At 49.2% G+C, this 57671-nt stretch carries 54 protein-coding genes, 4 tRNA genes and 1 pseudogene (2 of these 59 running past the window's edge); 43 read left to right on the forward strand and 16 right to left on the reverse strand.

What is annotated here, in order from left to right; genetic code table 11:
* Positions 1 to 1063 carry the 5' portion of a chromosomal replication initiator protein DnaA gene (gene dnaA, locus LPB400_RS10445; RefSeq protein WP_107769141.1) on the reverse strand. 509 nt of this gene lie to the left of the window's left edge, so the window shows 1063 of its 1572 coding nt (coding positions 1–1063); it begins with the start codon at positions 1061 to 1063; the stop codon falls past the left edge of the window.
* A gap of 319 nt (positions 1064 to 1382) precedes the next feature.
* Between dnaA and rpmH the strand changes: the two genes are divergently transcribed.
* From rpmH to yidC, 4 genes are all read left to right on the forward strand, one after another.
* A complete protein-coding gene (gene rpmH, locus LPB400_RS10450) occupies positions 1383 to 1517 on the forward strand; it encodes a 50S ribosomal protein L34 (RefSeq protein ID WP_002214728.1) in 135 nt (44 codons plus the stop codon).
* 2 nt (positions 1518 to 1519) lie between these two features.
* A complete protein-coding gene (rnpA, locus tag LPB400_RS10455) occupies positions 1520 to 1861 on the forward strand; it encodes a ribonuclease P protein component (protein ID WP_070460400.1) in 342 nt (113 codons plus the stop codon).
* Complete coding sequence (gene yidD, locus LPB400_RS10460) at positions 1858 to 2079, forward strand: membrane protein insertion efficiency factor YidD (RefSeq protein WP_003682178.1); 222 nt, start codon at positions 1858 to 1860, stop codon at positions 2077 to 2079. Before rnpA ends, yidD begins: the two co-directional genes overlap by 4 nt.
* Positions 2080 to 2197: 118 nt before the next feature.
* Positions 2198 to 3844, forward strand: a complete 1647-nt coding sequence (yidC, locus tag LPB400_RS10465; protein WP_107769140.1) for a membrane protein insertase YidC — start codon at positions 2198 to 2200, stop codon at positions 3842 to 3844.
* Positions 3845 to 3939: 95 nt separating this feature from the next.
* Here the strand turns inward: yidC and LPB400_RS10470 are convergent, their stop codons facing one another.
* Together LPB400_RS10470 and LPB400_RS10475 are read right to left on the reverse strand one after the other, a co-directional pair.
* The gene (locus LPB400_RS10470; protein ID WP_107769139.1) at positions 3940 to 4650 is read right to left on the reverse strand and encodes an SAM-dependent methyltransferase; all 711 of its coding nucleotides are present in this window, start codon (positions 4648 to 4650) and stop codon (positions 3940 to 3942) included.
* Positions 4651 to 4704: 54 nt separating this feature from the next.
* A complete protein-coding gene (locus LPB400_RS10475) occupies positions 4705 to 5295 on the reverse strand; it encodes a Maf family protein (RefSeq protein ID WP_070460632.1) in 591 nt (196 codons plus the stop codon).
* Between the two features lie 55 nt (positions 5296 to 5350).
* Here LPB400_RS10475 and LPB400_RS10480 point away from each other — a divergent pair, with 55 nt between their 5' ends.
* From LPB400_RS10480 to LPB400_RS10555, 16 genes are all read left to right on the forward strand, one after another.
* Complete coding sequence (locus LPB400_RS10480) at positions 5351 to 5854, forward strand: YceD family protein (protein WP_070713613.1); 504 nt, start codon at positions 5351 to 5353, stop codon at positions 5852 to 5854.
* A gap of 33 nt (positions 5855 to 5887) precedes the next feature.
* Positions 5888 to 6067: a 50S ribosomal protein L32 gene (rpmF, locus tag LPB400_RS10485; RefSeq protein ID WP_002240035.1), complete on the forward strand. Its 180-nt coding sequence runs from the start codon at positions 5888 to 5890 to the stop codon at positions 6065 to 6067.
* Between the two features lie 92 nt (positions 6068 to 6159).
* The gene (locus LPB400_RS10490; protein WP_150537211.1) at positions 6160 to 6684 is read left to right on the forward strand and encodes a phosphoribosyltransferase; all 525 of its coding nucleotides are present in this window, start codon (positions 6160 to 6162) and stop codon (positions 6682 to 6684) included.
* 121 nt (positions 6685 to 6805) lie between these two features.
* Positions 6806 to 7876 carry a phosphate acyltransferase PlsX gene (plsX, locus tag LPB400_RS10495; RefSeq protein WP_219088938.1) on the forward strand — a complete coding sequence of 357 codons (1071 nt, stop codon included), beginning with the start codon at positions 6806 to 6808 and terminating at the stop codon, positions 7874 to 7876.
* A 152-nt stretch (positions 7877 to 8028) separates the two neighbouring features.
* The gene (locus LPB400_RS10500) at positions 8029 to 8991 is read left to right on the forward strand and encodes a beta-ketoacyl-ACP synthase III (RefSeq protein WP_219088940.1); all 963 of its coding nucleotides are present in this window, start codon (positions 8029 to 8031) and stop codon (positions 8989 to 8991) included.
* Positions 8992 to 9042: 51 nt separating this feature from the next.
* The gene (locus LPB400_RS10505; protein WP_070460417.1) at positions 9043 to 9390 is read left to right on the forward strand and encodes a DUF1294 domain-containing protein; all 348 of its coding nucleotides are present in this window, start codon (positions 9043 to 9045) and stop codon (positions 9388 to 9390) included.
* Positions 9391 to 9399: 9 nt separating this feature from the next.
* Positions 9400 to 10326: an ACP S-malonyltransferase gene (gene fabD / locus LPB400_RS10510; RefSeq protein WP_219088942.1), complete on the forward strand. Its 927-nt coding sequence runs from the start codon at positions 9400 to 9402 to the stop codon at positions 10324 to 10326.
* A 72-nt stretch (positions 10327 to 10398) separates the two neighbouring features.
* Positions 10399 to 11400, forward strand: a complete 1002-nt coding sequence (locus LPB400_RS10515; RefSeq protein ID WP_219088944.1) for a hypothetical protein — start codon at positions 10399 to 10401, stop codon at positions 11398 to 11400.
* 55 nt (positions 11401 to 11455) lie between these two features.
* Entirely contained in the window at positions 11456 to 12526 is a 1071-nt protein-coding gene (locus LPB400_RS10520) for a hypothetical protein (protein ID WP_070584842.1), read from the forward strand.
* Positions 12519 to 13556 (forward strand): glycosyltransferase family 8 protein, encoded by a 1038-nt coding sequence (locus tag LPB400_RS10525; protein WP_219088946.1) that lies wholly within the window; start codon positions 12519 to 12521, stop codon positions 13554 to 13556. The genes LPB400_RS10520 and LPB400_RS10525 overlap by 8 nt, the downstream gene beginning before the upstream one ends.
* Positions 13557 to 13600: 44 nt before the next feature.
* Positions 13601 to 14347, forward strand: a complete 747-nt coding sequence (gene fabG, locus LPB400_RS10530; RefSeq protein ID WP_219088948.1) for a 3-oxoacyl-ACP reductase FabG — start codon at positions 13601 to 13603, stop codon at positions 14345 to 14347.
* A gap of 268 nt (positions 14348 to 14615) precedes the next feature.
* Positions 14616 to 16598, forward strand: coding sequence for a monovalent cation:proton antiporter family protein (locus LPB400_RS10535; protein ID WP_219088951.1), 1983 nt, complete (start codon positions 14616 to 14618; stop codon positions 16596 to 16598).
* Between the two features lie 69 nt (positions 16599 to 16667).
* A tRNA-Val gene (locus LPB400_RS10540) sits at positions 16668 to 16743 on the forward strand.
* A gap of 33 nt (positions 16744 to 16776) precedes the next feature.
* Positions 16777 to 16853 (forward strand) — tRNA-Asp (locus LPB400_RS10545).
* 39 nt (positions 16854 to 16892) lie between these two features.
* Positions 16893 to 16968, forward strand: a tRNA-Val gene (locus LPB400_RS10550).
* A gap of 32 nt (positions 16969 to 17000) precedes the next feature.
* Positions 17001 to 17077, forward strand: a tRNA-Asp gene (locus LPB400_RS10555).
* A gap of 399 nt (positions 17078 to 17476) precedes the next feature.
* Here LPB400_RS10555 and LPB400_RS10560 read toward each other — a convergent pair.
* The 3 genes and pseudogenes from LPB400_RS10560 to LPB400_RS10570 all read right to left on the reverse strand — a co-directional run bounded on the left by LPB400_RS10560 (position 17477) and on the right by LPB400_RS10570 (position 21506).
* Positions 17477 to 18483, reverse strand: a pseudogene (locus tag LPB400_RS10560) (IS5 family transposase).
* 112 nt (positions 18484 to 18595) lie between these two features.
* Complete coding sequence (dacB, locus tag LPB400_RS10565) at positions 18596 to 20008, reverse strand: D-alanyl-D-alanine carboxypeptidase/D-alanyl-D-alanine endopeptidase (RefSeq protein WP_219088953.1); 1413 nt, start codon at positions 20006 to 20008, stop codon at positions 18596 to 18598.
* Positions 20009 to 20078: 70 nt separating this feature from the next.
* Positions 20079 to 21506, reverse strand: coding sequence for an MFS transporter (locus LPB400_RS10570; RefSeq protein ID WP_219088955.1), 1428 nt, complete (start codon positions 21504 to 21506; stop codon positions 20079 to 20081).
* Positions 21507 to 21650: 144 nt separating this feature from the next.
* Here LPB400_RS10570 and LPB400_RS10575 point away from each other — a divergent pair, with 144 nt between their 5' ends.
* From LPB400_RS10575 to LPB400_RS10590, 4 genes are all read left to right on the forward strand, one after another.
* Positions 21651 to 22616: an IS30 family transposase gene (locus LPB400_RS10575; RefSeq protein ID WP_219088846.1), complete on the forward strand. Its 966-nt coding sequence runs from the start codon at positions 21651 to 21653 to the stop codon at positions 22614 to 22616.
* Positions 22617 to 22725: 109 nt separating this feature from the next.
* Positions 22726 to 23292, forward strand: coding sequence for an NADPH-dependent FMN reductase (locus LPB400_RS10580; protein WP_049328898.1), 567 nt, complete (start codon positions 22726 to 22728; stop codon positions 23290 to 23292).
* 145 nt (positions 23293 to 23437) lie between these two features.
* Entirely contained in the window at positions 23438 to 24115 is a 678-nt protein-coding gene (locus LPB400_RS10585) for a response regulator (RefSeq protein ID WP_070460434.1), read from the forward strand.
* A gap of 29 nt (positions 24116 to 24144) precedes the next feature.
* Positions 24145 to 25458, forward strand: a complete 1314-nt coding sequence (locus LPB400_RS10590; RefSeq protein WP_219088957.1) for a sensor histidine kinase — start codon at positions 24145 to 24147, stop codon at positions 25456 to 25458.
* A 130-nt stretch (positions 25459 to 25588) separates the two neighbouring features.
* Here LPB400_RS10590 and aroB read toward each other — a convergent pair whose 3' ends face one another.
* The 7 genes from aroB to pilM form a co-directional block, all read right to left on the reverse strand.
* A complete protein-coding gene (gene aroB, locus LPB400_RS10595; protein ID WP_219088959.1) occupies positions 25589 to 26668 on the reverse strand; it encodes a 3-dehydroquinate synthase in 1080 nt (359 codons plus the stop codon).
* Between the two features lie 22 nt (positions 26669 to 26690).
* Positions 26691 to 27203, reverse strand: coding sequence for a shikimate kinase (locus LPB400_RS10600; protein WP_283122435.1), 513 nt, complete (start codon positions 27201 to 27203; stop codon positions 26691 to 26693).
* 132 nt (positions 27204 to 27335) lie between these two features.
* Positions 27336 to 29468 (reverse strand): type IV pilus secretin PilQ, encoded by a 2133-nt coding sequence (gene pilQ / locus LPB400_RS10605; RefSeq protein WP_219088963.1) that lies wholly within the window; start codon positions 29466 to 29468, stop codon positions 27336 to 27338.
* Positions 29469 to 29488: 20 nt separating this feature from the next.
* Positions 29489 to 30031 carry a pilus assembly protein PilP gene (locus tag LPB400_RS10610; RefSeq protein WP_070460442.1) on the reverse strand — a complete coding sequence of 181 codons (543 nt, stop codon included), beginning with the start codon at positions 30029 to 30031 and terminating at the stop codon, positions 29489 to 29491.
* Positions 30032 to 30046: 15 nt separating this feature from the next.
* Positions 30047 to 30718, reverse strand: coding sequence for a type 4a pilus biogenesis protein PilO (locus tag LPB400_RS10615; RefSeq protein WP_070460443.1), 672 nt, complete (start codon positions 30716 to 30718; stop codon positions 30047 to 30049).
* Positions 30718 to 31341, reverse strand: coding sequence for a PilN domain-containing protein (locus LPB400_RS10620; RefSeq protein WP_070460446.1), 624 nt, complete (start codon positions 31339 to 31341; stop codon positions 30718 to 30720). Before LPB400_RS10620 ends, LPB400_RS10615 begins: the two co-directional genes overlap by 1 nt.
* A gap of 4 nt (positions 31342 to 31345) precedes the next feature.
* A complete protein-coding gene (gene pilM / locus LPB400_RS10625; RefSeq protein WP_039862505.1) occupies positions 31346 to 32437 on the reverse strand; it encodes a type IV pilus assembly protein PilM in 1092 nt (363 codons plus the stop codon).
* Between the two features lie 153 nt (positions 32438 to 32590).
* Between pilM and LPB400_RS10630 the strand changes: the two genes are divergently transcribed.
* Both LPB400_RS10630 and LPB400_RS10635 read left to right on the forward strand, forming a co-directional pair.
* Positions 32591 to 34978 (forward strand): penicillin-binding protein 1A, encoded by a 2388-nt coding sequence (locus LPB400_RS10630; RefSeq protein WP_070460449.1) that lies wholly within the window; start codon positions 32591 to 32593, stop codon positions 34976 to 34978.
* A 60-nt stretch (positions 34979 to 35038) separates the two neighbouring features.
* On the forward strand, positions 35039 to 35875 hold the full coding sequence (locus LPB400_RS10635; RefSeq protein ID WP_070460450.1) for a PHP domain-containing protein: 837 nt from the start codon (positions 35039 to 35041) through the stop codon (positions 35873 to 35875).
* A gap of 140 nt (positions 35876 to 36015) precedes the next feature.
* Here the strand turns inward: LPB400_RS10635 and LPB400_RS10640 are convergent, their stop codons facing one another.
* The 3 genes from LPB400_RS10640 to LPB400_RS10650 all read right to left on the reverse strand — a co-directional run bounded on the left by LPB400_RS10640 (position 36016) and on the right by LPB400_RS10650 (position 39400).
* Positions 36016 to 36876: a DUF6236 family protein gene (locus LPB400_RS10640; RefSeq protein ID WP_070460452.1), complete on the reverse strand. Its 861-nt coding sequence runs from the start codon at positions 36874 to 36876 to the stop codon at positions 36016 to 36018.
* 237 nt (positions 36877 to 37113) lie between these two features.
* Positions 37114 to 38553, reverse strand: coding sequence for a surface lipoprotein assembly modifier (locus tag LPB400_RS10645; protein ID WP_070460453.1), 1440 nt, complete (start codon positions 38551 to 38553; stop codon positions 37114 to 37116).
* Between the two features lie 106 nt (positions 38554 to 38659).
* Entirely contained in the window at positions 38660 to 39400 is a 741-nt protein-coding gene (locus LPB400_RS10650; RefSeq protein ID WP_070460456.1) for a Slam-dependent surface lipoprotein, read from the reverse strand.
* Between the two features lie 283 nt (positions 39401 to 39683).
* On the opposite strand from LPB400_RS10650, the gene LPB400_RS10655 reads away from it, so the two are divergent.
* From LPB400_RS10655 to LPB400_RS10735, 17 genes are all read left to right on the forward strand, one after another.
* On the forward strand, positions 39684 to 40526 hold the full coding sequence (locus tag LPB400_RS10655) for a class II glutamine amidotransferase (protein ID WP_219088966.1): 843 nt from the start codon (positions 39684 to 39686) through the stop codon (positions 40524 to 40526).
* Positions 40527 to 40724: 198 nt separating this feature from the next.
* Positions 40725 to 41177 carry a transcriptional regulator NrdR gene (nrdR, locus tag LPB400_RS10660; RefSeq protein WP_070584707.1) on the forward strand — a complete coding sequence of 151 codons (453 nt, stop codon included), beginning with the start codon at positions 40725 to 40727 and terminating at the stop codon, positions 41175 to 41177.
* Between the two features lie 14 nt (positions 41178 to 41191).
* The gene (gene ribD / locus LPB400_RS10665; protein ID WP_107792217.1) at positions 41192 to 42295 is read left to right on the forward strand and encodes a bifunctional diaminohydroxyphosphoribosylaminopyrimidine deaminase/5-amino-6-(5-phosphoribosylamino)uracil reductase RibD; all 1104 of its coding nucleotides are present in this window, start codon (positions 41192 to 41194) and stop codon (positions 42293 to 42295) included.
* 572 nt (positions 42296 to 42867) lie between these two features.
* Positions 42868 to 44175 (forward strand): nucleotide sugar dehydrogenase, encoded by a 1308-nt coding sequence (locus tag LPB400_RS10670; RefSeq protein ID WP_004520865.1) that lies wholly within the window; start codon positions 42868 to 42870, stop codon positions 44173 to 44175.
* A gap of 168 nt (positions 44176 to 44343) precedes the next feature.
* Positions 44344 to 45771: an oligosaccharide flippase family protein gene (locus LPB400_RS10675; protein ID WP_219088968.1), complete on the forward strand. Its 1428-nt coding sequence runs from the start codon at positions 44344 to 44346 to the stop codon at positions 45769 to 45771.
* A gap of 42 nt (positions 45772 to 45813) precedes the next feature.
* On the forward strand, positions 45814 to 47124 hold the full coding sequence (locus tag LPB400_RS10680) for an O-antigen ligase family protein (RefSeq protein WP_219088970.1): 1311 nt from the start codon (positions 45814 to 45816) through the stop codon (positions 47122 to 47124).
* Positions 47121 to 48191 (forward strand): glycosyltransferase family 4 protein, encoded by a 1071-nt coding sequence (locus tag LPB400_RS10685; protein ID WP_107769123.1) that lies wholly within the window; start codon positions 47121 to 47123, stop codon positions 48189 to 48191. Before LPB400_RS10680 ends, LPB400_RS10685 begins: the two co-directional genes overlap by 4 nt.
* 13 nt (positions 48192 to 48204) lie before the next feature.
* Complete coding sequence (locus LPB400_RS10690; RefSeq protein ID WP_219088972.1) at positions 48205 to 49377, forward strand: glycosyltransferase; 1173 nt, start codon at positions 48205 to 48207, stop codon at positions 49375 to 49377.
* Complete coding sequence (locus LPB400_RS10695; protein ID WP_049333552.1) at positions 49370 to 49987, forward strand: sugar transferase; 618 nt, start codon at positions 49370 to 49372, stop codon at positions 49985 to 49987. The genes LPB400_RS10690 and LPB400_RS10695 overlap by 8 nt, the downstream gene beginning before the upstream one ends.
* Positions 49974 to 50948 carry an ATP-grasp domain-containing protein gene (locus LPB400_RS10700; RefSeq protein ID WP_219088974.1) on the forward strand — a complete coding sequence of 325 codons (975 nt, stop codon included), beginning with the start codon at positions 49974 to 49976 and terminating at the stop codon, positions 50946 to 50948. Before LPB400_RS10695 ends, LPB400_RS10700 begins: the two co-directional genes overlap by 14 nt.
* Positions 50941 to 51633 (forward strand): HAD family hydrolase, encoded by a 693-nt coding sequence (locus LPB400_RS10705; protein WP_219088976.1) that lies wholly within the window; start codon positions 50941 to 50943, stop codon positions 51631 to 51633. The genes LPB400_RS10700 and LPB400_RS10705 overlap by 8 nt, the downstream gene beginning before the upstream one ends.
* Before the next feature lie 13 nt (positions 51634 to 51646).
* The gene (locus LPB400_RS10710) at positions 51647 to 52426 is read left to right on the forward strand and encodes a methionyl-tRNA formyltransferase (RefSeq protein WP_219088978.1); all 780 of its coding nucleotides are present in this window, start codon (positions 51647 to 51649) and stop codon (positions 52424 to 52426) included.
* A complete protein-coding gene (locus LPB400_RS10715; RefSeq protein ID WP_219088980.1) occupies positions 52419 to 53594 on the forward strand; it encodes a DegT/DnrJ/EryC1/StrS family aminotransferase in 1176 nt (391 codons plus the stop codon). Before LPB400_RS10710 ends, LPB400_RS10715 begins: the two co-directional genes overlap by 8 nt.
* 108 nt (positions 53595 to 53702) lie before the next feature.
* A complete protein-coding gene (locus LPB400_RS10720; RefSeq protein ID WP_219088982.1) occupies positions 53703 to 55604 on the forward strand; it encodes a polysaccharide biosynthesis protein in 1902 nt (633 codons plus the stop codon).
* A 43-nt stretch (positions 55605 to 55647) separates the two neighbouring features.
* Positions 55648 to 56775, forward strand: a complete 1128-nt coding sequence (locus LPB400_RS10725; RefSeq protein WP_219088984.1) for a polysaccharide export protein — start codon at positions 55648 to 55650, stop codon at positions 56773 to 56775.
* Positions 56776 to 56946: 171 nt separating this feature from the next.
* Entirely contained in the window at positions 56947 to 57396 is a 450-nt protein-coding gene (locus LPB400_RS10730) for a low molecular weight protein-tyrosine-phosphatase (protein ID WP_070584690.1), read from the forward strand.
* A 26-nt stretch (positions 57397 to 57422) separates the two neighbouring features.
* Positions 57423 to 57671, forward strand: the 5' portion of a protein-coding gene (locus LPB400_RS10735) for a polysaccharide biosynthesis tyrosine autokinase (RefSeq protein WP_107769119.1). 1911 nt of this gene lie beyond the right edge of the window; the window shows 249 of its 2160 coding nt (coding positions 1–249); the start codon lies at positions 57423 to 57425; its stop codon lies off the right edge, out of view.

Genomic DNA, 57671 nt, shown 5'->3' on the forward strand with positions numbered 1-57671 from the left:
CCAATTCGGGCGGTTCGAGTTCCAAAGTCAAGCCCCATGAGAAACGGGACTTGAGACGGTCGTCCATACCCTCGATTTTGGCAGGCAATACGTCGCACGTCAGGATCAGTTGTTTTTTCTCGTTGTGGAAATGGTTGTACAGATAGAAGAACTCTTCCATCGTACGGTCTTTGCCTTTGATGAACTGAATATCGTCGATAATCAGCAGGTCATATTGTTTGTATTGTTGCTTGAATACATCATAAGTGTTGTTGCGCACAGCCTTCATAAAGCTGCGGATATAGTCGTCCGAGTGCATATAGCGCACTTTGGCATCAGGACGGTTTTTCAGCAATTCGTTGCCGATGGCTTGCACCAAGTGGGTTTTACCCAAACCGGTACTACCGTATAAGAAAAACGGGTTGTAACCCTGCCCCGGATTTTCAGCAATCGCTTGGGCAGCTGCGGCGGCAAGGCGGTTGCCCTTACCTTCCACCAAAGTTTCAAATGTATAGTCGCGCGACAGATTGGTCTGTTCGTAGCGCGCTTCTTCCGCATCGTGTTGCGCGTCGGTTTTGGCTTTGGCAACTGCTTTAGATTCAGCCGGAGCAGCAGTTTGCACTTGAGGCTCATCATGCGGCAGGTTTTTTATGCGTTGCGCCAAAATCTCGGCAGCCGTCATGGCAGTGGCAGGCTTGGAAACCGTTTCAGACGGCCTATCTTCTTCCATTGGCGCAGCAGTTTGCAAAGGCATTTGAACAGGCTCTACACACTCTTCAACTTCAATGACTTCTTGCACTTGCACCGGCGCAACAGCCTGAGCCGCCATTTCATAATGCACACCTACGCCCGGCTTAAACGCGAAAGCAGCCTGCTGAGGCACCAATTCGGCACGCACGGCGTCAATTTTGGTGGCAAACTGGCTTTTGAGCATATTGCAGGCAAATTGGTTTTTACCATACACCACCCATGCGCCGTTTTCTTCACCCACGGTCAAAGGCGCAATCCATTGCGCAAACTGCCCGGCAGGCAACATTTCGTGAAGGCGGCAAAGGCACAGCGGCCAAAATTCAGCTAACGTCATGAGATTAAGCTCGGAAAATGGAAGATTTGGGAAATACAAGAAGGCAGAGCAGATAGGCAATCCGATAAAAATCAAATTTTTACGACACTCCCGCTGCTTTCAGACGGCCTTGCGCACAGAGAAAAGCAAGATTGGGCGATTATACCCATTCCGCTCTTTTTTATCCACAACCGCCGCAAAATTTTATCCACAAATTCTATCAATGCATAAAACCAGTTGTCACACTTTGGCCAACGAAAAGTTTTTATATTGATTGACAAAAGCAGCAAATTGGAGTGTAATTCACAGTTTAATTATCTACCAATTTTTAGGAAACATCATGAAACGCACTTATCAACCTTCCGTTACCAAACGTAAACGCACCCACGGCTTCTTGGTTCGCTCCAAAACCCGCGGTGGTCGCGCAGTATTGGCTGCCCGTCGCGCCAAAGGCCGCAAACGCCTGGCTGTATAATTTTGAATTACGGCTTCTCGAAGCAGTATCGCTTATTAAAAACGGATGATTTTTCATCCGTTTTTGCGTTGAAAAACCGACGCAGCCGCGATTTACTGCAAGTCTCCCAGTCCGCAGACAACGCGCTCGGCCATCCGCGCCTTGGTTTGGTCGTCAGCAAAAAGACCGCCAAACGCGCCCATGACCGCAATTATATGAAGCGCGTCATCCGCGACTGGTTCAGGCTGAATCAACACCAGCTGCCGCCGCATGATTTTGTTGTGCGCGTGCGTCAGGCGTTTAATCGGGAAACTGCTCCGGAAGCCCGAAGCCAACTTGCCCAGCTGATGAAAAAACGCCGATGAATACCCTGCTTTCCAAGCTCCTCCTTGCACTCATCCGCTTTTACCAATACTGCATCAGCCCCCTCATTCCGCCGCGCTGCCGCTATACCCCGACCTGTTCACAATACGCAGTCGAAGCCGTCAAAAAATACGGCGCATTCAAAGGCGGATGGCTGGCAATCAAACGCATCGCACGATGCCATCCTTTCGGCGGACACGGACATGACCCTGTTCCATAATGCTGCTGTCAACCATTTAAAGAACACGATTTTCTTTAATTTCCCGTCGGTTTCTATATAATGCCGTCTGAAGCAGTTTTCATCTCGATTACCTATCCGTCAATTCCAGGAATCTCTTATGGATTTTAAAAGACTAATGGCGTTTTTTGCCATTTCAGTGGCAATTTTTGCCGGCTGGGAACATTTTTTCCCCAGCCCCAAACCTAATCCGGCGCAACAAGCCGCGCAACAGCAAACGGCCACTGCTCCGGCAAAAGCCGCTGCCGAAGCCGCGCTTGCCCCGGCTTCTCCTATTACCGTTACCACAGACACAGTTAAAGCCGTCATCGATGAGAAAAGCGGCGACCTGCGTCAGCTGACCCTCTTGCAATACAAAGCAACCGGCGACGAACACAAACCTTTCGTCCTGTTTAACGACGGCAAGGAATACACCTACGTTGCCCAATCCGAGCTTTTGGACGCACAAGGCAACAACGTTCTGAAAGGCATCAGCTTTACCGCTCTGCAAAAACAATACAGTTTGGAAGGCGACAAAGTTGAAGTCCGCTTGAGCGCACCTGAAACCAACGGCCTGAAAATCAACAAAGTTTATACTTTCACCAAAGGCAGCTACTTGGTTAACGTCCGCTTTGACATTACCAACAGCAACGGCCAACCTGTCAACCTGAGCGCAGACTACCGCATCGTCCGCGACCACAGCGAACCCGAAGGCCAAGGCTACTTCACCCGCTCTTACGTCGGCCCGGTGGTTTATACCCCTGAAGGCGGCTTCCAAAAAGTCAGCTTCTCTGATTTGGACGACGATGCCAAATCCGGCAAATCCGAAGCCGAATACATCCGCAAAACGCCGACCGGCTGGCTCGGCATGATTGAACACCATTTCATGTCCACTTGGATTTTGCAGCCTAAAGACGGCCAAAGCGTTTGCACCGCAGGCGACTGCCGTATCGACATCAAACGCCGCAACGACAACTTGTACAGCGCAAGCGTCAGCGTGCCTTTAGCCGCCATCCAAGCCGGTACAAAAGCCGAAACCGCTATCAACCTGTATGCCGGTCCGCAAACCACTTCCGTTATCGCCAACATCGCCGACAAACTGCAACTGGCCAAAGACTATGGCAAAGTACACTGGTTCGCCTCCCCGCTCTTCTGGCTCTTGAACCAACTGCACAACATCATCGGCAACTGGGGCTGGGCAATCATCGTTTTGACCATCATCGTCAAAGCCGTACTGTATCCATTGACCAACGCCTCTTACCGCTCTATGGCAAAAATGCGTGCCGCCGCACCTAAATTGCAAGCCATCAAAGAGAAATACGGCGATGACCGCATGGCGCAGCAACAAGCCATGATGCAGCTTTACAAAGACGAGAAAATCAATCCGCTGGGCGGCTGTCTGCCTATGCTGTTGCAAATCCCCGTCTTCATCGGTCTGTACTGGGCATTGTTCGCCTCCGTAGAATTGCGCCAAGCGCCTTGGTTGGGTTGGATTACCGACTTGAGCCGTCCGGATCCTTTCTACATCCTGCCTTTTATTATGGCGGCAACCATGTTTGCACAGACTTATCTGAATCCGCCGTCAACCGACCCTATGCAGGCGAAAATGATGAAAGTCATGCCTTTGATTTTCTCCATCATGTTCTTCTTCTTCCCTGCCGGTTTGGTTCTGTACTGGGTAGTCAACAACCTCTTGACCATCGCCCAACAATGGCACATCAACCGCAGTATCGAAAAACAACGCGCCCAAGGCGAAGTCGTTTCTTGATGAAGGTTTAGGCAACACAAAGGCCGTCTGTTGTTCAGACGGCCTTTTTTTATTTCCCCAAACAAATACAGTTTGAGATTGAATCCAATCCAGTTTTAAGCAGCATGCAACACAAAAATCGTCGGGCGTTTTTTCAAATTCGGCATTTCTTTTCTTTTTCTCCACTGCGCAATCGTCTGACTGATGATTTCCTGTGTCGGCAAGGTCAAGTCCGTAGCCACGCACAAGCGCGTTTCAGGATGCAGGTTTTCCACCGCATCAGCCAACAACGCATCGTTACGATACGGCGTTTCGATAAACAGCTGCGTTTCATTCTGCTGGCGCGAACGTTGTTCCAAAGCCTTCAAACTCTGAATGCGCTCACTTTTTTCAGACGGCAGATAACCCTTAAATGCAAAGTTTTGCCCATTCGCACCCGAAGCCATCAGCGCCAGCAACAAGCTGGACGGGCCGACCAAAGGCCGTACTTCAAAACCGTGTTTATGCGCCAACGCCACCAAATTCGCTCCCGGATCGGCAACAGCCGGACAACCCGCCTCGCTGACAATACCCATACTGCGCCCTTCTTGCAAAGGTTTCAGCAATTCCGGCAAAATCTTCAAATCCGTGTGTTCATTCAGCGTTTGCAGATTCAGCTCGCGGATAGGCGTAGTCACGCCCAAATGTTTCAAATGCGCGCGCGCTGTTTTTTCCGCTTCCACGATAAAATCCGTCAGCCCGACAATCGCCTGTTGTTCATGCGGCAACAGGCATGGCGTATCAGGCGCACCCAAAGGGGTAGGAATCAAATACAAAATCGGTTTCATTCTTCCAACTCCAAAAAATCTCAGGCCGTCTGAACACATTCAGACGGCCTCAAACTATAAAACTTCCACACCTTCGTTTTTCAAAAAATCAATCAGACGGAAAATCGGAAGGCCGATCAAAGCATTCGGGTCCGTACTTTCAATACGCTCCAACAAAGCGGCGCCCAAACCCTCGCTCTTTGCCGCACCGGCACAATAAACCGCATCCGGCTCGCGTTCCAAATATCGGCTGATTTGTTCCTGCGACAACTGGCGCATGGCAACCACCGTATGATCGACATGATGCTGAACCTTGCCCGTAGCAGTATTCAAAAGCACGATTGCGCTGTAAAATTCAATCCGTTTTCCGCTTAAGTCCGCCAGCATCTGTTGTGCATTTGCGACGTTCATCGGCTTACCCAATTGACGTCCTTCGCACCATGCCACTTGGTCTGCGCCGATAATCAGCGCAGCAGGAAAAGTTGCCGCCAATGAACGGGCTTTGCCTTCAGCCAAACGCAACGCCGTCTCGCCTGCATGCTCGCCCGCAATAGGCGTTTCGTCAAAATCAGGCGATGCCGTCTGAAAATCGATACCCAAACGGCGAAGCTGTCCGCAGCGGAAAACCGAACTCGACCCTAAAACCAAAGGCAGTTTTACTTCCATATTTTTACTTAAAAACATTGACGTTAGACCGCCGAAATTATATCATACTCCGTTTATGTCATACCCTAATTTGATTGACCCAGAAGTTTTCGCCGCCGAAGGGCAGAATCTGCAAGGCAGTTTCCTGCTCGAAGAATTGGATGAACGAGTCAGTTCGCACGATTATCCGGCCGACAAACAGACACGCGTGTCGTTTACGCTGCAAGGCGGTCGTGACCGGCTGCACCGTCTGTTTCTCGATTTAAACGTCAAAGCCGACATGCCCCTGATTTGCCAGCGTTGCATTACGCCCATGCCGTTTCTACTCGATGAAACCAGCCGTATCGTCCTGTTTGCCGATGAAGAGAGTTTGGACGAAGCCATGCTTGCCGATGAAGAATTGGAAGGCATGCTGCTCGAAAAAGAGCTTGACGTGCGGACTCTGGTTGAAGACCAAATCCTGATGTCGCTCCCTTTCTCCCCTCGACACGAAGACTGCGGCAACAATGGAACACTGGATGAAGTCAATCGGGACAAACCAAACCCCTTCGCTGTTTTAGCAGGTTTGAAAAGCAGTTAATTAGGACACAGTTTATTTATCTAGGAGCTTGAAATGGCCGTTCAACAAAACAAAAAATCCCCTTCTAAACGCGGTATGCACCGTTCACACGACGCTCTGACTGCGCCTTCTCTGTCTGTTGACAGCGCAACCGGCGAAGTGCATCGTCCACACCACATTTCTCCAAACGGTATGTACCGTGGCCGTAAAGTGGTAAAAGCTAAAGGCGAATAATCCGTTCGTCTGACTGAAAAAGCCAGAATATTGCCATGCAATGACTGGCTTTTTTGCATTGCACCCTGTATTTTCCTCTTCGGAAGCACACCATGAAACGTAAAATCTGGTACACCTACGACGACATCCACCGCGTAATCAAAGGATTGGCGGAAAAAATCCAAAACTCCGGCACCAAATACGATGCCATGATTGCCATTGGCGGCGGCGGTTTTATCCCTGCCCGCATGTTGCGCTGCTTCTTGGAAATTCCGATTTACGCCGTCACCACAGCCTACTACGACAGCGATAACGAAGGTCAAGTTACCGAGGAAGTGAAAAAAGTCCAATGGCTTGATCCCGTTCCAGATGTCCTGAAAGGCAAAAATGTACTGGTCGTTGACGAAGTGGATGACAGCCGCGTTACCATGGAATTTTGCCTGACCGAATTGCTGAAAGAAGATTTCGGCACCATCGGCGTGGCAGTATTGCATGAAAAAATCAAAGCCAAAGTCGGCAGAATTCCCGAAGGCGTCCCTTATTTCAGCGGCATCACCGTTGAAGACTGGTGGATCAACTATCCTTGGGACGCGCTGGACATCGACGAACACAACAAATTGGCCGCGCAAAACCAATAAGTCTGGCACGACGTCGCAACAAGCCTTTTCATCTGATTTTCAATTCAATCTCCTGAAAATCAGATGAGTGTGCTTGTCCGATTGTCTGAGGCCGTCTGAAACACACAAACCGGAGAACAACATGATTACACTGGCCGTAGATGCCATGGGCGGAGATGCAGGCCTTGCGATTACCGTCCCCGGTGCAGTGGATTTCCTGAAACAGCAATCCGACGTACATCTGATTATGGTCGGAGATGAAGCAGCAGTCCGCCAAGCATTAAGCTTGGCAGGCGCGCCTATGGACCGCATTACCGTCTGCCATGCAGCGCAAGTCGTTGAAATGGATGAAGCGCCGCAATCCGCGCTGAAAAACAAAAAAGAATCATCCATGCGCATCGCTATCAACCAAGTCAAAGAAGGCAATGCGCAAGCCGCCGTATCGGCAGGCAATACCGGCGCACTGATGGCGACCGCCCGATTCGTCCTCAAAACCATTCCCGGCATTGAGCGTCCTGCCATCGCCAAATTCCTGCCATCCGACAGCGAACACGTTACTTTGGCTTTGGATTTGGGTGCCAACGTTGACTGTACGCCCGAACAACTGGTTCAATTTGCCATCATCGGCAGCGAGCTGGTACATGCGCTACACCCCGAAAAAGGCAGCCCGCGCGTCGCCCTTTTGAACGTCGGCACAGAAGACATCAAAGGTACGGATGCCGTCAAACAAACCTTTAAACTGTTGAGCAGCAGCAAACTCAACTTTATCGGCAATATCGAAAGCAACAGCGTTTTGTATGGCGAAGCCGATGTCATTGTCGCTGACGGGTTTGTCGGCAACGTTATGCTCAAAACCATCGAAGGCGCGGTTAAATTCATGAGCGGCGCCATCCGACGCGAATTCCAAAGCACCCTGTTCAACAAACTTGCCGCTATTGCCGCCCTGCCCGCACTCAAAGGTCTGAAAGGCAAATTGGATCCGCGCAAATTTAACGGCGCTATTCTGCTTGGTTTACGCGGTATTGTGATTAAGAGCCACGGCGGAACCGACGAAGTCGGCTTCCGTTATGCTTTGGAAGAAGCCTACCACGAAGCCAAATCTGCCGGCCTCGCTCAAATCGAACAAGGAGTAGCCACCCAGTTGGCTGCTTTGGAAGCCGCCAAAGCAGCAGCCGAACTGGAAGAAACCGCTACTCCAACAACGGAAGCTTAAGGCTGATATATACAGGCCGTCTGAAACTTCACAATGTTCAGACGGCCTGTTTTTATCTTTAATCACCGACTTCATTCTTAATATTGGGAATTTTCCCATTTTCGCTTACAATACCCGACTATCTGAATCAACTCTCTAAAAAGGCCGTTCTCATGCAATATGCCAAAATTTCCGGTACAGGCAGCTACCTTCCTGCCAACCGCGTCAGCAATGACGACCTTGCCAAAAAAGTGGACACTTCCGACGAGTGGATTACCACGCGTACAGGTATCAAATTTCGCCATATTGCAGACGACAGCGAAAAAACCAGCGACTTGGCCGCCGAGTCAGCGCGCCGCGCCTTGACAGATGCCGATTTGCAGGCTGACGATATCGATCTGATTATCGTCGCCACAGCCACTCCAGACATGCAGTTCCCCTCCACGGCGACCATCGTGCAGCAAAAATTAGGCATAACCAACGGCTGCCCTGCCTTTGACGTACAAGCCGTGTGCGCCGGTTTTATGTATGCCATGACCACTGCTAATGCCTACATCAAAAGCGGCATGGCGAAAAACGCTTTGGTTATCGGCGCAGAAACCTTCAGCCGCATCGTTGATTGGAACGACCGCACCACCTGCGTCCTCTTTGGTGACGGCGCAGGCGCGGTTGTCTTAAGCGCATCTGACGAACCGGGCATCATCCACGGCAAACTCAAAGCCGACGGCAACTACCTCAACCTTTTAAACGTCCCCGGACAAATCGCTAACGGCCAGGTTTGCGGCTCACCCTACATCAGTATGGACGGCCCCGGCGTATTCAAGTTTGCCGTCAAAATGCTGGCAAAAATTGCAGATGACGTTATCGAAGAAGCCGGTTACACCGCCGATCAAATCGATTGGATTGTGCCGCACCAAGCCAACAAGCGCATTATCGACTCTACCGCCAAACACTTGGGCTTGAGCATGGACAAAGTGATCTTGACCGTCCAAGACCACGGCAACACTTCCGCCGCCTCCATTCCACTGGCACTGGATGTCGGCATTAAAAACGGCCAAATCAAACGCGGACAAAACCTCTTGCTCGAAGGCATCGGCGGCGGTTTTGCCTGGGGTGCGGTTTTAGTGAAATACTAACGATTGGGCCGTCTGAACACCTCTTTCAGACGGCCTATTCTGCTCAAACCCATGAAATCCCTAACGTTTGCACTCTGCATCAGCAGCCTGTTTTTAAGCATAACGGCTGTAATATTGCCCAAACTGGCAATTGCCTATCTCGCGCTAAGTGCATACGTTTTCCTGCTTTACTACCAAGACAAACAGCGCGCACGCAAGCACGGCAGGCGCATACCCGAAGCAAAATTGCACCTGCTCAACCTGCTTGGTGGCTGGCCGGGCGGTTATTGCGGCAGCCTCATATTCCGGCATAAAACCAGCAAACCCGGATTTGTCCGCACCTTCCGGCTGACCACCGCAACCAATACTGTCGCCACCCTCCTTCTGCTGGCAGACACCCTCAAACATTCAAACCAATAAGGAATTACCATGTCTTTCGCATTCTTCTTCCCCGGACAAGGCTCACAAAGCCTAGGCATGATGAACGGCTTTGCCGAGCAAGCCATCGTTAAAGCCACATTTGACGAAGCTTCCGCCGTATTGGGTCAAGACCTGTGGGCAATGATTAACGGCGAAGATGCCGAATTAATCGGACAAACCGTCAACACCCAGCCCATCATGCTGGCCGCCGGTATTGCCACTTACCGCGCCTACTTGGAAGCCGGTGGTAAAATCCCTTCAGTCGTTGCAGGTCACAGTCTCGGCGAATACACCGCCCTCGTCGCTGCCGGCGCATTGAATTTCGCAGACGCGGTCAAACTGGTCCGTCTGCGCGCCGAGCTCATGCAATCTGCCGTACCGCAAGGCGTAGGCGCAATGGCCGCTATTTTGGGGTTGGAAGACGAACAAGTGAAAGCCATTTGTGCCGAAGCTGCACAAGGCGAAGTCGTTGAAGCCGTCAACTTCAACTCCCCAGGCCAAGTCGTTATCGCCGGCAATACCACCGCAGTCGAACGCGCCATGGCCGCCGCCAAAGAAGCCGGAGCCAAACGCGCCCTGCCGCTGCCCGTTTCCGTTCCTTCACATTGCAGCCTCATGAAGCCTGCAGCGGAAAAACTTGCCGAAGCACTGAAAGACATCACCATCAAACAACCGCAAATCCGCGTTATTCATAACGCCGATGTCGCTTCTTATGATGATGCCGACAAAATCAAAGATGCCTTGGTACGCCAACTGTACAGCCCGGTGCGCTGGACAGAAACCGTCAACGAACTTGTCTCCGAAGGCATCACCGAATCCGCCGAATGCGGCCCCGGCAAAGTCCTCGCAGGCCTCGCCAAACGCATCAACAAAGAAGCCGTATGCAGCGCATTGACCAATGCCGATCAAGTGGCTGCATTTATCGAAGCTCACTAAAACGTTTTCAGACGGCCTATCCTGTCAGGCAAGGCCGTCTGAAAAATCAGCCCACTCCAATCCGAATACATTATGAAAAAAACCATTATTCTTGCCGTTCCCTACATGTACGGACTGGATCAATGTATCGAAAAAAATCTGCGTTTTCTTGGTTTTGATGTCATTAATCTGTGCTATGACGACCGAGATTCCTATTACCCGAACTTGGGCAGCAGACTCAAAAACCTCTACCACAAACACATCACCAAAGACGGCAACTATAAAAAATACCTCAAATACAGCCGCCACCTCGACGACATTCAACAAAAATTGGCCTTGCTAAACGGCAAAAAAGCCGATTATGCGCTCTGTATCCGCGCCAATATTTACCCCAAAGAAATCATCGCCACCATCCGCGAACACAGCAATGTTTGCGTGAATTATCAATGGGATGGCGTAGGACGCTTCCCAGATATTATTGAATATTTGGATTATTTTGACCAATGCTGGGTTTTCGATCCCGACGATATTCAAAAATATCCACAATGCCGTTTCAAAGCCACCACTAATTTTTACTTTGACTTTCCCGTGGCTGAATATGCACCCACTAACAAACTCTACTTTTTAGGCGGCTACGAACTCCGACGCGAAGAGCAAACCAAACACTTTATCCAAGAAACCGAACGCCTCAACCTGCCCTTGGATTTTCATATCTACTGCAAAGACGACAGGGCTGAAAAAGCCTTCGGACACAACGGCATCCGCTATCTTAACCGCAGCAGCATACTCAGCTTTGAAGAAAACCTCAGCCAAGTGCAAAGTTGCGGCGCAGTCGTCGATTTTGCACAATTCGAACATTACGGCTTATCATTCCGTATCTTTGATGCGTTGCGTTTCGATAAAAAACTGATTACCACCAACAAACATATATTGGAGACCGACCTATACCACCCAGACCGTGTGTTCGTATGGGACGGCGGTAATTTAGACGCATTACCTGAATTTTTGGCACGCCCGTATCAGCAACCTGACCCTGAAATCAAAGCCTATTATTCATTTACACAATGGCTGAACCGCCTGCTCGGCATTGATTAACCCTATTGCCTATGGCAAATATACCTGCCTGACAAAATATTATATTGAATACATTATGAGTAAGAAAAAAGTCATTCTCGCCATGCCGGAACTCTTCAAAATCCACGAACTCATTATTGAGAACTTGGAAAAATGCGGATTTGAAGTGCTGTCTCTGACCTATGAAGAAAAAGAGTTCAAATACAAAAATGTATTTCAACGGCTGAAAAAAATCTGGTATCGAAATATTCTTGGACAAAAAGACTTCAAAAAACGGACCATGTTCCGCGCCGTAGAAGAACGCCTCAATACCCTGTTAAGCGAACATCCCGAACAAGCGGATTATTGCTTCATGATTTGGCTGGGCGCCTATCCGAAAGACTTCATCGCCAAGCTCAGAGCGCATTCAAAATTAATGGTGTATTACAACTGGGAAGCCCTGACCTTCTTAAAAGAAGACTTCGACAACATCGAATTTTTCGACAAATTTTACTTTTTCGATCCGTTTGACCAAGGCAAACACCCCGAATACACCGAAAAACTCTTTCCAACCACCAGCTTCTACTTTGACAGCTTCAGGCCGTCTGAAAACCCGCAAAACAAAATCTTGTTTATCGGCTCGTACGCTGCCGACCGCAACAACGACATCCGTGCATTTTGCGAAGCTGCGCGTTCAATCGGTTTAGAAATAGATTTCCGCTTGGCCAGTAAGAAAATCGAAGAAGAAAAAGCGGCTTTAGGCATTCCCGAAGTCGAGTTCTTCTCATTTGAAAACGCCCTCTCCTATCGTCAAAACTTAGAAGAAGCGGCCAAATCCTCCGTATTGGTAGATTTCCTCAACCGCAAGCACTACGGCCTCTCTTTGCGGATTTTCGAAGCGATCGGTTTGGACAAAAAACTGATTACGACCAATCCGACCATCGTACATTACGATTTTTATCACCCGAACAATATGTTCTACTGGAATGGAAGCAACCTTGACGAACTCAAAGCCTTCCTGACCTTGCCGTACGTACCGCTTGCCCCCGGCCTAAAACACAAATACAGCTTCAGCAACTGGATCAGCTGCGCATTTGATATTGAACCGAATATCCCTATCGGATTACCTGAAATCGATAGAGAAGTTGTGGAGAATTTAAATGTTTAACCGAGAAAAATTAGTATTAGAAACCGTTCATATCCGCAAACGAGAATTCATTGAACAACCGAAACATATTGTTTATGCAGCCGATCAAAACTATATCAAACACATCGGCACTGCGTTACTTTCTGTATTGCAAAACAATACCAGCTCAATACATTTTCATTTGTTAGTTAGTGGTTCAGAAGGTTATGATTTTAATATTTTCAATCAAATTGAAACATCAAATCAAAACTACGCAATAAGCGTTTACCATTTAAATACAGAATACTTTTCTACCCTGCAAACTACTCATTATTTTACTATCGCTATGTATTACCGTATGAGTATCCCTTGCTTATTAAAAGGTATTGCTCATACTGCACTTTATTTAGATACTGATGTACTGTGCTTGGGTAACATTGATGATTTATTTGAAATCGACATTTCAAATTCTTTGATTGCCGCCGTACCTGATGCAATCTTATACAGAGCATATATAAAACAACTCAATCAATTTGGTTTTACAGATACTGAGCCTTATTTCAACTCTGGGGTCATTCTATTCAATATTGACAAATGGAATGATATGGTAATAGATAAAATTTTGTCTGAAAAAATGCAAGCCGTAGAAAAACAGAATTTTAAACTCTCCTGTCCAGACCAAGATATTTTGAATTTAGCCTGTATAGGTCATGTACACTGGCTTTCAGAAAACTTTAACTGGATACATTGGCATCAAAAATACAGTGAATTAATCGACAATCCCAACAATATCCGCTTAGTCCATTTTGTTGGTCATATCAAACCGTGGCATCAATTAGGCTTCCACCCTACATATGATCAATATTTTAAGAATTCCCCATGGAATAACGGATATCTAGAACAACCTCTATCAACTTGGTTGCCCTTTCCAAATCCTAAAAGGAAATTTAGACAAGCAGCCAAACGGCTTTGGAAACAAGGACAAAAAAAGCAAGCATGGGCATACTACAAAGAATATTTATTACGCAGAATCAACAAACGACGGTATCAAGCACCCTCCCTAGGTAAATAAGGCCGTCTGAAACCATTTTTCCAATCGCAATTAAGGAATAAAACATGAGTACACAAGATTTAAGCGGCAAAATCGCTTTGGTAACCGGCGCATCGCGCGGTATTGGTGCGGCGATTGCCGATACTTTGGCTGCGGCCGGTGCAAAAGTTATCGGCACTGCCACCAGTGAGAGTGGCGCGGTTGCAATCGGCGAACGCTTGGCACAATGGGGCGGCGAAGGCCGTGCATTGAATTCTGCCGAACCTGAAACCATCGAAAACCTGATTGCCGACATCGAAAAAGAATTCGGCAAACTGGATATTCTGGTCAACAACGCCGGCATTACCCGCGACAACCTCCTGATGCGCATGAAAGAGGAAGAGTGGGACGACATCATGCAGGTTAACCTCAAATCTGTGTTCCGCGCCTCCAAAGCCGTATTGCGCGGCATGATGAAACAGCGTGCCGGCCGCATCATCAACATCACTTCTGTTGTCGGCGTGATGGGCAATGCCGGTCAAACCAACTATGCGGCGGCAAAAGCGGGCTTGATCGGTTTTTCCAAATCCATGGCGCGCGAAGTCGGCAGCCGCGGCATTACCGTCAACTGCGTCGCCCCCGGCTTTATCAACACCGATATGACCCGCGCTCTGCCGGAAGAAACCCGCAAAACCTTTGAAGCGCAAACTTCTTTGGGCAAATTCGGTGAAGCACAAGATATTGCCGATGCAGTCTTGTTCTTGGCATCTGATCAGGCAAAATACATTACCGGTCAGACACTTCATGTCAACGGCGGCATGTTGATGCCTTAAACCGTTTGTTTATTTAAAGGCCGTCTGAATATTTCAGACGGCCCTTTTTGTCAACCAAAACACTACTTTACATTCTATCTTGATATAATCTTAATAATCCGTTAGATAACGCTCGAAACAGTAAGTCCAAATAAGCATGATACGGGAAATCAAATCGCAGAAATGAAGTTCGTTCTGTGCGTTTTTATTTGGGTTTGCTGTCGGTTTTCGACGTGTTTCAGACGGCCTATATAACAATAGCTACTTTTAACGAAAGGCCGCCCACTCTATGCACGAATTCTCCCTCGGTCCCATTGTCATTGTCCTGTTGGTTTCCGTCATTACGGTTATCTGCTGTCGCAAGTTCAACATTCCTTCCATGCTCGGTTATCTTTTGGTCGGTTTTATTGCCGGTCCGGGTATGTTCAAACTGATTCCGCAAAGCCACGCTACCGACTATTTGGGCGAAATCGGCATTGTGTTCTTGATGTTCAGCATCGGTCTCGAATTCTCCCTGCCCAAACTCAAAGCCATGCGCCGCCTCGTATTCGGCTTGGGCGGTTTGCAAGTTATCATTACCATGCTCTCGATTATGGGCATTTTGATGGCAATGGGCACGCCGTTTAACTGGGCGTTTGCCACTGCGGGCGCACTGACCATGTCGTCCACCGCCATTGTCAGCCGCATTCTGTCGGAGAAAACCGAGCTGGGTCAGCCGCATGGTCAAATGGCTATGGGTGTTTTGCTGATGCAAGATATTGCCGTGGTACCGCTGATGATTCTGATTCCGGCACTTGCTGGCGGCAGCGAAGGAAACTTGTGGGTAGAGCTGGGCTTGGCTGGTTTGAAAATGTTGCTGACCTTGGGCATTTTGTTCGTTGTCGGCAGCCGCGTGATGTCGCGCTGGTTCAGACTGGTTGCCAAACGCAAATCGTCCGAACTCTTCATGATCAACGTTTTGCTGGTTACTTTGGGTGTGGCCTATCTGACAGAGCTTGAAGGCCTGTCTATGGCATTGGGCGCATTCGTCGCCGGTATGCTGCTTTCCGAAACCGAATACCGTATTCAGGTGGAAGACGACATCCGTCCATTTCGCGACATCCTGCTGGGCTTCTTCTTCATTACCGTCGGTATGAAGCTCGATATTCAGGCGCTGATCGGCAACTGGCAGCAAATCCTGATTTTATTGGCAATCCTGTTGGTCTTGAAAGCACTGGTCGTCTTCATCATCGCTTTACGCATGAAAAACCCTGTGGGCGACAGCCTCAAGAGTGCGCTTTATTTGGCACAAGGCGGCGAGTTCGGCTTCGTGATGCTGGCCATTTCCAGCAAAATCAATATGGTTTCGCCCGAATTGGAACAAGCGGCCACTGCAGCCGTCTTGCTCTCCATGATTGCTGCACCATTTATCTTGGGCAGCAGCGATGCCATCGTCAGCCGCTTCGTCAAATCCGACTGGGACATGAAAGCCTTGGACTTACATTCCATGTTGGTGGAAACCATGAGCAAATCCGAACACGTCCTGATTATCGGTTTTGGGCGCGGCGGTCAATCGGTTGCCCGTGTATTGGCGCAAGAGGGTATCCCCTACTTTGCCCTTGACTTGGACATTGCCCGCGTACAAGTGGCACGCAACGCAGGCGAACCGGTTTCCTTTGGCGATGCCAAACGCCGTGAAGTCTTGGAAGCCGCTGGCTTAGGACGCGCCAAAATGGTGGTCATCACGCTGAACAATATGCACGAGACCCAACATGTTCTCGGCAACATCATGTCCATGCATCCGAGCATGCCGGTTTATGTTCGAGCCACCAATGACGATTACGTCAAAACCTTTACCGAAATGGGTGCGGAAGAAACCGTCTCCGATACCAAAGAAACTAGCCTGGTGCTGGCAAGCTATGCCATGTTGGGTCACGGTCTCTCTTACAACCATGTTTATCAAACCATAACCCACATCCGTCACAGCCGCTATGCATCGTTGCAAGACTTGTTTGTCGGCAGTGATGATGACAGTTTCTCCGACGAAGACAGCAAGGCCGTCTGCCGCCACGCCTTCCCATTGCAAGGCGAGGCACACGCCATCGGTAAAACCATCCGTGAATTGCCATTGGCAGCGCATTATCTGAAACTATTGTTTATCCGCCGCAATACCGGAAAAATCCAAGACCTTGACCCTGATTTTGTTCTGGAAACCGGCGACATTTTGGTTGTCGCAGGCAAGCAGGAAGAAATTATTTCCTTTGAAAACTGGTGCTTGCAAGGAGATATCTAATTATCGGCAAATAAATCTTGCGCGCATCAGGATTTTTTGGTTTAATAGCGTCTTCGCAATTTTGCGCATGGGTGATTAGCTCAGTTGGTAGAGCGTCTGCCTTACAAGCAGAATGTCGGCGGTTCGACTCCGTCATCACCCACCAAGTTTCTTTTTCATTGTCTTTGACAGTGGATGCGCGGTGGTAGCTCAGTTGGTTAGAGTACCGGCCTGTCACGCCGGGGGTCGCGGGTTCGAGCCCCGTCCGCCGCGCCATTATTTAAAAATACTGACTCTTCAGTATCTCCCTTTTTCGGGTGATTAGCTCAGTTGGTAGAGCGTCTGCCTTACAAGCAGAATGTCGGCGGTTCGACTCCGTCATCACCCACCACTTTCCTTTTCATTGTCCCTGACAATGGATGCGCGGTGGTAGCTCAGTTGGTTAGAGTACCGGCCTGTCACGCCGGGGGTCGCGGGTTCGAGCCCCGTCCGCCGCGCCATCAAGTTAAAAATAAAAAATACCGGTTTTTACCGGTATTTTTTTCGTCTATACCTTATGCCTTTTCATAAAAAATCCAGCTATTTTAAGATAATATAAAATAGGACAACACAATAAGTCTGAAAAAATATGGTTTGAATCCTGCAAGACCATCTATTTCAAGCTGATTCACACCAAACGCTTATTCATCGAATCCCTAAATCATCTTTCAAAATAGACATAAATACTTGCCTCCCCTTCTTACACAAAGGCCGAGACCTTTGCAAAATTCCTTTCCTCCCCGACAGCCGAAATCCAAACAAAGGTTTTCGGCTGTTTTTGTTTCAAAGATCCACTGATTCTACTCAAATATCCCCTTAATCCTCCTTGGATACCTGATAATCAGGCATCCGGCCGCCTTTTAGGCGGCAACAGGCGCACTTAGCCTGTTGGCGGCTTTCAAAAGGTTCAAACACATCGCCTTCAGATGGCTTTGCGCACTCACTTTAATCAGTCCGAAATAGGCTGCCCGCGCATAGCGGAATTTACGGTGTAACGTACCGAAGCTTTGTTCGACCACATAACGGGTCTTCGACAAATATCGGTTGCGTTTGGTTTGCGCTTCCGACAGCGGATGTTTGCGGTGTGCTTTGCGCATAATACCGTCTAACAACTGATGCTCTTCCAGATGTTGCCGGTTTTCTTCACTGTCATAGCCTTTGTCAGCATAGACGGTCGTACCTTTGGGTAACCCTTCCAACAAAGGCGACAGGTGTTTGCACTCATGGGCATTGGCGGGGGTAATGTGTAGTTTCTCGATATAACCTTCCTCATCGGTACGGGTATGTTGTTTGTACCCGAGTTTGTAGAGGCCGTTTTTCTTTATCCAACGGGCATCGCTGTCTTTACTCGGTGTGGTTTGGCCGCTGACTTGTCCTTCTTCATCGACTTCTATGGCCTGACGTTGTTTGCTGCCGGCGGTCTGAATAATGGTGGCGTCAATGACGGCGGCGGATGCTTTCTCTACTTTTAGGCCTTTTTCGGTCAGTTGGCGGTTAATCAGTTCCAGCAATTCGGACAGGGTGTCGTCTTGCGCCGCCGGTTGCGGTAGCGGCATAAGGTGCTGTAATCGGGGATGCTCAGTTCGTCGAAACGGCAAAACAGGTTGAAATCGATGCGGGTGATGAGGCTGTGTTCGAGTTCGGGATCGGAGAGGCTGTGCCATTGTCCGAGCAGGACGGCTTTGAACATGGACAATAGGGGATAGGCGGGACGGCCGCGGTGGTCTCTAAGGTAACGGGTTCTTTAACGGTTCAGGTACTGTTCGATCGGTTGCCAATCAATCACTTGATCCAACTTCAATAGTGGGAAGCGGTCGATGTGTTTGGCAATCATGGCTTGGGCGGTTTGCTGGAAGAAGGTGCTCATGAGAAATCCCCTAAATGTCTTGGTGGGAATTTAGGGGATTTTGGGGAATTTTGCAAAGGTCTCAGGCCGTCTGAAAACGTCAATACAGTTTCAGACGGCCTTTTTTAGCTTATCAAGCCTGATACTTAATCATGTAGGAGGCCTTAGCATCAATCCAATGTTCACCACCTGGCTGAACAATTTTAGACACCAGCTTATCCAAGTCGCGTAAATAATCGGTTGATTTTTGGCTGTTGATAATGACGACAACCAGCAACGGCTTTTCGCCCAACCAATACCCTGCCAGTGCGCGGACATCTTTAAGCGTACCGGTTTTAAGGCGTAAGTTTTCACCGGGCTGTTTCAAGCGTGTTTTAAGCGTGCCGTCTTTACCGGCAATCGGCAGCGTACTGATAAACTCGTTTTTAAACGGGCTGAAGTAGGCTTTTTCCAATATTTGCGCCATCATGCGCGCATTGAGCCGTTCGACGCGGGACAGGCCTGAGCCGTTTTCCAACACCAGCCCTTCCGTATTGATACCGGCAACCGCCAGCTCGCTTTTTACGATAGACGCGGCCTTAGTCTGCGCCAGCTTGTAATCAGGCATGTTTCCGGCAAATTTAAGGAAAACCGAACGGGCAATCAGATTATTGGAATGCTTGTTCATATCGGTGAGGATATCGGTAAGCGGTTTGGATAGATGACTTGCCAACACATGCGCATCATGAGGCGCGACACCTGTCATCAGGCCGTCTGAAACCGTGCCGTCTTGTTGACGCCATTGGTTCACAAAACTTTTGCCGACATATTCTTTCATGCTGTACATATTCAGATACAGTTCTCGTCCCAAGCAGCTTTCCGGCAGCTTGCCCGACACGGTCAGCGTATTGTTTTTATAGGAAGTCTTCATGTGGTTTTTTAAAACACTGCACTTCCCTTCTTTATTCTCAAGCGTCAATTTGTTTTGAATGTTCAGATTCGGCAGCGGCGGATTGGTACGGATGACCAAGCTTCCGTCTTCTTCTTTTTCAGCACGAAGTTCAACGGTTTTATACGCCAACATATTGGGGTCGGGCGGCGTCATAAAGCTTTCGGCAGAATCGGAAGCAAAATCATCCGGATTCTTCACATCGCCCCACAGGCTGCGGTCAAGTATCAGATGCCCATCAATATGGCGTATGCCCTTATCGCGCATCTGTTGCTGCATTTGAACCAGATCATGCTGGTCAAACACAGGATCGCCACTCCCCACCCAATACACGTTGCCTTTCAACGTATCGCCTTTGATTGAGCCGTTGGTTTTAAACTCAGTTTTCCAACGATAATCGCCGCCCAGCATACGAAACGCGGTAAACGCCGTTACCAGCTTCATGGTCGAAGCAGGATTGCGCAATTCATCGGCACGGTGTTCGGCAATCACTTTGCCGCTGTCCAATTCCTGCACATAAACAGAAATCTCGTTTTCAGGAATACGTCCGAAATCCAAAGCCCATGATGGACAAACCGCCATCATCAGGCTGATTGATAAAATGCTTTTCAACTTCATTGTGTTACAAAATCTTATAAATTCTTACGAGGTACTTAGGCCGTCTGAACGTTTCAGACGGCCTTTTTATTTATTTCTGATGCGCTTTCAAACGCAAAGCAAACATGACGACCACAACACCGACAACCAAAGCGCAACCCATCGCCAAATGGATACCGTCCAACATTGCCTGTTGCGGCATATCTGCGCTGGAAAGTTTCTCGCCGATATTGGTCGCACCGACGAAAAACGCCGCGCCGATGGCACCGGCAATCGGGTTGATGGTGGTCAGAATCGCCGCACCGTGCGAATTGAGCGTTTTCGGCAACGCGTTCAGACCATGGGTTTCGCCGGTTACACAAGCAGACACGGAAAGCGCCAATAGCGTAAACATCGCCGTCAACATCACCACTTGCGTATCAATCCGCAAAAACAGCCACAATACTGCCAGCGACACCACCAGCATCACTGTTGCTGGCAAGACGACAAAACGTCCACCCTTTTTGTCCAACAATTTGCCGAACAAAGGCGCGGCAACCGCTTGGGCAATGCTGGCAGGCATCAGAATCAGACCGGTTGCCGTACCGGTCAGCATCAACACTTGCTGCGTGTACATCGGTACCATCAGCTCCAAGCCCAAAAACAGGAATACCGCACCGGCCAAAATCACAACGCAATATCTGAACTGTTTGTATTCAAACGCACGAAGGTTCAACAACGGCGTAGCCAAACGGAACTGCCGGTGCGCAAACCAACCCACCAGTACAACGGAAGCGGCAAAGAGCAGGATAAATTCCAGCAGCGGTATATGGGCACAATTACTGCTCGCATAAACCAACCCGCCGAAGCCCGCAATCGACAGCACAGCCGACAACATATCAATTTTCGGACGGTTGATGTTGCTCAAATTGACCGTCAAATATTTGCCCACCAGCACCATCGCCGCCAACATAAACGGCGCGGTAAAGCCGAACAGCACGCGCCAATGCGTATGGTCGATGATGATGCCCGACAGCGTCGGCCCCATTGCGGGCGCGGCGGTAAACATCATGGTAATCACGCCCATCGCCGTTCCGCGCTTGTTGGGCGGGAAAATCGACAATACGCCGTTAAACAGAAGCGGGACGAAAAACGCGGCAGACACTGCCTGTACCATACGCCCGACCACCAATACACCAAACGTCGGTGCAAACGCACAAATCAGCGAGCCTGCTAAAAACGTTGCCTGCGTAAACAGCACCATTTTGCGCGTTTCAAACCATTGAATCACGCCTGCCGTAATCGGCGTAAATGCCCCCATAACCAGCAAAAATCCCGTCGTCAGCCATTGAACCGTGGTCTTATCGACACCGAAATCCTTCATAATCGGCGTGAGCGCGACATTCAGCAGCGTGTCGTTGAGATAGCCGAAAAATGCGCCGATGAATAAGGTGGCGACAATGGTTTTAGCAGGAAAGTTGGGATTATCGGCGTAGTATTCGTGTGCCGTTTCGCCCTCTTGCAAATCAGAAGCGTGCATAATAATTTGAAATATCAGCAAAACCGTTATTTTAGCATAAACCATTTTGACAGGCCAGCGGATTCGGATTTGAAGTGCAACTTTCCCTAACAGAAAAAGGCCAGTATGCGGTAGCATACGGCCTTTCCTGCAAGAAAGATTGCCATGAGCTACACACAACTGACCCAAGACGAACGATACCACATCCAATACCTATCCCGCCACTGCACCCTCACCGAAATCGCCAAACAGCTTAACCGCCACAAAAGCACCATCAGCCGAGAAATCAAGCGGCACTGCTTACAAGGGCAACAATACAGCGCCGAAAAAGCCCAGCGGCAAAGCCAGACTATCAAGCAGCGTAAGCGACAACCCTATAAGCTCGATTCGCAGCTGATTCAACACATAGACACCCTTATCCGCCGCAAACTTAGTCCCGAACAAATATGCGGCTACCTGCACAAACACCACCAAATCACGCTCCACCATAGCACCATTTACCGCTACCTTCACCAAGACAAAAGCAACGGCGGCACTTTGTGGCAACATCTCAGAATATGCAGCAAACCCTACCGAAAACGCTACGGCAGCACATGGACCAGAGGCAAAGTACCCAACCGTGTCGGCATAGAAAACCGACCCGCCGTCGTCGACCAAAAATCCCGTATCGGCGATTGGGAGGCCGACACCATCGTCGGCAAAGGCCAGAAAAGCGCATTATTGACCTTGGTCGAACGCGTTACCCGCTACACCATCATCTGCAAATTGAAGAACTTAAAAGCCGAAGACACTGCCCGGGCAGCCGTTAGGGCATTAAAGGTTCATAAAGTCAGAGTGCACACCATCACCATGGATAACGGCAAAGAGTTCTACCAACACACCAAAATAACCAAAGCATTGAAAGCGGAGACTTATTTTTGCCGCCCTTACCATTCTTGGGAGAAAGGGCTGAATGAGAACACCAACGGACTCATCCGGCAATACTTCCCCAAACAAACCGATTTCCGCAACATCAGTGATCGGGAGATACGCAGGGTTCAAGATGAGTTGAACCACCGACCAAGAAAAACACTTGGCTACGAAACGCCAAGTGTTTTATTCTTGAATCTGTTCCAACCACTAATACACTAGTGTTGCACTTGAAATCCGAATCCAAGGCCGTCTGAACCCTTGACCGCATCCCCAGACAACACTAAAATTTAGAATCGTTTTCATTTTTATTATTAAACAGGAGAAAAACATGTCAAAGAAAGTCAGCATCTTAGTCGGCAGTCTGCGTAAAGGCTCGTTTGCACGAAAAATCGCACAAAACGTCATTTCCATGTTCCCCGAAGGCTACGAAGCGCAAATCGTCGAAATCGGCCATTTGCCTTTATACAACTTCGACTACGACGATCCTGCCGTTACCGACTTCCCCACTCCGTCCAGCTATACCGAGTTCCGTGAAACCATCAAAGCCTCTGCCGGCGTATTGTTCGTGACTTCCGAAAACAACCGTACCGTCCCCGCCTGCCTGAAAAACGCCATCGACATCGGTTCCAAACCCAATGCCGATGTTGCCTGGAAGAAAACACCGGCCGGCATCATCAGCCATTCTGTCGGTAAAATGGGCGGCTATAGCGCGCAAAAAAATCTGCGCCTTGCCCTTTCGTATTTCGATATGCCGCTGACCGGCCAGCCGGAAGTGTTCCTCGGCAACTCGCCTACCCTGTTTGACGACAACGGCCAGCTCATCGAATCCGCGCGCGGCTTTGTTCAAGGCTATATCGACCAATTGGTTGCCTTGATTGAGAAAAACCCTAAATAATCGGGATTGAAGCATACAGGCCGTCTGAAAACCGAATTTCAGACGGCCTCATCTTTTGCAAAAAATCAGTTTTTCAATAGTTCCTAAATTTTTACTAATTGAGTGCAGTTATAATCACTATCCACCCATCCTCCGGAGAACTTCCATGCGCGTATTATTGGTTGAAGACGATGCCATGATTGCCCAAGCCGTCAGTGCCAATCTGAAAGACACCGGCTACGCTGTCGATTGGGTCAGCCGCGGTTCGGAAGTTGCCGCAGCAGTGGCGGCGCAAGCATACGATTTGCTGCTCTTGGATTTGGGTTTGCCCGGTAAAGACGGTTTGGACGTATTGGCGCAAATCCGCAACGGCGGCTGTACCGTTCCCGTCTTAATCGTGACCGCGCGCGACGATTTGCACAGCCGGCTCAACGGCCTAGACGGCGGCGCAGACGACTACATCGTCAAACCCTTCGACATGGCGGAACTGCAAGCCCGTATGCGCGCCGTATTGCGCCGACACGGCGGACAGGCGCAAACGCTGCTGAGCAACGGCATCATCACGCTCAACCCTTCCACCCATCAGGCGGAAGTGGTCGGGCAGGAACAGGCCATCATGCTCAGCAACAAAGAATTTGCCGTCCTCCAAGCCCTGCTGCTGCGTCCGGGCATGATTCTGTCGCGCAGCGATTTGGAAGACAAAATTTACGGCTGGGGCGAAGAAGTCGAAAGCAACGCCGTTGACTTCCTGATTCACGCCTTACGCAAAAAACTCGGCAAAGAAGCAATTCAAAACGTCCGCGGGGTTGGCTGGCTGGTTGCACAAAACAACCAGGCCGTCTGAAAAACCACAACAATATCAACACACAAACCATGCAACGCCTTATCCACACCATCAAACAATCCCTGCAAGTTAAGATCAGCCTCGCCCTGATCTGTATGCTCCTGCCCCTCTCCATTCTTGCAGGCATATTTTCATATTACGATACTTATCACGAGACCCAAGAGGTTCAAGACGACCTGTTGCGCCAAGTCGCGAACTATCTCGATCCGAGTGATGCCGATGACGAAAATCACTCGCTCGACAACGACAACAAGATTTCCGTTCAATTTCCCAATACGCCCAACCCCATTGTCAGCCTGCCTAAGCAGATTTCAGACGGCCTGCACACCATTCAGGCCGATGACGACGACGATTACTACCGCGTTTATACCCGTAATACCAAGCAAGGCCGCATCGCCGTCATGCAGGAAAGCGACTATCGCGAAGAGCTGGCCGAAATGGCCGCCGTGCAGAGCATCCTCCCCATGCTCCTCGCCCTGCCTCTGATTATCCTGCTCACCGTCTGGATTACCCACCGCGCCATGCGTTCTGTCAAAATCCTGTCCAACGATTTGGAACAGCGCCAAATCAACGACCTCTCGCCGATGGACACGCAAAACATTCCCAGCGAAATCCAAGGCTTTGTCGTCGCCATCAACAATCTGTTGCAACGTACCGATGAAAACGTCCGCCAACAGCAACGCTTTATCGCCGATGCCGCACACGAATTGCGCAGCCCTATGACTGCCCTTTCCCTTCAGGCAGAGCGGCTCAACAATATGCAGCTGTCCGCCGAAGCACGCGAGCAGTCCGCCCTGTTGCAACAAAGCATACAGCGCAACCGCCACCTGCTCGAGCAACTCCTTTCCCTCGCACGCGCCCAAGCACCCGAAACCCAACGCCCCAAAACCCTGATCAGCCTGCAAAACCAGTTCCGCCGCGTCTTGCAGGAACTCATGCCGCTGGCGCTGGCCAAAGGTCAAGACATCGGCGTCGCCGTTGAAAACGACTGCCAAATCCACGCCGACGACACCGAAATCTACACCCTCATCAAAACCTTTACCGACAACGCCATCCGCTATACCCCCAAAGGCGGCCGCATCGATTTGGGCTTTGATGAAACCGCCGAATACCTCAACATCTGGGTGGAAGACGACGGCCCCGGCATTCCCCCAAGCGAACGCCAACGCGTTATCGACCCCTTCTACCGCATTCTCGGCACCGAACAACAAGGCACCGGCCTGGGGCTTTCCATCGCAAACACTATTGTCAAACGCCATCAAGGCCGTCTGAAACTGGCCGACTGCCGACGCTTTGACAGCGGCTTGTTGATTATTGCCGAGTTGGATAAAAAGACGCTTTAAATAATCGACCCGCTCAAATTGATTTATCTAGCTTTAACCCGATAAATGAAAACGTTTTAAAACCAAAGACCGTCTGAAAATACCTTTCAGACGGTCTTTTTTATATTTTAAAGCAAACCTCATTCATTCTTCACAAATACGGCTGCAAGGTTTGGCGGAGGATTTCCATATCGGTAATTTCGGTGATATTGGCTTTGCCCAAGTATTCCAAACCGACAAAACGCATGATGCCGCTGCTGACTTTTTTGTCGTGGCTCATGTGTTCAATCCATTTTTCAAAGGAGAAAACAGGCGGCGCAGACGGGAGGGAAGCGGCTTCCATTAAAGCGGCAATGCGGTCGGTATCGGCTTGTTGGGTTTTGCCCAACATTTGCGACAAACGGGAAGCAAGGACGCAACCGGCGGCAACGGCTTCGCCGTGCAACCATACGCCGTAACCCATTTCGGCTTCGATGGCATGGCCGAAAGTGTGGCCGAGATTAAGCCATGCGCGGATGCCCTGCTCGGTTTCGTCTTGGGCAACAATATCGGCCTTCATTTTGCAGCAATGATAAACGGCTTCTGCCATTTTTTCTTGATGTTGCGCCATCAGGTCGGCCATATTTTCTTCCAACCAAGCAAAAAATTCAGCATCGCCCAATGCGCCGTATTTGATGACTTCCGCCATACCTGCAGAAAGCTCGCGTTGCGGCAGCGTTTGCAGGGCGGTCAAATCGGCTAAAACGGCTTGCGGCTGGTAGAACGCGCCAATCATGTTTTTACCGAGCGGATGGTTGATAGCGGTTTTACCGCCAACCGAGGAATCAACCTGGCTGAGCAATGTGGTCGGCACTTGGATAAAAGGTGCGCCACGCTGATAAGTCGCCGCGGCAAAGCCGACCATATCGCCTATCACACCGCCGCCCAAAGCGATTAAAGTGGTTTTGCGCTCGGCACGGTTTTGCATCAGGCCATCGTAAATCAGGTTGAGCGTCTGCCAGTTTTTATATTCTTCGCCGTCGGGAAGGATGATGCTGAAATGCGGCATGCCCAGTCTGTCTAAGGCCGTCTGAAGCTGTTTGAGATAAAGCGGCGCAACGGTTTCGTTGGTAATGATGGCTGCTTTTTTGCCTAAATAGGGCTGAAGCAGCGTATCGGCCTGCTCAATCAGTTTATGCCCGATAAAGATGGGATATTGATGGGACGGGGTTTGGACAGTCAGGGTGCGCATGATGTTCCTTTGCAAAGCGTGTTTATTCGCCTAAAGCCTGCATCAGGCGTTTGAGCGTTTTGTGGCAGCTGTCGGATTCGATGACGAGATGGGCGGTTTGACGGTACAGCGTATCGCGTTGATCATACAGCTCTTGCAGTTTGGCCAAAGGGTCGGCAACTTGCAACAGCGGCCGGTTGCTGTCGTAACGGGTACGCTCCAGCAAGGTTTCGGGGCTGGCATGCAGATAAACAACCATACCGTTTTGGCGCAAAATCTGTCTGTTTTCACTGCGCAACACGGAGCCGCCACCAGTCGATAAAACGATGTTGCGCCGGGAAGCGAGCTTCTTCAGCATATTGGTTTCGCGGTTGCGGAAGCCTTCCTCCCCTTCCATCTCAAAAATAGTCGGAATGGATACGCCTGAAGAAGTGCAGATTTCGTAGTCGCTGTCGTAAAACGGGCATTCAAACATTTGGGCAAGCTGCTTGCCTAAAGTGGTTTTACCCGCGCCCATCAGCCCGATTAAAATTAAATTACCGTTGATTTTTTCCATGTGGGTCATTTTATACGATATGGTGGTTTCGTGGAAAAGTTCGTCGTTTTTCAGACGGCCTTTTCGTCTCAGGCCGTCTGAAAACCAAAACAGGCATACCTTTGCAGATATGCCTGTTTGTCATTTTAAAAATCAGTAACGCAGATTGTTACCCACATTATCCATAATGCGCGGCGTGATGAAGATCAACAGCTCACGGCGGTTTTCACGTTTGCCGCGTGATTTGAACAGATTGCCGACAACAGGAATATCGCCCAAAACAGGTACTTTGTTCACTGCATTGGTGCTTTCTTCTTCGTAAATACCGCCGACAATCAGCGTGCCGCCATCTTCAACCATGGCTTGGGTATTCAAGTGTTTGGTGTTGATACACTTGGTTGTCAGAGAATCCACGGTACAGTCGATCGGGGTATCGCGATTAATCTTCACAGTCATGATGATTTGACCGTCAGGCGTAATGTTCGGCGTTACGGTCAAACCCAAAACAGCTTTCTTGAAGGTAATCGAAGTTGCACCGCTGGAAGAAGCCTCTTGGTAAGGAATTTCCGTACCGGATTCGATTTTGGCTTCTTTGCGGTCTTGTGTCAGCACGCGCGGATTGGAAATGGTCTTGCTCTTACCTTGTTCTTCAGACGCGCTGATTTCCAAACCCAATGCGCCGGACGAGAACGCACGCACCAGCGCAATGCTGTTGACTGCGGCTGCGGTCGGCAGACTGACATTCGGATCTAAAGTCCATGTGCGGTAGCCTACGTCGCCACGGTTAAATGAGGCATTGGTATTGTAGTTGGTTTGTGCATTGCTCCAGTTGCTGCCCCATGCGTTACGGCCACTTGCACCACCGGAACCGAATTTAACGCCCAAGTTGCGGAAGAAGGTATCTTCTGCTTCCACAATACGCGCTTCCACCATCACTTGACGGGTTGGAACGTCCAATTCATCAATCAGTTTGCGGAATTTCTCAATCACGCCACGGTTGTCGGTCACGATCAGCGTATTGGTGGCCGGATCAATTAAGGCGCTGCCTCGGTTGCTCAACAGAGTGTTGCGGGTATTGGAGTTATTGCTGTCGTATTCTTCCAGACGCAGAATTTTGCGGAATTCTTCCACGTTTTTGTATTTCAACTGGAAGGTTTGAGAATACAGCGGACCCAATTCGGCAATCTCTTTTTCAGCCTGTAAGAAGGCTTTATCTTTTGCCAACAATTCATCGCGAGGCGCAATATTAATGATGTTGCCTTGACGGCGCATATCCAAATTACGCGCCTGCATAACCAAGTCTAAAGCCTGATCCCAAGGTACATCTTTCAGGGACAGGGTCATGGTGCCTTTGACGGTATCGCTGGCAACAATATTCACGCCGGATTCTTTTGCCAAAATCTGCAAGATGGTACGAACTTCTACATCTTGGAAATCCAAAGAAATTTTACGGCCTTTGAACGATTTGTTTGTATTTTGGTTTAAGCCGCCGGATTCGGTATTGGCGGCTTTAGGTGATACTTCAAATACAAAACGGCCGGAAGAAGCTTTGGTATTGATGTCCCAATTCGCATTATTGTTGCGGATAATGAGCTGGGTAGAATTGCCAATACGTTTGAGCGTAACGTTTTGTACAGGGGTATTGAAGTCAGCCACATCCAAACTGCGTTGCGCTTGTGTCGGCAGCGTATGGTTTTTCAAGGTCACAACCACGCGGTCGCGCTGCTGTTTAATGTCCGGCTGCCCGCTGAAACCTGGGGCGGACAATTCAATAATGCCGGAATTACGTACGCCTTTGCGGAAATCGATATTGGCTGCTGAAACAGCTTGATAAGTCTGAGCAGCGCGCGCGGTAGACGGCGTAGCCGCACGTTCATTTGCAACAGCAGCATTGGTTTGATCAGTAGATTCGTTTACAAATACCCAAACTTCGTTGCCGCGAATCTCAGTATTGTATTGGCTGATTTTGTTTAAACCCAAAACCACGCGTGCTCGGTCATTGTTTTGCGCCGCAGTAATTTGATTCAGCAATGGGTCGGCATATTCCAAAACAGGCTCTGGCAAACGGATATTGGTGTTGGCAAAATCCAATGCAATACGCGCCGGAGTAGATGTTACAAAACCATGAGGTGTGGTGACGTCTTTGTCGAAACGGATTTTGATGATTTTTTGGTTGTCAGGCAAAGTGGAAACGTTGATATCGGTAATATTGCCTGCAAAGGCCGTCTGAACAGCGAGGGCAACGCTGAAGCCGGCAAATAATTTTGTCATGTGCTTGGTTTTCATAATCGAGTGAGACCCCTAAATTAATTTGAATTCGAACTATCTGAACTATTGGAAGAATCTGCCTCTTTACTGCTCAATGGCAATTCGGCCTTTCGGTACACCCAGTTGCCGTAGCTGTCTTCAACTTGCTCGGTTAAGATAATTTTATCTTCGGTAATACTTTGGATTCTGCCGTAATTCTGACCGATGTAGTTTCCGGGATAAACGGTATAAACATGGTCCTTGACCTTGATAAATCCGGAAACTTTGCCGCCGCTTTGCAGCGTTCCGACAAAGGCCATATTTTCCAAACTGAAGGCTTCCAATGTTTCTTTCGGACGGTTCACATCCGGCGCATTACCGCCTTTAGGGGCAGTGTCCAAACGGCGTGAATCAAACGCATTCATACCTTTAAAGTTCGGCGGGCTATACGGCTTAGGCAATGTAACCGTCGGCTCTTCAAACGGAATAATCTTGGATTTTGCTTCCTGACGGGTTTGCGTCATCCATTGAGTCAAATCTTCATAGCTTTGCGTACAGGCTGCCAAGGGAAGAAGACTTAAGAGTAAGATGATTTTTTTCATGATTTCCCTATTCTTTTATTTTTGCTCATTCTCGGCAGGTTTGCCTTCTTCTTGTGCCTGTTGCGCAGCCAATTCGGCAGCAATCTCTTCGGCCGGACGTGCTTTGTAAGTCGTCGCAATCGCGCTCAATGTCAATTCGCCTTTATTGCCTTTGCCTTCTTTGTCCTCGCCTGCGTTCACGAGTTTTAAAGAATCTAAAGTAATAATGCGCGACAAATCGCCTACATCACGGGTAAATTGGCTGATCTGTGAGTATTTGCCTGTGATGGAAATCTGATACGGCAGTTTTTGAATCGGACCATCGTTTTCAGGTTGGAGCGGTGCAACGCTGTCCAAACGCAATCCGTTGGTTGAACCTGCCTGATGCAGCTCTTGAATCAGATTCGGAATTTCCGCGTCGGTCGGAAGTTGTTTCAACAACACATCAAATGCAGAACGAATCGAAGCCAATTCAGCCTTCAGATTATTCAAGCTTGCTGCCTGAATGCTTTTACGCGTAAAGGTTTCCTTCAGTTCTTCTTCTTTAGCTTCCTGCGTATTCCAAGTTTCAATCTGATCTTTAAATACGCCGACATAGCCCAAAGCCAACATACCGACAATCAATAAACCTGCCAGCAAAAGTTTTGAAGGCATATTAAGCAGGTACAGGTTTTGTACGTCCAATTGTTTCAGGTTTTTAGATGCCATTATTGAGCCTCCGGAGCAGGTTCTGCCACAGGTTCGGCCATTTCACCGCTACTTTGGGCAGTTGGTGCAGGAGCCGGCGTATTCACTTGGTTGATTGAAGATTTCAAAGTAAATTCTTGGTAGTTATCTACTTTTTTAATGCTCAACAATTCAGGCTGCAAGAAAATACCTGTACTTGGCAAGGAGCGCATCATAACGGCAATTTTATTGTCGCTGATGGCATGACCGCTGATTTTATAGCTGGTCGGACTTTCGGCTTCCAACGCGGTCAAATAAGTATTATCGGGCGTAAGTGTATTCAAAGAATCAAGGATATAGGCCGCTTGATAGCGTTTTTCCTGTAACTCTTCAACTTTCAGTTTTTTGGCCAAGAAGGCTTCTTTTTCTTGCTGAAGTTTATCGATTTCGCCCAATTCTCTATCAAGTCTGTCGATTTCGGTTTGCAGGAAGTTGTTGCGGCCTTCTTGATTGCTGATGGCGCTGTCAATACCAAGATAGGTAGCGGCCGCCAAGCCCAAACCTACTGCAAAAGCGCCAAGCATCAATATTTTGAATTGCTGCTGCTTGCGCTGTTTAATCTCTTCCCGATATGGGAGAAGGTTGATTCTGGTTAATTCGATCATGTTCTCAAAGTCCCCTTAATGCCAATCCGAACGCCAAAGTCAGTGACGGCGCATCAATTTGAAACTGCGGCAATTCTACTTTTGCACTGCGTTCCACATATGAAATCGGATGCAGATATTCTGTTGGCGTATTGGTTTGCGAGAAAATGCTTTCTGCCAAACCTGCCTGCTGCGCGGTAAAGCCGGTCAGCAGGATGTGTTTGATATTGTGAAAAGAATCAGTGGCCTGCGTGGTATAGTAAAATTGCAGGACACGCTGAACTTCTTGTGCAACCTGCACATTAAAACGGTCGGCAATCTGAGACTGGTAGTCGGAAGGCTTGTTTTGGGAAGCCATCATTTGAGCGGCTTTTTCTTCCGTTACCTGATAAGTACGCTGAATCAGCTGATTGAGCTGCTCTGTACTGACCGGTGTTTCTTGTTTGTAGAGGATACGGCCGTTTTGCAGAATCAGGGCATACATTTGAGTCGCATGAATACCGAACACGGCAACTTTTTCCTCTGCCATTTCGGGAGCATGCGTATTCATCCAATAGACAAAGGCATTGCGTTGCGCCAGCAAGTCCAAGTCCAAAGCAGACAAAGGCAGACCGGCATTTTCAAACATTTCAATGCGTGGCTCGACATCGTCTTTTTTGGCGGCAACAGCTAAAACATGCTGACCCGAACCGACTTCTTCAGCTTGAAAGTCGTAGTTCATTTCTTCAATAGGCGCAAATTGGCCGACTTCCGCCTCGATAAACTCTTCCAAGTCCAAATCGGTATCACGCGGGTTGTAAATAATTTGCTCGACTGTCGCCAAATTTTGTGGCACGGCAGCAACAATATTTTTGCAAGAACTGCGTAATTGTGTGTAAGTATGTTGGATGTAAGTAGCAAGCTGATCGTAGTCTTGAATTTTGTTGCCTTTGACAATATTTTTAGGCAATTTGGTAATAACGTATTTTTCCAGCTGAATTTGGTTTAAACTACGGCCTGTCAGTTGTACCATCTTAATGGCATGTTGGCTGATGTCGACGCCGATGGCAGAGCGGTTGTTCAATCCGCTAGAAGCCTTGCCTGTTTTGGTATCTTTCGTGCTTTTAAATAAGCGCATGATTTGACTTCCCTGTATCATTTAGGAGTGAGTAACTGTTTCGTTATCCGTAAAGGACTTCTTATTCTTTACACAGTATTGACTGTGGCTGATAGAAATCGTTTCCCATTTTACTTTATTTATCGCCATTAATGGCAAAATTATTACCTAGTCATGATTAAAAAGATTATAACGACCTGCATGGGTCTCTTATTAGGACTGGCTCTTTTTGGTGTAGGTCTGATTGCAATTGCAATTTTGGTAACCTATCCAAAACTGCCGTCTTTGGACTCTTTACAACACTACAAACCAAAAATGCCGCTGACGATTTATTCTTCAGACGGCCAAGTCATTGGCGTTTACGGCGAACAACGGCGTGAATTTACCAAAATCGGCGACTTCCCGAAAATTTTGAAAGATGCCGTGATTGCCGCCGAAGACAAACGCTTCTATGACCACTGGGGCGTGGACGTTTGGGGTGTGGCGCGTGCCGCAATCGGCAACGTCATGGCCGGCGGCGTTCAATCCGGTGCCAGTACGATTACGCAGCAGGTTGCCAAAAACTTCTACCTGAGCAGCGAGCGTTCGTTCACCCGTAAATTCAACGAAGCCCTGTTGGCCTACAAAATCGAGCAGTCTTTGAGCAAAGATAAGATTTTGGAGCTGTACTTCAACCAAATCTATTTGGGTCAACGTGCTTATGGTTTTGCCTCCGCCGCCCAAATTTATTTCAACAAAAATGTTAACGAATTAACATTGGCCGAAGCCGCCATGTTGGCCGGCTTGCCTAAAGCACCTTCTGCCTACAACCCGATTGTGAACCCTGAGCGTGCCAAACTGCGTCAGGCTTATATTCTGAACAATATGCTGGAAGAAGGCATGATTACCCTGCAGCAACGCGATCAGGCTTTGAAAGAAGAGTTGCATTACGAGCGTTTTGTACAAAACATCGATCAAAGCGCCCTGTACGTTGCCGAAATGGTACGTCAGGAGCTGTTTGAAAAATACGGTGAAGATGCCTACACTCAAGGTTTCAAGGTATATACCACAGTCGATACCGCACACCAACGCGTCGCTACCGAAGCCCTGCGTAAAGTTCTGCGCAACTTCGACCGTGGCAGCAGCTACCGTGGTGCAGAAAACTACATCGACCTGAGCAAAAGCGACAACGTAGAAGAAACCGTCAGCCAATATCTTTCTACACTTTACACCGTCGATAAGATGATTCCTGCAGTTGTATTGGAAGCCTCCCGTAAAGGTGTACAGATTCAGTTGCCAAGCGGACGTAAAGTGACGCTGAACAGCCACGCTTTAGGCTTTGCCGCCCGTGCCGTCAACAACGAAAAAATGGGCGAAGACCGCATCCGCCGCGGCTCCGTCATCCGCGTTAAAGGCAGCGGCGATACCTTTACCGTCGTTCAAGAGCCTTTGCTGCAAGGCGCATTGGTGTCTTTAGATGCGAAAACCGGTGCAGTCCGCGCATTGGTCGGCGGCTACGACTACCACAGCAAAACCTTCAACCGCGCAACTCAAGCCATGCGCCAACCCGGCTCTACGTTTAAACCGTTTGTTTATTCCGCCGCTTTGGCAAAAGGCATGACTGCCTCCACCATGATTAACGATGCGCCGATTTCCCTGCCGGGCAAAGGTGCAAACGGCAAAGTGTGGAACCCGAAAAATTCAGACGGCCGCTATTCCGGTTACATCACGCTGCGCCAGGCTTTGACCGCTTCGAAAAACATGGTGTCCATCCGCATCCTGATGTCTATCGGCATCGGCTACGCGCAACAATACATCCAACGCTTCGGCTTCAAGCCGTCTGAAATCCCTGCTAGCCTGTCTATGGCTTTGGGTACAGGCGAAACCACACCGTTGCGTATTGCAGAAGGTTACAGCGTCTTTGCCAACGGCGGTTACAAAGTATCTGCCCACGTCATCGACAAAATCTACGACAGCCAAGGCCGTCTGAGAGCGCAAATGCAACCTTTGGTAGCCGGTGAGAACGCACCTCAGGCCATTGACCCGCGCAACGCCTACATCATGTACAAAATCATGCAAGACGTTGTCCGTGTCGGTACCGCACGCGGTGCAGCCGCACTCGGCCGCGCCGACATCGCCGGTAAAACCGGTACCACCAACGACAACAAAGACGCATGGTTTGTCGGCTTCAACCCTAGCGTTGTGACTGCCGTCTATATCGGCTTTGACAAACCGCGCAGCATGGGTCGTGCAGGTTACGGTGGTACAATCGCCGTACCGGTTTGGGTAGAATACATGCGCTTCGCCCTGAAAGGCACCAGCGTCAAACCGATGAAAGCACCTGAAGGCGTGGTTACAAACGGCGGCGAAGTGTATATGCGCGAACGCATGACCACCAGCTCCGACCTGGCCTTGGACAACAGCGGCGTTGCTCCGCGTCCTGCCCATCGTGCCGTTCCGAATGAAAACCGCCGCCGTACCGAGAGCGGCAATGCGCCAGCCCGTGAAGAATTAGACGAAACCCCAGTTCTGCCAAGCAATACCGGCAACAATAACAGACAACAACTGGACTCTCTGTTCTAACAAATCAAGGCCGTCTGAAACGTTCAGACGGCCTTTTTTGAGAAAATTCAAAGCAAAACCATGATTGATTTACACTGCCATTCAACCGTTTCAGACGGCATGCTTTCCCCAACCGAAGTCGTCCGACTCGCCCTTCAAAACGGTTGCACCCTGCTCGCCCTGACCGACCACGACCATACCGGCGGACTTGCCGAAGCACGTGCCGAAGCCGATACCCTCGGCCTCCCCTTCGTCAACGGCGTGGAAATATCCGTCACTTGGCGCGGCCGCACCATCCACATTGTCGGTTTGGACTTTGACGAACACAACGAAGCCCTGCAAAACCTGCTTGCCGAAGTCCGCAAAGGCCGTCTAAAACGATTGGAAGCCATCGCGGCCAAACTGGAGAAAAAAGGCATAACAGGCTCGTATGAAGGCGCGCTGGCATTGGCCGCCAACAAAGAAATGGCCAGCCGTACCCACATTGCCGAATTCCTCATTCGCGAAGGCCATGTTAAAAACAAACAGCAGGCATTTACCAAATATCTGGGCGACGGCAAATCCTGTTCCGTCAGACATGAATGGGCCACACTGGAAGACTGCGTAGTCGCGATTACAGGCGCGGGCGGCATGGCCATTATCGCCCACCCGATGCGCTATGAATTATCCGCCACCGCCAAACGAAACCTCTTTCAAGAATTTAAAAATCTCGGCGGCGCAGGAATTGAAGTGCACAGCGGCAACTGCTGCAAAAACGACCGCCTCAACTATGCCCTGCTTGCCGACCGTTTCGACTTTCTCGCCAGCGCAGGCAGCGACTTCCACCGCCCCAACGACTTCAGCGGCGGCATACTCGGCGCCTGTCCCGACCTACCCGAACAATGCCGTCCTGTCTGGGAACACTTTAAGGCCGTCTGAATTTTTTCATATTTTTGTAAATAGCTTATCTATCTATAAACAGAGACACAGCATCTACACAATTTACATAAGTAAATTCAATAATCAAATATACCTCATAAAACTCCCTCAACTGACATGTATCGTTTTTAAGCAATGTGTTAGGCAAACTCATTCTCTATTCTAGAAATATATGCATAATCTTTTAATTCATTAGGAATATCCTCAATTATTTCATTTCTTTTAATTCCTATTTTTATAAAGGCACCCACTGACGCCAAAAACGCAGAAAAATATTGAGATACTCCAAGATTCTTCATCCCTTCATAGAATCCATAAGCTGCCGAGATGGATCCAACCAAATCTGAAAAATCTGCTCTTAATACAATTTTATGACTAACCAGACATTTGTTTTTCATTACCTTATGTGAGTCCATTGATTTATGTAAATCACAAATTGCTTTTTCTAGTTGCAACATCTTTGTATTCTGAGTAAATATTTGATCAGGAGAACTAATTATTTCATCATACATAGCACTTAAGCATAAACGCAACATTATTAATTCATCATTATATTTTTCTTTGAAATTTAAAATTTCTTCAAGAGGTATAGATCTTTGTGGAATAGGAATAGCTTTATATAGTTCAAATTCAATCGTCCTTTGAAGAGTTTTCCTTATGTTTTTAGAAGCTTTAAAAGACAAATCTTTATGTAATTGTTGCAAACTCCAGAGATACTCTGTACCTTTATGATTATAATTATTAAAAATTTCTTCTTGAATATTCAAGAAGAAATCTTCATTTACCGAATAACTTCCTGTTAACCATACTTCTTCAATTGTTAGAATTTTTTCATTTTGAAGTAAATTAACATCACCTATATTGGAATAACTCATATAGAACATATTATTATTAGGTAAAATGATTTTATCCCAAAAAAACAGTGCCATTCTAATTTCCTGTTCTAAATCAACTCCACCCCCAATGATCGTATTACCATTAACCTCGACAGGAGGTGCCATAATAATTCCACGCTTCTTCACTTCTTATCTCCAATATTTAACTCAAAGAGTAACAAATTTTGAATATTTAGATATAAAATCCATATTTGCAATAAATAAAAATAACATAAAAATACTGTATAACTATAATATACTCCCTTCTCTAAGTAAAATCATAACAACAGAAATAAAAATGCACAGGCCGTCTGAAAAATACTTTCAGACGGCCTGTGCATTTTTATTTCTGTTTACCGCAAGTTAAAACGACCTCACCAGTGACAAACCGACTTCGTTTTGTTTGTAGCTGTACAGCCAGTCGGTGTTGCCGTTAACGCGGCGGTGTTTATAGCTGAGGACGGGCTTAAGGCCGGCGAATTTCCAGCGGTCAGCGCCTATGCTGAGGCGGTAGGTTTGTTCTTTGTCGCGGCGGCGTTGTTCGAGGACGGCATTCTCTTCCCTATGGCTGCGGATGCCGAAGGTAGCAGACACGGAAACGTCGAAACCGGCTTCAAACATTTTTGCCGCACCCAGCCGTGCGGAAATTTGGCGATAGCTGTCCACAGGGTCTTTCGTTTTGCGCTGCTGCCAGTCTATGCCACCGTAGAGCATCAGGTCGTTGCGCGGAAAATAAGACAAGGTGTTGTAAACGGAGAGGAGGCTGCCGTCGAGCAAACGGGTTTTGTCTGCATAAGAAAGGTGTTTCCACTCAGCTTCCGTGTTCCATGTCCAATCGCCCTTGTCGAGGTTCCATTCGTTGCGCACACCATAGGCGCGGTTGAGGGTTTTGCTGCCGCTGCCATTCCATTCGACAAGTGGTGCGAAGGCGAAAGTGTGGCGCTGGTTTTCAAACTGATAGCCTGCACTGAGGTTGAGCGTGTGTTCGTTGAAATCTTTATGGTCGCGGTAGAAGCGGCCATAGCCGAGCGCGCGAGCGGCAATGCCGTGGTGTCCTTTAACCTGCCAGCGGCGGACGGCGGCGGCTTCGTATTTGATGCCGTTGGCGGAAATGGGTTTGTCGCCTGAAAATTCTTCCCAACATTCGCCGTCGATTTCGGTTTTACACCACACTTTGCCGCTGGCTTCGTTGATGTTGCTATTGTGGACGGCGCCGACGGAGAGGCTGCCTTTCCAGCTTTGACGCTGGTTCAAGGCATCTTGGAAATGGGCGATGTTTTCTTTGACGGCTTCAGGCAAGTCTTCGTTTTGAAGGTGTACAAATTCAGAAGATGCTTCGCGGTTCAGACGGCCTTCAAAAAGCAGGCGTGCGTAATCAAGCCGTCCGCGTGTAAAATCGGGATGACGTTGCAACAGGGTTTCGTATTCTTGTTTGGCGGCTTTCCACTTACCTTCGCCTCGTGCAAGAGAAGCACGGGCAAACGAAGCGATATCGGGATCGTATTCGGTTTGCTGGGTATAACGCTCCAGCAGAGGGCGAACGGTTTGCCAATCGCTGCGGTTGACAGCATTAAACAGTGCCTCGCCTTGGTCGGCTTCGGAGTCGCTCTCGGCTGTCTTCCCGGTATGCGGAGCAGAAATATCGAGATGATATTCGCGCACTTTTTGTTCCTGCTCCTGCATGGTTTGGCGGGTATCCTGCCACAGGCGTTGCGCGGTGCGGTCGTCTGAAAAATCAGAACGCGGCGCGGCAAGGACGGGAGCAGAAAGAAGCAGAATCAGGCAGGCAGACGGTTTGTACATGGGATCGGCTTTCCGGTCGCAAGTTTCAGACGACCTTGAGAAATTTGGAAGCAAGTGTTTAAAAAAGCCTGCGGATGGCAGGCTTTATTTTACTTAAAGACAGATTTTAGCGTTTTACGCCGCCGTATGCCGTATCCAGATTGCGGTCGGTCTTAAATTTGGCAACACCGGCCAACGCGCTTGCACCGTTGCCGAAGAAGTGGCCTTCGGTTTTACCGAAGTGGCCGTTGGCGCGAGCGTAGCCTTCAAATGATGCGCTGGATGGCTTGATGCGGGAATGGATGTCCATCTGTACAGCGTTATTTTTCATAGAACCGGTCAAGACGCGTTGACCGAAGTCTGCGCGCAAAGTACCAACCATCGGGTTGTTGCCGGTGTAGTTATTGATACCTTTAACTGCGTAGTTGGCTACACCGGATACAGGCATAGAGGTAGCGCGTTTGTCGCCGGAGTAGAAAACGCCGCGGTTAGAGCCTTTAGCGTATTCTTTACCGACCCACTCACCGTAGTATACTTCAGAGTCACCGCTCTTGATGGTGTTGAACGCATAGCGGCCGAGGTTTTGACGGGTATATGCGTCGTTAACCTGTACGGTTTTCACGCCATTGCGGTCTGCATTGCCAGGCATACGGTTTACGTTGGTGTAGTACACGCCTGAACGGTAGGCAGCGTGTTTCATCACTTTTTCGCCTTCGGCTTCAGATGCAGGCTTGCCCCATTTTTTGCCGTATTTGTGATTTTTGTAGCCATACTCGAATGGGTTATAGGCATTATTAGCTGCAAATGCGCCTACGCTGAACACAACAGCCAAAACAGCAGCGGTGGTTTTTTGCAGATTCAGTTTCATTGAACACTCCTTGAGGTAAAACGATGGTGGGGAAAATTATGTTTCGTTGTGAGTAGAACATATCGTTATGTGAGGAGGTCTTTTTGTTCTGCAAAGCATTTTATAGGGGAAGTGTTAGCACAGAATTAGTAAATATCCTAACAATCCCCTACAAAGCGAAATTCTTTATTTTTAATTCGATACAGCCTGTATCACCTACCCTAAAACGGCAAAGAATATATTGAAACTGCCTGCCCGATACACCATAATGACCCTATAAATACTCGGAAAAAAGGTTAACGCCATGTGCCAACTGCTCGGCATGAATTGCAACACTCCCACAGACATCATGTTTTCTTTTGAAGGCTTCCGCCGTCGAGGCGGCATTACCGACCACCATGCCGATGGTTTCGGCATCGGTTTCTTTGAAGGCAAAGGCGTGCGCTTGTTTCACGACGACAAACCCAGCGCCAACTCTCCTGTTGCCGATTTGGTACGCGCCTACCAAATCAAATCTGAAAACGTTATCGCCCATATCCGCAAGGCCTCACAAGGCCAGACTTCATTGGCGAACACTCATCCCTTTATGCGCGAAATGTGGGGCGAATATTGGCTGTTTGCACACAACGGCCATTTGATTGATTTTTACCCCGAGCAGGGCGAGTACTACCATGCCGTCGGCTCAACCGATTCCGAACGCGCATTCTGCTTTATCCTCAATCGCCTGCGCAGCCGCTTTGCCACAAAACCCGAACCTGAAGTTTTGTTTGATGCCATCGCCGGATTGACCCATGAAATCCGCCGCTATGGGTTGTTCAATTTCGTCATGTCCAACGGCGACTGCCTGTTTGCCCACGCCAGTACCTTACTGCACTACATCGTGCGCAAAGCCCCGTTTGGCAAAGCGCGTCTGCTGGACGATGATGTGATGGTCGATTTTTCCACAGTAACCACGCCAAACGACAAGGTCTCCGTCATCGCCACCCTGCCCCTGACGCGTGACGAAACTTGGTCGCAGTTGGCAGTCAATGAATTGGTAATGTTTCAAGACGGTGATATCGTCCGCAGCGACCGCCCCGAAAATCCGGTTTATATGAGCGCGGAAGAAGGTTTGGAAATCGCCCGTGCCGTCGGCGTATCGGTTTAACGGTTGATTGACTGAAAAACTCAAGGCCGTCTGAAAGGGCAACTTTGCCAAAGTTGCCCTTTCAGACGGCCTTTTTATACTTAATCCATAGTCAAAGCGTTTACTATACGAAAATAGCGCAATCCGCTACAATAATAGGTCACAAACAATGAATTCAATTGCTTAGCGACCTTGCCGAGCGTATGACAAGGAAACCCGATGAAGTGCCCGTTTTGCCAACACCCCAATACACAAGTAGCCGACTCGCGATGGCTGGAAGACACCAACAGCATCCGTCGCCGTCGCAAATGCTTGGAATGCGGACAACGCTTCAGCACCTTTGAAACCGTTGAAATGCGGATGCCGCAAGTCATCAAATCCAACGGCACACGGGTTCCCTTCAATCCGCACAAACTGCAAACCAGCCTTGAGCGCGCGCTGCACAAACGCCCTGTCACACAAGAACAAATCGATGAAACCGTTGCCCTTATCGAGCAGCGCCTCTACCGTTTGGGCAAAAAAGAAGTCGCTTCGCGCATCGTCGGCGAAATGGCGATGGAAGAGCTGGCAAAAATCGACCAAGTTGCCTATGTCCGCTTCGCGTCCGTCTATAAAAGCTTTAAAGACGTTTCCGAATTCACCCAAGTCATCGCCGAATGCAAAGCCAAATAAGGCCGTCTGAAACCATGTTTTCCGCACTTGATACCCAAATGATGCAAACCGCCCTCGAGCTGGCCAAGCTTGGGCGGTTTTCTACTTCCCCCAATCCCCGCGTCGGTTGCGTGATTGCACACGGCGCCCAAATCATCGGACAAGGTTTCCACGTCAAAGCAGGCGAGCCGCACGCTGAAGTTCACGCGTTAAGGCAGGCCGGAGCGGCGGCAAAAGGCGCAACAGCCTATGTCACGCTGGAACCTTGCAGCCATTACGGCCGTACACCACCGTGCGCCGAAGCGCTGGTTCATTCCGGCGTAACGCGCGTAGTCGCCGCCATGACCGACCCTAACCCGTTGGTCGCAGGCAAAGGCTTATCCATGCTGGAAGCCGCCGGAATCCGTACAGAAAGCGGTTTGCTGGAAGCTCAGGCGCGCGAACTCAACCGCGGTTTCCTGTCGCGTATCGAACGCGGCAGACCGTTTGTCCGCCTCAAATGCGCTGCCAGTTTGGACGGCAAAACCGCTCTTTCAGACGGCCGCAGCTTTTGGATTACCGGCGAAGCGGCACGCGAAGACGTACAAATTCTCCGTGCCGAAAGTTGCGCCGTTTTGACCGGTATCGGTACCGTACTTGCCGACAACCCGAAACTCAACGTTCGCAGCTTCCCCACCCTACGTCAACCTGCGCGTATCGTCTTGGACAGCCGACTGCAAATCCCTTTGGACTGCCACCTCGTGACCGATACCGAAAGCCCGACCGTTATCGTTACCCTTTCCTCAGACGAACAACGTTTGCAGGCTCTGAGTGCATTTGAACATATCCGCATCATCAGGCCGTCTGAACACATCAACGGTCGCATCAATCTTCTTTCACTCATGCCGCAACTGGCAGAGCTTGGCTTTGGCGAAGTTCTGGTAGAAGCCGGCTCAACACTTGCTTCAGCCTTCCTGAAGGATGACTTGGTGGATGAAATCGTCCTCTACCAAGCGCCGAAACTATTAGGCGCAGGCAAACCTCTTTTCTCCATTCCTGAAAATCCGGCCGTCCTGCTTTCAGACGGCCCTTGGCAAAGTCAATCAGTAGAAATCATCGGGCAGGACATTAAATGGGTTCTCCGGAAAAAATCCACCTAATTGCCTCAGCTTGATAATTAAACCATTTTCAATAGAATCTATCTATCATTTGCATGGCAATAAATGTGTTTTTCGCCGAAATATTATAATGACTATAACGTATTCCAATTTAAAACTTTGACTTAAGTTAACTATCCTCGAGCTGATTGTCGACAAATTTTCCTTTTTTTCATCACAAAAGAATGAATTATTAAGATAAGTTAAACCATGAAAATTTGTTAAAAGTTTTTATTCTAGAAGGGTTTTAAACGGCATAAACGGTAGTTTAATTTCATGAACCATGCATTTGACAAAGAGATATTTAAAATTAAAACATTTGGTTGAGTGTAATTTCTAAAAATTCAATATTCAAAAATACCTTTTTCATACCTTACAGGCCGTCTGAACGACCGTTAAACTTTTTTGATTGAGACGAATCAGATAAGTGCTTATGATTCCGTCTAATGTAATTATAAGTATGGTTTTAAGGCTTCACACGATACGGCAGCCGGCTATGGCTATGCGGTTGCAGCAAACAACTCAGGCATCGGGAAAACACTCCCGATTTACTCATTCATTAAACGAAAGACATCATGAAAAACATTACGATACAAAAATTTGCCGATAAGACCGCAAAAATCGGCATCGTTGGCTTAGGCTACGTCGGTTTACCACTGATGTTGCGCTATGTGGATATCGGTTACCAAGTTTTGGGTTTCGACATTGACACCAACAAAGTCGACAAGCTCAACAAAGGCGAAAGCTACATTGAGCATATCCCTTCCGACAAAATTGCCGCTGCTTCCAACAGCCTGTTTGAAGCAACGACCGACTTCTCCCGCATCGGCGAAGTAGAAGCCGTCATTTTGTGCGTACCGACTCCGCTGAACAAATACCGTGAGCCGGACATGAGCTTTGTGATTGACACTACCGATGCGGTAAAACCTTACCTGCGCGCCGGTCAAGTGCTGTCTTTAGAATCCACCACCTACCCCGGTACTACCGAAGAAGAATTGCTGCCACGTATGGAAGAAGGCGGCTTGAAAGTCGGTCAAGACGTGTTCTTAGTTTACTCTCCTGAGCGTGAAGACCCGGGTAACCCTAACTTTGAAACCCGTACCATTCCAAAAGTCATCGGCGGCCATACCCCTGCCTGTTTGGAAGTCGGCCTTGCGCTGTACCAACCTGCCATCGATAAAGTTGTTCCAGTAAGCTCCACCAAAGCTGCCGAGCTGACCAAACTCCTGGAAAACATCCACCGCGCCGTAAACATTGGCTTGGTGAACGAGATGAAAATCGTTGCCGACAAAATGGGCATCGACATTCACGAAGTCATCAATGCCGCTGCGACCAAACCGTTCGGCTTCGTTGCTTATTACCCAGGTCCAGGCTTGGGTGGTCACTGTATCCCTATCGACCCGTTCTACCTGACTTGGAAAGCACGCGAATACGGCGTAAACACCCGCTTCATCGAGCTTGCCGGCGAAGTAAACTCCCACATGCCTGACTACGTTATCGAAAAAGTCGGCCTGGCTTTGAATGACCACAACCGTTCTATCAAAGACAGCAAAATCTTGGTATTGGGTATCGCCTACAAGAAAAACGTGGACGATATGCGTGAAAGCCCGTCTGTAGAAGTGATGGACCGCCTGCACAAACTGGGCGCAGTGGTTTCCTACTCTGACCCGCACGTTCCAGAGTTCCCACACATCCCCGGCCACCACTACTTCGACCTGAAGAGCGAAGCGCTGACTCCTGAAACTGTCGCCCAATACGATTGCGTGGTTCTGACCACCGATCACGACAAATTCGACTATGACATGATCACCGAACATGCCAAGCTGATTGTCGATACACGCGGCAAATTCCCAGTAAAAAATCCTAAAGTCATCAAAGCATAATCTTGCTTCAGACACATCCGGCTGCCTCCGGTTTCCCCGACCGGGACGGTAGCCGGTTTCCCAAGGCTATTTGTTTTTCAGACGGCCTTGGCAAACCGGCAACGGTAACAACACATACCCTACGAAAAACGCTCAGCTCGAACTTCTGGCCGTCTGAAAACAAATAATATGAACGCGAAAAAAATCCTCGGCTACGCATTGGGCCCGATAGGAAGCGCCGCTTTCGGCCTGCTTTCCCTGCCGCTCATCTCATGGTACTTCCCTGCGGAAGACATCGGCCGTATCGTACTCTTGCAGACCATTGCCGGACTGAGCATCCTGTTGCTGGGCTTGGGGCTGGACCAATCCTATATTCGCGACTATTACGCCGTTAAAGACAAGGCCGCGCTGTTCAAATCCGTTTTTTTATCGCCATTGATTCTGACTGTGGCGGTTGTGGTTTTAGTGTTACTGATAAACGCATCATGGCCGTCTGAAATCATTTTTGACATCCCCAGTGCAAATTTGGGGATTCTCTTTCTGATTTTCTTGGCCACTACGCTGATTACCCGTTTTTTAGCCTTGATTTTGCGGATGAAAGAGCAGGCATTGGCTTTTTCCGTCAGCCAGCTTGCGCCGAAATTCTTGATTTTGGTGTTGGTTTTTGCCGTGATTGCTTCCGGCTTACCTACCAATACTACTTCGCTGGTTTTTACCTACACCGCAGCCCAAGTGCTGACCGTTGTACTGTTGATATATCAGCTGCGCCAAGACCTGCAAGCCGTTTCCCATGCGAAATGGTCGCCCGAGCTGCATCGGGACGGCCTGCGCTACGGCCTGCCGCTGGCATTCGGCAACTTGGCCTATTGGGGCCTGACTTCGATTGACCGCTTTGTCCTCAAAGACATCTCGGGTTTGGACGAATTGGGCATCTATTCGATGGCAGTCAGCTTTGGTGCCGTCGCCTTGATTTTCCAAAGTGTGTTTTCCACTATTTGGGCGCCTTTGGTGTTCAAATGGGTAGAAGAAAAAACCAATCTGGATAAAATCGGCGACATCACGCTTTCCATGACCGTCCTCATCAGCGCAATGATTTGCCTCATTGGGATTTTCTCGCCGATGGTGACCTGGATACTGCCGGAAAAATACACGCAGGTTCAATTTATCCTGCTCTCGTGTATGCTCTTCCCCCTGTTTTACACGCTGACCGAAGTCAGCGGCATCGGTTTGAACGTTGTCCGCTCAACTTGGCTGATTACCGTCATCAACATCGTTGCCTTTATCGCCAATACCGCCCTGCTCTATCTGCTGGTACCGAAATTCGGTGCAAAAGGTGCGGCTATGGCCAGCGCAACGGCTTTTTGGCTGTTTTTCATCTTTAAAACCGAATTCTCTTCACGCCTGTGGCAGCCTTTGCCGCGCCTGAAGATTTATACAAACTCAACGCTCTGCCTGATGATCTGCCTTGCCTATACTTGGCTGGGTACGCGCGACAACTACATCTGGTTTGCGCTGGCATGGGCAGTCGGGCTGGGTTTCCTGTTCCTAAAATACAAACAAGCACTATTTGCCGCGACCGAAAAAATCAAAGCCAAATTAAACCGTTCGGCAAAATAGCCAACCTGAGATTCATGTCTCTACGATAACAACAGAACGACTATGAAAATAAAACGTCTAAATTTATACACTTACATCCTATACATTATGTTTACAGCTTATATGCTGGGGCCGGCGCTGTCTTTTAAAATCGGCGTACCGCGCATCGATAATCCTTTATCGTTGTTGTTCGTATTGATTGGCCTTGCCGTATTCTTTTTGGAGGGCAAGCATATTCCGCGCAAAATTTTTGTCATGCTCTGCGCCCTGGCCGCCATGTGTATTTGGCCGGCCATCCACATGGGCATTACATCGCTGATACCGACTCAATACATGGACATCTTGTTTTTTATGGCGGTGCCGGTTTTTTTCTACTTGTTTTACCAAGTGCTTATGCGCGCTGAAAATCCATTGGGCGTTATTCAGAAGTTTTTATTGGTCTTTGCCCTTTATGTTGCCATTCCACCATTTGTGGAATTGATTACCGGCATTCAGTTTGTCAGTGCCAGTGATGAACTGGCCATTAAAGAAGGTTCGCTCAAAGGGCTGTTTTTCAATCCCAACAACCTTGCTGCCACTGCCGTTTGCCTCGCACCCGCCATCCTATTTTTCTTTCAACTGCAAGGACGCAAACACAAAGAGAAACTACTGGGCTGGGGATTATATTTACTACTAGGTATGGCCATTTTTGTTTGCGTATCACGCACAGCTATTGCCTGCTACCTTTTGATTTCACTCATTTATATAGCTTATCGTAAAAATGGTTTTATTACCGTTATTGCCACAGGACTGCTCGCGTTAACATTATCGATGATTCCATCCCGTGTCATCGCGGAATTTTTGCTGTCACTTAACGGCAACCCTTTTCTTGAACGTTTTTCCAGCCGCGTATACCTTTTTCTATTCGATTTAGACAGCGACAACTCTGTGTCCTACCGTCAGGAGATTTACAACTATTTTTGGAATAATCCGCCCCTGTTGCTAACCGGCTACGGACCAAAAAATTTTCGCGACTATTTTGGCGGCCACTTGAGTAACAGCCTGGGTTTTGAAAATCCGCACAGTTTCATCATCGAACTGTATTTGGGTTTCGGCATAATTTCCCTGCTCGGCTTTATTGCATTTGTAGCGTTTTATTTCCTCTACACTGCCTCAAGCCGTGCACTAACCAACAAATCACGCGTACTGGCTTGGGTAACTTTGGGCATTTTCTTGTTGGCAGGTTTTATTCCGTCCACCATTTTGCGTATGCCCTTCATCTGGCTACCCTGCCTGCTGATTTACATTTACAGCACATTTGTCGCATCCAAATTACAAAATCAGGCCGCTTACACATATAGCTATACCCCATCTAAAACAAAGGGAATATCATGAAAATCACCCTGACTACCTCCATGTCCGGCCTCGGTGGCACTGAAAATGCCACTTTCCGCCTCGGTCGCCTGCTCAAACAACGCGGACACGATATCGTATTGGCCTCTTCAGACGGCCCTTTGATTCAGGAAGCGCAAGCATTGGGCATCCGTTGGCAGCCGATTGATTTTTACCAAGGTGGTCTTTTGGGTTACGTCAAAGGCATGTTTGCCTATATGAAACTGCTGAAAAAAGAGAAGCCCGATGTGATTCACTGCCAAATGGCGCGTATCGTTCCGGCCTGTGCCATTGCGGCCAAGTTTGCCTCGCCGAAAACCAAAGTGTTCTACCACGCGCGCGGCCTTAATCCGGAAACTTATCCGAAAATTGCCAAGCTTTTCGACAAGCTGGGCGTGTACATCATCGGCAACTGCAAACACGAACGTGAAAAACTCATCCGTTACGGTTTCCCTGCCAACCGCATCACCTACACCTACAATGCCCTGCACAAAGTAGATTTCGTTCCTGAAAAAACAGTCAAAGACTATGTCCAACTGGGCACGCTTTCCCGTTTGGACACCGTCCGCGCCGTGCATCTGATGTTGGATATTTTGAAGAAAATGGTTGACCGCGGTATGCCTGTACGCCTCAACGTTGCAGGTATCGGCGAAGAAATGGACAACCTCAAAGCCCAAGCCAAACGTTTAGGCATTGAAGACAAAGTCACCTTCCTCGGCGGCGTCCGCGACTTGACCGGCTACTTCAAAGAAGTCGATATTTTGGTGAACACGCCGCATTGCGTAGGCGACCACGGAGCAGGTGTCGGCAACAATATTTTGGAAGCCGGCCTTTACGACACGCCTGTCGTGACCTACAACATGGCGGGCATTTCGGAAATGGTCATTACCGGCCAAACCGGCTACTGCATTCCTTTCGGCGACGACGAAGCATTTATCGAAGCCGTCGATACACTCATCAAGCATCCAGAGTTGCGTGGTCAAATGGGTAAAGCCCTGCACAAACACGTCGAAACCTTATGCTCCGACGACGAAATCTACCGCACCACCATGGCTGCGTACGAAATGTAAGGCTATCTGAAACATGAACATTACCATCGTCGCCCCTTATTGCTCATTGCCGTCCGAGCCGCATTTCAACCGCTTCTGGTATCTTGCCGAGCTGTTGTCGCAGTCGCATGACGTGTTGCTGATTACCAGCAACTTCAAGCACTACGACAAATCTTTCAGACGGCCCGAAGATGCCAAGGCCGCCTCACAAGGCCGTCTGAAAGTCATGCTGTTGGAAGAAAGCGGATACAGCAAAAACGTGTCTTTAGGACGCTTGGCCAGCCATCACCACTTCGTCAAACATTTTGAAAAATGGTTGGAAAACTGCCGTCCGGGCGAACAAGACGTCGTCTTTTCCGCCTATCCGCTGATTGCCACCAACCTGCTGTTGGGCAAACACAAAGCGCGTTTGGGTTACAAACTGATTGTCGATGTGCAGGACGTATGGCCGGAGTCTTTCTCCTCAGTCGTACCGTTTTTGAAAAAAGTACCGCACAACCTGCTGCCCTTTGCTTCACGCGCCAACCAGGCCTACCGTTACGCCGACGCGCTGGTTGCCGTATCGCAGACTTATCTCGACCGCGCCAAAGAAGCCAATCCGAATGTACCTGGCGAAGTCGTCTATATCGGTGCTGACTTTCCCAAACTCGATGCCGCGCCTGCCAAAGATTTTGGCGACGACAAAACCCGCTTTTTCTACTTGGGCACGCTCAGTTACAGCTATGACGTGGAAACCGTGTGCAAAGGCGTTCTCAAGCTGTTGGACGCCGGCGAAAACGTCGAGTTGCACATCATGGGCGGCGGCCCTGATTTGGACAGGCTCAAACAATACGCCTGCGACGACATCAAGTTTTACGGCTACATTCCCTATGCCGAAATGATGTCGGTTGCCAAGGGCTGCGACATTGCCATCAACGCCATCCAGTCCTATTCAATGGCATCGATTACCAACAAACTCTCCGACTATATGGCTTTGCAAAAACCGATTCTGAACAGCCAAGTCAACGACGAAGTTGCCGAAGTCCTTACCCTGCTGCCGCATGCGAACTACCATTCCGGCGATGTGGACGGTTTCGTTCAAGCCGCCAAAGATATTTTGAAGCGCAAAAGCGATCCTGTTCAGTCCGAAGAAATCGTCGGCCGCTTCAAACGCGACGTTGCCTATCAAAAAATCGTCAACCTGATTGAAAGATTAGCTCATGAATAAATTTTTCAAACGCCTGTTTGACATTGTCGCCTCCGCTTCAGGACTGATTATCCTGTCGCCTGTGTTTTTGATTTTGGTGTACCTCATCCGTAAAAACCTAGGCTCGCCCGTGTTCTTCATCCAAGAGCGGCCGGGCAAAGATGGCAAGCCGTTTAAAATGATTAAATTCCGCTCCATGCGCGATGCAATCGATAAAGACGGCAACCCACTACCGGACAGCGAACGCCTGACCGATTTCGGCAAAAAATTACGTGCCACCAGTTTGGACGAACTTCCTGAATTATGGAATGTCTTAAAAGGCGAGATGAGTCTAGTTGGCCCTCGTCCGCTGCTGATGCACTACCTGCCGTTGTATAACGACTTCCAAAACCGCCGCCACGAAATGAAACCGGGCGTGACCGGTTGGGCTCAAGTCAATGGCCGCAACGCCATTTCATGGGATGAAAAATTTGCCCACGATGTTTGGTACATCGACAACTTCAGCTTTTGGCTGGATATCAAAATTTTGTTCCTGACAGTTAAAAAAGTCTTCGTCAAAGAAGGCATCTCAGCCGAAGGAGAAGCCACAATGCCTTATTTCACGGGTAATAAAACTGATGAAAAAAAATAATATACTGATTCTGTCGGCAGGTCGCCGTGTCGAATTGGTGCAGGACTTTCAAACCGAAGCCGCACGTTTTTCAGACGGCATCAGCGTTTTTGCCACTGACCTCAACCCACACATGTCTTCTGCCTGCCATGTTGCCGACCAAGCTTTCAGCGTACCGCGTATCGATGCAGCCGAATACATTAACAGCATTTTCGAGTTGGCCAAACAACACGACATCGGTCTGATTGTGCCAACCATCGATACTGAGCTGCTCAAACTGGCCGAAGCACGTGACCGTTTTGAAGCTGAAGGAATACATATTGTCATTTCCGATGCAAAGTTGATTACCCTGTGCCGCGACAAGCGCCTGACCTCAGGCCTGTTTGCACAATACAGCATCCGTTCCCCTGAAATTTACGAACGGGACCACCTGGTTTTCCCATGTTTTACCAAGCCTTATGACGGCAGCCGCGCCATCGGTGCGAAAAAAATCAACACACCAGCTGATTTGACTGTCGACATTACCGAAGACCCGAAAATGATGTTCACCCAATACATCGATATCGAGAATACTTTTTCCGAATTTACCGTCGATATGTATTACGACCGTCAAGGCCGTCTGAAATGCGCCATTCCTCGCGAACGTTTGGAAGTGCGCACCGGCGAAGTCAGTAAAGGCGCAACCCGCCGCAATGCCCTGTATAAAGAGCTGGTTGAAAAAATGGCCGTATTGGAAGGCGCACGCGGCTGCATTACCGCGCAATTCTTCGTCAGCAAAACCGACAGCACAACCTACGGCGTGGAAATCAACCCGCGTTTCGGTGGCGGTTTCCCGCTGACTTACGCTGCAGGCGGCAACTATCCGGGCTGGCTGATTCAAGAATACATCGGCGGCCAAGACATCCCTTTCTCCGACGACTGGGAAAACAATTTAATCATGCTTCGTTATGATGCTAAGATTTTGGTAAGAGAACATGATTAAACCGGAAGAATCCGTCATCGTCTTCGATCTTGACGATACGCTTTACTCTGAGTACGACTACAAATGCTCCGGAATACAGGCAGTTGTAGGGACAATTACGTCGCTTTACCCACAATACGATGCCGATGTACTAAATGAAATTGCAGAAAATAAAAGTAAAGACTGGCTTGAAAATTTGTGTCATCATTGCAAATTAAACGAACTAGAGAAACAATCACTTTTGTGGCAATATCGACTACACAGGCCTGTTATCCGACCCTATGTCGAACCGTCTTTTTTACAGAAGCTGATGCGCCCTTTTGCCGCACGCGCCCTGATTACAGACGGCCGCAGTCTGACACAGCGTTTGAAAATACAGGCCTTGGGTTTGACCGATTTGTTTGACGACATTTTGATTTCGGAAGCCATGCAATCGGAAAAACCCGACGATAAGCGTTTTGTCTTCCTGCAAAACAAATATCCAGCTGCAAAACGTTTCATCTACATCGGCGACAACATCAAAAAAGATTTTGTCGCACCCAACAAACTGGGTTGGCTCTCCATAGGCATCATGCCTAAGCCACACAATATTCATCAAGCCGAGCCCGAGCAATACGGTCGTGAATACCAGCCCACCCTTTGGATAAACACCCTGGAAGAATTGACTACACTGTCAACTTCCGCCACCGAAAAAGCAAATGCATAAGGGACATTTCTCCATGAAAATCTTATTTATGGGTCGTAAACAGGTTTCCGCCAACCTGCTTCGTTTTTTGACCAAACAAGACCATATCGAAATCGTCGGTGTCTTGACCGACAGCCATCTGCAAGGCTCGCCGACCACGGCTGCCGCGCAGGAATTGGGCTTGCCCCTGTACACCTTCGATACGGCTTTGGAAGCAATGCGAGAAGGCCGTCTGAAATACGATTTGGGCTTGTCCGTCCTTTATTGGCGCAAGCTGCGTGATGAATTCCTGAGCATTCCGACTTTAGGCACGATCAACTTCCACCCTGCACTGTTGCCCGAATACAAAGGCACAGGTGGCTACAACCTGGCCATCATGGACGAGCTGAACGAATGGGGCAATACCGCCCACTACGTCGATGCTTCCATCGATACCGGCGAAATTATCGAAGTGGACCGCTTCCCTATCGATGCTGAAACAGAAACCGCCCAATCGCTCGAACGCAAAACCATGCAGGCATTGGAAGATTTCGCACGACGCGTCATCACCCGCGCCATCGAGTCGAAAACCAAATTACCGACCACGCCAAACATCGGTGGCCGCTATGTCAGCCGTGACGAGATGGAAGCCATGAAGCAAATCCGCGACGGCGATAATATCGAGAAGAAAATCCGCGCCTTCTGGTTCCCTCCTTACGACGGCGCATACGTCGAAATCAACGGTCAGAAATACACCCTGATCAACCGTCAACTGCTGGAAGAAATCGCCCCCAAAGGCTCAACCAGTCTTTTCGCAGGAAAAACAAATGCTTAATACATCACTCTCCCCATGGCCAAGCTTTACCCAAGAAGAAGCCGATGCCGTTTCCAAAGTCCTGCTGTCCAATAAAGTCAACTACTGGACAGGTACGGAATGTCGCGAATTTGAAAAAGAATTTGCAGCTTTTGTCAGCACGCAATACGCCGTCGCCCTTTCCAACGGTACGTTGGCTTTGGACGTAGCACTCAAAGCAATGGGCATCGGCCAAGGCGATGATGTGATTGTCACTTCGCGCACTTTCTTGGCTTCCGCGTCCTGTATCGTGACCGCCGGCGCAAATCCGGTTTTCGCCGATGTCGATTTGAACAGCCAAAACATCAGCGCCGAAACCATCAAAGCCGCTTTGACGCCAAACACCAAAGCCATCATCGTGGTTCACCTTGCCGGTATGCCTGCCGAAATGGACGATATCATGGCTTTGGCCAAAGAACATAACTTGTGGGTTATCGAAGACTGCGCCCAAGCGCACGGTGCAAAATACAAAGGCAAATCCGTCGGCTCTATCGGCCACGTCGGCGCTTGGTCGTTCTGCCAAGACAAAATCATGACCACCGGCGGCGAAGGTGGCATGGTTACTACCAATGACAAAGAGCTGTGGAGCAAAATGTGGTCGTACAAAGACCACGGCAAAAGCTACGATGCCGTGTACCACCGCGAACACGCACCCGGTTTCCGCTGGTTGCACGAAAGCTTCGGCACCAACTGGCGCATGATGGAAATGCAGGCTGTCATCGGCCGCATCCAGCTCAAACGTATGCCCGAATGGACTGCACGCCGTCAAGCACACGCCGCCAAACTGGCTGAAAGCTTGGGCAAGTTCGCCAGCATCCGTTTGGTTGAAGTAGCCGACTACATCGAACACGCACAATACAAGTTCTACGTTTTCGTCAAACCCGAACACCTGAAAGACGGCTGGACGCGCGACCGCATCGTCAACGAACTGAACGCGCGCAAAGTCCCATGCTATCAAGGCAGCTGCTCCGAAGTGTATTTGGAAAAAGCCTTCGACGACACACCTTGGCGTCCGAAAGAGCGTTTGAAAAACGCCGTCGAGTTGGGCGACACCAGCCTGATGTTCTTGGTGCACCCAACCCTGACCGATGAAGAAATTGCGTCCTGCAAAGAAAACATCGAAGCCGTATTGACTGAAGCCACGGCATAATCATTTTCAGACGGCCTGCAACTTCAGGCCGTCTGAAAAAATAAAACAGCCTGCTTCAAACAATCCGTACCAAGCCACATTACAACACTCAGACACAAGAAATATAAAATGAACTTGGAAACCCTGCTGGCTCTGCCGCGCAACCTTAAAAAAACCTTCTTCGTCATCCACGATATCTTGATGATATTCGTGGCGTTTTGGTTTGCCCAAAGCCTCAAAGTGCAATATTCCGACGAATGGTTGAGTATCGCCAACTGGCTGGCTTTCGGCAGCACCGCTGTGCTGACCATCATCCTTTTCATCCGTATCGGCCTCTATCGCGCCGTCACGCGCTTCGTCAGCATCCGCGTCCTGACCGCCGCCGCATTCGGCAGCATCATTTCAGCGGTCTTGTTCTGCCTGACCACCCTGATTTTTGAACAAAAACTGCACCTTGCCCTGCCCATCGTCTATTTCTTGGTCTTGGTGGTCGGCGTCACCAGCTCGCGCATGATCCTGCGCGCGATTCTGACCGACCATCACCGCAAACAGATGACCCCCGTCATCATCTACGGCGCAGGCCAATCCGGCCGCCAGTTGTTGGAAGCCATCAAACAGGTTAACGAATATTCGGCCATTGCCTTTGTCGATGACAACCCAAAAATCCAACGTACCGTCATCTATGACCTGGCCGTCCACAACCCCAACGAAATCCCGATGCTGATCAGCCGTTACGGCGTCCGCAAAATTCTGCTGGCGATACCAAGTTCTACGCCGGAAGAACGCAAAGACATCATCCGCCGCCTCGAAGCATACAAATGTGAAGTCCTAACCATTCCGGGCATGAAAGATTTGGTCGACGGGAAAATCAACGTCAGCTCATTGAAAAAAATCTCTGTGGTCGATTTGCTCGGCCGCGCCCCTGTGGCACCGCGCCCTGAATTGATGAGTGCCGACATCAGCGACAAAGTCGTGATGGTAACCGGCGCAGGCGGTTCTATCGGCTCCGAACTTTGCCGTCAGATTCTCAACTGCCGTCCGACCAAACTGCTGTTGTTTGAATTGTCCGAATTTGCCCTGTACAGCATAGACAAAGAATTGCGCGAAACCCAAGCCGCGCAAGGCAGCCAAGTCGAAGTCGTACCGCTTTTGGGCTCGGTTCAAAACAAAGAACGCCTTAGCAGCATCATGAAGGCCTATCACGTCGACACCGTTTATCATGCCGCGGCCTACAAACACGTCCCTATGGTCGAGTTCAACACCATCGAAGGCATTCAAAACAACGTGTTCGGCACACTCTGCTGCGCGCAGGCCGCCGTAGATGCGGGCGTTTCCACCTTTGTTTTGATTTCCACCGACAAAGCCGTTCGTCCGACCAACACCATGGGCGCCAGCAAACGCATGGCCGAACTCTGCCTGCAAGCGCTTGCCGCCGAGCCGGAGCAAAAAACACGCTTCTGCATGGTGCGTTTCGGTAATGTATTGGGTTCGTCCGGCTCCGTTGTCCCTGTATTTGAAAAACAAATTGCCGAAGGCGGCCCGATTACCCTGACCCACCAAGACATTACCCGCTACTTCATGACCATTCCCGAAGCGGCGCAATTGGTTATCCAAGCCGGCGCAATGGGTAAAGGCGGCGACGTATTCGTCCTTGACATGGGTGAATCCGTCAAAATCATCGACCTTGCCCGTCAAATGATTGTCCTCAGCGGCCTCAAAGTGAAAGACGAGCAACACCCCCACGGCGACATCGAAATCAAGATTACCGGCCTGCGCCCGGGCGAGAAACTTTATGAAGAACTGCTCATCGGCGACGAGGTACAAAAAACCACTCATCCCCGTATTATGACCGCCAGTGAAGTAATGCTTCCATGGACGCAATTATCTGACATACTGTCGGAACTCGAAACTGCTTGTCTCCAAAGCGACCAAGACAGCCTGCGCCAGCTTTTGTTGCGCGCACCGACAGGCTTCGTACCTAAAGACGGTATCTGCGACTTGGTTTGGCAACAAAACAATAATGCCGTCTGAACATTTTCAGACGGCCCGGACACCATCCTGCAAGGACTACTACATGAAAAAAACGCTCTCCCTGCTTACTCTATTAGCGCTGACTGCCTGTAACAGCACGACAGTCATTCCCGGTTCAACCATCAAAACCAGAACCAAAACCATTGTTTACACCGATACCGACACCGCAGCCGATACCAACCTCGACAGCCGCGTTGCCGTTTACCCTATCACGCCCAACCTGATTGAAAAAATGCGCAAGTCGCCTGTACTTTCCCAAAACAACCAAGGTTTGGAGCAAAGCAAAAGCGCTTACCGCTACCGCATCGGCAGCGGCGACGTCCTCAATATCATGGTTTGGGCACACTCCGACCTCAACTCCCCTATCCAGCAAAGCAACCCGCAAACCAACCAAGTCAGCCGCGGTGCCTGGGTAGATGAGGGCGGTTACATCACTTACCCGTTGGCAGGCAAAATTCAAGCCAAAGGCAAAACTTTGGACGAATTGCAAAACACCCTGACCAACCTTCTGAAACGCTACATCAAAAACCCTCAAGTAGCCATCAACGTTACCGAATTCCGTTCGCAACGTATTTCAGTATCCGGGGCCATCAACCAAGCAGGTCAGCTGCCGATTACCAATATCCCGATGACCATTTTGGATGCCATCAACCAAGTAGGCGGTGTTACCCAAAGTGCCGACACCCAACACATCAAATGGACGCACAACGGCGTCGACCGCACCCTCTCCCTGCAAGACATGCTGCAATACGGCGATATGTCGCAAAACCATCTTCTCAGCCATGGCGACATCGTTTACGTTCCTAACAGCAGCAACAACAAAATCTACATCATGGGTGAAGTCGGCAAACAAGCCACCCTGCCGATCGGCAATCACGGCCTCAACCTGACCCAAGCGCTCGGCGAAGTCGGCGGCATGAACCAAAACTATGCTGATGCAACCGGCGTATTCGTGATCCGCCGCGCACCAGAAGATGCGGCCAAACCTATCCACATCTACCAGCTCAACCTGAAAGATGCGACTTCTTACGCGCTGGGCAGCGAATTCAAACTGCGTTCGGAAGATACCGTTTACGTTACCGCCGCCCCGGTTACCCGTTGGAACCGCGTAATGTCACAAATTACCAACTCCATCAGCAACGTCAACACCCTCGACAATACGTTTAAATAAACAGTGGTTCCTGCTGTCAGACCCTCGTTTGACAGCAGGATACAAAATTACGCACAATCCAAACCAATTACATAAACGGCATACAAAAGCCGTACACACCACACAAACGGAAAAGCAGTATCTTATAGTCTGACTCACGCTTTTTTCAGACCATAAACCGAAAACAATATCATGTACCACAACATACTCATCGTCTGCCTAGGCAACATCTGCCGCTCCCCTACAGCAGAGCGGATCATGCAGAAAAAACTACCCGGCCATCAAATCAGCAGCGCCGGCATAAAAGCACTGGCAGGGAAGGATGCCGATTTCCAAGCTATTAAAACCGCACTCAAACACGGCGTTATCGTTGCAGGCCATACGGCACGCCAGCTGACCGCCCAAATGTGCGAGCAGGCCGATTTGATTCTTGTGATGGAGCCCAGTCAAATCGATATGGTTGCCGACATCCATTCGCCGGCACGCAGCAAAACCATGCTGTTTGCCCAATGGTTACCTAAAAAAACCGTACCTGACCCATACAAACAAAGCAGCGAAATGTTTGAAGCCGTTTTTGAACAGCTCAATGCTGCCGCAGACACTTGGAAAACCAAACTAAACGGAAAAACTCAACCGGTATAAAACCGGCATAAACAAGAAAGCAAGCAATGAAAAAAACGACCTACATACCTTACAGCGCAGACAATGACGAAATCGACTTCGGTCAACAGCTGCGCGTAATTTGGACAAATAAATACAAAATCCTCGCTGCCCTGCTTGCAGGCGGCATTCTTGGCGCAGCCTTCAGCCTGGCATCCACTCCGCAATACCGTGCCGACGCCATGCTGGAAATTGAAACGCGACAAAACCAAATCCTGACCGAAATCAACAGCATCTTCAACAATCAAACCACGCCG

This window comes from Neisseria perflava, assembly GCF_019334725.1.
In the GTDB taxonomy this organism is placed as follows: domain Bacteria; phylum Pseudomonadota; class Gammaproteobacteria; order Burkholderiales; family Neisseriaceae; genus Neisseria; species Neisseria subflava_A.

What these genes read in the sequence shown, in the direction of transcription:
- rpmH (WP_002214728.1), top strand. Translation starts at nt 1,383, where the DNA reads ATGAAACGCACTTATCAACCTTCCGTTACCAAACGTAAACGCACCCAC.
- yidD (WP_003682178.1), top strand. Translation starts at nt 1,858, where the DNA reads ATGAATACCCTGCTTTCCAAGCTCCTCCTTGCACTCATCCGCTTTTAC.
- yidC (WP_107769140.1), top strand. Translation starts at nt 2,198, where the DNA reads ATGGATTTTAAAAGACTAATGGCGTTTTTTGCCATTTCAGTGGCAATT.
- LPB400_RS10470 (WP_107769139.1), bottom strand. Translation starts at nt 4,650, where the DNA reads ATGAAACCGATTTTGTATTTGATTCCTACCCCTTTGGGTGCGCCTGAT.
- LPB400_RS10475 (WP_070460632.1), bottom strand. Translation starts at nt 5,295, where the DNA reads ATGGAAGTAAAACTGCCTTTGGTTTTAGGGTCGAGTTCGGTTTTCCGC.
- LPB400_RS10480 (WP_070713613.1), top strand. Translation starts at nt 5,351, where the DNA reads ATGTCATACCCTAATTTGATTGACCCAGAAGTTTTCGCCGCCGAAGGG.
- rpmF (WP_002240035.1), top strand. Translation starts at nt 5,888, where the DNA reads ATGGCCGTTCAACAAAACAAAAAATCCCCTTCTAAACGCGGTATGCAC.
- LPB400_RS10490 (WP_150537211.1), top strand. Translation starts at nt 6,160, where the DNA reads ATGAAACGTAAAATCTGGTACACCTACGACGACATCCACCGCGTAATC.
- plsX (WP_219088938.1), top strand. Translation starts at nt 6,806, where the DNA reads ATGATTACACTGGCCGTAGATGCCATGGGCGGAGATGCAGGCCTTGCG.
- LPB400_RS10500 (WP_219088940.1), top strand. Translation starts at nt 8,029, where the DNA reads ATGCAATATGCCAAAATTTCCGGTACAGGCAGCTACCTTCCTGCCAAC.
- LPB400_RS10505 (WP_070460417.1), top strand. Translation starts at nt 9,043, where the DNA reads ATGAAATCCCTAACGTTTGCACTCTGCATCAGCAGCCTGTTTTTAAGC.
- fabD (WP_219088942.1), top strand. Translation starts at nt 9,400, where the DNA reads ATGTCTTTCGCATTCTTCTTCCCCGGACAAGGCTCACAAAGCCTAGGC.
- LPB400_RS10515 (WP_219088944.1), top strand. Translation starts at nt 10,399, where the DNA reads ATGAAAAAAACCATTATTCTTGCCGTTCCCTACATGTACGGACTGGAT.
- LPB400_RS10520 (WP_070584842.1), top strand. Translation starts at nt 11,456, where the DNA reads ATGAGTAAGAAAAAAGTCATTCTCGCCATGCCGGAACTCTTCAAAATC.
- LPB400_RS10525 (WP_219088946.1), top strand. Translation starts at nt 12,519, where the DNA reads ATGTTTAACCGAGAAAAATTAGTATTAGAAACCGTTCATATCCGCAAA.
- fabG (WP_219088948.1), top strand. Translation starts at nt 13,601, where the DNA reads ATGAGTACACAAGATTTAAGCGGCAAAATCGCTTTGGTAACCGGCGCA.
- LPB400_RS10535 (WP_219088951.1), top strand. Translation starts at nt 14,616, where the DNA reads ATGCACGAATTCTCCCTCGGTCCCATTGTCATTGTCCTGTTGGTTTCC.
- dacB (WP_219088953.1), bottom strand. Translation starts at nt 20,008, where the DNA reads ATGAAGTTGAAAAGCATTTTATCAATCAGCCTGATGATGGCGGTTTGT.
- LPB400_RS10570 (WP_219088955.1), bottom strand. Translation starts at nt 21,506, where the DNA reads ATGCACGCTTCTGATTTGCAAGAGGGCGAAACGGCACACGAATACTAC.
- LPB400_RS10575 (WP_219088846.1), top strand. Translation starts at nt 21,651, where the DNA reads ATGAGCTACACACAACTGACCCAAGACGAACGATACCACATCCAATAC.
- LPB400_RS10580 (WP_049328898.1), top strand. Translation starts at nt 22,726, where the DNA reads ATGTCAAAGAAAGTCAGCATCTTAGTCGGCAGTCTGCGTAAAGGCTCG.
- LPB400_RS10585 (WP_070460434.1), top strand. Translation starts at nt 23,438, where the DNA reads ATGCGCGTATTATTGGTTGAAGACGATGCCATGATTGCCCAAGCCGTC.
- LPB400_RS10590 (WP_219088957.1), top strand. Translation starts at nt 24,145, where the DNA reads ATGCAACGCCTTATCCACACCATCAAACAATCCCTGCAAGTTAAGATC.
- aroB (WP_219088959.1), bottom strand. Translation starts at nt 26,668, where the DNA reads ATGCGCACCCTGACTGTCCAAACCCCGTCCCATCAATATCCCATCTTT.
- LPB400_RS10600 (WP_283122435.1), bottom strand. Translation starts at nt 27,203, where the DNA reads ATGGAAAAAATCAACGGTAATTTAATTTTAATCGGGCTGATGGGCGCG.
- pilQ (WP_219088963.1), bottom strand. Translation starts at nt 29,468, where the DNA reads ATGAAAACCAAGCACATGACAAAATTATTTGCCGGCTTCAGCGTTGCC.
- LPB400_RS10610 (WP_070460442.1), bottom strand. Translation starts at nt 30,031, where the DNA reads ATGAAAAAAATCATCTTACTCTTAAGTCTTCTTCCCTTGGCAGCCTGT.
- LPB400_RS10615 (WP_070460443.1), bottom strand. Translation starts at nt 30,718, where the DNA reads ATGGCATCTAAAAACCTGAAACAATTGGACGTACAAAACCTGTACCTG.
- LPB400_RS10620 (WP_070460446.1), bottom strand. Translation starts at nt 31,341, where the DNA reads ATGATCGAATTAACCAGAATCAACCTTCTCCCATATCGGGAAGAGATT.
- pilM (WP_039862505.1), bottom strand. Translation starts at nt 32,437, where the DNA reads ATGCGCTTATTTAAAAGCACGAAAGATACCAAAACAGGCAAGGCTTCT.
- LPB400_RS10630 (WP_070460449.1), top strand. Translation starts at nt 32,591, where the DNA reads ATGATTAAAAAGATTATAACGACCTGCATGGGTCTCTTATTAGGACTG.
- LPB400_RS10635 (WP_070460450.1), top strand. Translation starts at nt 35,039, where the DNA reads ATGATTGATTTACACTGCCATTCAACCGTTTCAGACGGCATGCTTTCC.
- LPB400_RS10640 (WP_070460452.1), bottom strand. Translation starts at nt 36,876, where the DNA reads ATGGCACCTCCTGTCGAGGTTAATGGTAATACGATCATTGGGGGTGGA.
- LPB400_RS10645 (WP_070460453.1), bottom strand. Translation starts at nt 38,553, where the DNA reads ATGTACAAACCGTCTGCCTGCCTGATTCTGCTTCTTTCTGCTCCCGTC.
- LPB400_RS10650 (WP_070460456.1), bottom strand. Translation starts at nt 39,400, where the DNA reads ATGAAACTGAATCTGCAAAAAACCACCGCTGCTGTTTTGGCTGTTGTG.
- LPB400_RS10655 (WP_219088966.1), top strand. Translation starts at nt 39,684, where the DNA reads ATGTGCCAACTGCTCGGCATGAATTGCAACACTCCCACAGACATCATG.
- nrdR (WP_070584707.1), top strand. Translation starts at nt 40,725, where the DNA reads ATGAAGTGCCCGTTTTGCCAACACCCCAATACACAAGTAGCCGACTCG.
- ribD (WP_107792217.1), top strand. Translation starts at nt 41,192, where the DNA reads ATGTTTTCCGCACTTGATACCCAAATGATGCAAACCGCCCTCGAGCTG.
- LPB400_RS10670 (WP_004520865.1), top strand. Translation starts at nt 42,868, where the DNA reads ATGAAAAACATTACGATACAAAAATTTGCCGATAAGACCGCAAAAATC.
- LPB400_RS10675 (WP_219088968.1), top strand. Translation starts at nt 44,344, where the DNA reads ATGAACGCGAAAAAAATCCTCGGCTACGCATTGGGCCCGATAGGAAGC.
- LPB400_RS10680 (WP_219088970.1), top strand. Translation starts at nt 45,814, where the DNA reads ATGAAAATAAAACGTCTAAATTTATACACTTACATCCTATACATTATG.
- LPB400_RS10685 (WP_107769123.1), top strand. Translation starts at nt 47,121, where the DNA reads ATGAAAATCACCCTGACTACCTCCATGTCCGGCCTCGGTGGCACTGAA.
- LPB400_RS10690 (WP_219088972.1), top strand. Translation starts at nt 48,205, where the DNA reads ATGAACATTACCATCGTCGCCCCTTATTGCTCATTGCCGTCCGAGCCG.
- LPB400_RS10695 (WP_049333552.1), top strand. Translation starts at nt 49,370, where the DNA reads ATGAATAAATTTTTCAAACGCCTGTTTGACATTGTCGCCTCCGCTTCA.
- LPB400_RS10700 (WP_219088974.1), top strand. Translation starts at nt 49,974, where the DNA reads ATGAAAAAAAATAATATACTGATTCTGTCGGCAGGTCGCCGTGTCGAA.
- LPB400_RS10705 (WP_219088976.1), top strand. Translation starts at nt 50,941, where the DNA reads ATGATTAAACCGGAAGAATCCGTCATCGTCTTCGATCTTGACGATACG.
- LPB400_RS10710 (WP_219088978.1), top strand. Translation starts at nt 51,647, where the DNA reads ATGAAAATCTTATTTATGGGTCGTAAACAGGTTTCCGCCAACCTGCTT.
- LPB400_RS10715 (WP_219088980.1), top strand. Translation starts at nt 52,419, where the DNA reads ATGCTTAATACATCACTCTCCCCATGGCCAAGCTTTACCCAAGAAGAA.
- LPB400_RS10720 (WP_219088982.1), top strand. Translation starts at nt 53,703, where the DNA reads ATGAACTTGGAAACCCTGCTGGCTCTGCCGCGCAACCTTAAAAAAACC.
- LPB400_RS10725 (WP_219088984.1), top strand. Translation starts at nt 55,648, where the DNA reads ATGAAAAAAACGCTCTCCCTGCTTACTCTATTAGCGCTGACTGCCTGT.
- LPB400_RS10730 (WP_070584690.1), top strand. Translation starts at nt 56,947, where the DNA reads ATGTACCACAACATACTCATCGTCTGCCTAGGCAACATCTGCCGCTCC.